Consider the following 56,772-nt stretch of genomic DNA (forward strand, 5'->3'; position numbering starts at 1 on the left):
TTGTATTGACGTTGGGGCAATTGACTGCATGCCATCGCATACAATTTGACCCGACCACATTGAGACGACTGAGAGAGGAGACCGACGTGACCGATTTCGACACCGCAGACCTGGACAGCAGGATCGCCTTTCACGACACGCTGCAAACCATGGAGGCGGATTTTTCGGGCTTTCACTTCGACACTTCGGAAACCGTCAACCGATTTTACGACCGGCTGGAAGAGCGCATCGCGCAAACCGGTGAAGAGAAATGGTTTTTTCTGGTCAACCTGCACGGAACCCGGATCGATCCCGAGGCCTGGCTGGCCTATTCCCGCCGGGGCAAGGCGTTGAACCTGGCGCATTCCATGGGCTCGGTCCGCTATGATCCCTCGGACGAAACGCGGACCCAGATCGAGCGCGCGGCCAACACCGAATACTTCGACCCAAACCTGTTTGCCAGCCGCGACGAAGCGCTGGACCGAATCACCCAGTTGCCCAGCACGCGCCGCAAGCGGGTGCAGCACGATCCGAACTATGTTCTGAGCGATTTCGTGCGCAGACTTTCGTTCGACGCTGACGCCGGGATCATGGACGTGAATTTTTCTCATTTTGTCTTTCATCACTCGCGCGACGTGAACGAGTTTTACGACTATATCGAGGAACGCATCGCCGAGACCGGTCGCAAATGGTACTTTCTGGTCGACCTCAACGGTTGCGAAATCCTGCCTGCGGCGTGGGTGCAATATGCCCATCGGGGCAAAAAGCTGAACACCGCGCATTCCCTTGGATCGGTCCGCTTCGCCGCGGGGTCCGAGACCGAGGCCGACATCCGTCTGCGTGCCGAAACCCAGGGATTTCGCCCCAACATCCGCAACACGCGCGACGAGGCGCTGGAGCGGATTGCCGAGATGAAAGCGGAAAGCGAACACGCCTGACCCCTCACAGCCACCGCTTGCGGCGACGGTACGAACGCACGTCGCGAAAACTTTTTCGGCCCTCGTCGGACATACCCAGATAGAACTCCTTCACATCGGGGTTCTCACGCAGATCGGCGGCGGGGCCGTCCATCACCACACGGCCCGACTCCAGGATATAGCCGTAGTGGGCAAACCGAAGCGCCACGTTGGTGTTCTGTTCCGCCAGCAGGAAAGACACGCCTTCCTTCTGGTTCAGATCCCTGACGATTTCGAAAATCTCTTCGACCAACTGCGGCGCCAGGCCCATCGAGGGCTCGTCCAGCAGGATCGTTTCGGGTCGCGACATCAGCGCCCGGCCCATCGCCACCATCTGTTGTTCACCGCCTGATGTATAACCCGCCTGGCTGCGGCGGCGTTCCTTGAGGCGGGGGAAATAATTGTAGACCAGCTCAAGATCCTGCTGAATCTTGCCCTTGCCGTCCTTGCGGGTATAAGCGCCGGTCAACAGGTTTTCCTCGACCGTCAGGTGTTCGAAACAATGACGCCCTTCCATCACCTGAATCACGCCCTTTTCCACCAGATCGGCCGGGTCGCGTTCGTGGATGCTCTCGCCGCGGTATTTGATCGACCCTTTGGTGACCTCGCCGCGCTCGGAATGGAGCAGGTTCGACACCGCCTTGAGCGTTGTCGTCTTGCCGGCGCCGTTACCGCCCAACAGCGCGGTGATGCCGCCCTTGGGCACGGTGAGGCTGACGCCTTTGAGCACGAGGATCACGTGATTATAGATCACCTCGATATTGTTGACCTCAAGCAGGGTATCAGCCTGCACTTCGGTGGGTGTTGCCGCATCCAGCATCAGCGCTTGTCCTCATGCCTGTCCCGTCATGCCGGGACTTGTCCGGTGCGGAGCGGCGGGCCTGCCGCCGCCCCTTGTTGATATGCGCCCCGGCCCGTGCCGGGGCACGTTCGGCTCAGTTGCAGCCCGCTTCGATGTTGTTTTCCGAAGCGTAGGCACCCGAGTCTTCCTCGATCAGCGCGCCGATCACTTCGCCGTCGGTCGGTTTGAAGTCAGAGATCAGAGACCAGGTCTTGTTGGCCGCATCCCACTGGGTCACACCTACCAGAGCGTCGCCGCCGTGGTTTTCGCAGTTGACCGAGAAGGCCGGGCCAAAGTTCGGAAGACCCAGTTCGGTCATCTTCTCCTGGCTCATTTCCAGCGCTTCCATGCCCGCGCGCATGTCGGACGAGGTGATGTCCGCATTACCCGAAATCTCTTGAGCCTTCTTGGCCGCTTCAGCAGCCAGCATGGCAGCATAAAGACCGCGGTTATAGAGCACCGAACCAACCTGATCGCCGGCACCGGCGGCCTTACCTGCATCGATCACATATTTCTGCAGATCGTCGTATAGCGGATAATCAGAGCCCACGTTGTGGAAGGTCAGCGCCTTATAGCCGTTGGCGGCCTCGCCTGCAGGCATGACGTCATGCTCTGCGCCCGACCACCAGATGCCGATGAAATTTTCCATCGGGAAGCGGATGTTGGCAGCTTCCTGAACCGCAACCTGATTCATCACGCCCCAGCCCCACATCAGGACATAGTCGGGACGGTCGCGACGGATTTGCAGCCACTGAGACTTCTGCTCCTGACCCGGATGGTCGACCGGTAGGGCGATGAGTTCATACCCGTGCTTCTTGGACAGCTCTTCCAGCGTGCGGATCGGTTCCTTACCATAGGCCGAGTTGTGATAGACCAGCGCGATCTTCTTGCCGTTCAGATCGCCACCGTTTTCATCCAGCAGATAGTTGATCGCGCCCGACGCACCATCCCAGTAGTTTGCAGGATAGTTGAAGGTATGGCTGAACACCTTGCCGTTCTTGGCCGAGGTGCGGCCATAGCCCATGGTGTGCATCGGGATATCGTCTGCAGTGGTTTTGGGGATCAGCTGATAGGTGATACCAGTCGACAGCGGCTGATACACCAGCGCGCCCTGGCCCTTGGTCGATTCATAGCATTCCACACCCTTCTCGGTGTTATAGCCGGTCTCGCATTCGATCACCTTGGCCGGTACGCCACCGATGCCGCCGTCGCGCTCGTTCAGCAGGGTGAAATAATCCGCATAACCATCGGCGAACGGAATGCCACCCGCCGCATAGGGGCCGGTCCGATAGCTGAGCGACGGAAACACGAGGTCTGCCATCGCCGGGCCTGCGGCCATCATGGCGCCCAGCGCCAGGGTTGCCAGTTTTGTCTTCATCGGGTTAGTCCTCCCTTGGTTTTGACCGATGTATCCACCCCGCAAATCCGGCCGGGGCCATCCGTAGGGCGGGTCGCCCCGCCCGGCCCTTCGTCAATAGGGGAAGGGCCAAAGTCTCAGTTTCTCCTTCGCAACGCGCCACAACTGGGCCAGCCCGTGCGGTTCGAGGATCAAGAACATGATGATCAGCGCGCCCACGATCACCAGCTGCAGGTGCGCCACTATATCGGTGGGCCAGCCCAGTACATCGACGCCCAGAACCTTCAGCACCACTGGCAACAACACTAGGAAGGCGGCGCCGGCGAAAGAGCCAAAGATCGAGCCAAGACCGCCGATGATGACCATGAACAGCACCAGGAACGATTTCTGGATGCCGAATGCCTCGCCGACCTCGACCGCGCCGAGATAGACCGAAAAGAACAGCGCACCCGAGATTCCGACAAAGAATGACGAGACGGCAAAGGCGCTCATCTTGGCCTTGAGCGGGTTCACTCCGATGATTTCCGCCGCGATATCCATGTCGCGGATCGCCATCCAGGTCCGGCCCGTGGTGCCGCGCGTCAGGTTGCGCGCGATCAGCGCCGAAACGGCCAGAAAGATCAGGCAGAACAGATAGGTCGCCCAGGCCGGTGCGTTCGGGCCGGTGATGATGATGCCGAACACGTCACGTTCCGGCGCGTTGATCTGGCCCGAGGCCGAGTAGTTGTAGAACCACGGCACCCGGTTGAAGAGCCACACAAGGAAGAATTGCGCCGCCAGCGTCGCAACTGCCAGATAGAACCCCTTGATACGCAAGCTCGGCAGGCCGAACAGGACACCGACAAAGGCGGTGATGCCGCCCGCAAGGAGCACATGAATGAACATGGACACCTCGGGGAAGGCAGTCATCAGCTTGTAGCAGGAATAGGCCCCCACCGCCATGAAACCGCCGGTACCCAGCGATACCTGACCGCAATATCCCACAAGGATATTCAGCCCGATCGCCGCAATAGCGTAGATCAGGAACGGCAGCAGCAGCGCGTTGGCCCAATAGTCGTTGATGACGAAGGGGATGATGCCAAAGGCCACCGCCAGAACGACATAGTACCGATAGCGGTCGAACTTGATCGGAAAGGTCTGGCTGTCGTCCTGATAGGAGACTTTGAAATCCCCGGCTTCACGATAGAACATGGCTCACTTTCCCCATTCTTCCTGCGCCCGTTCGCGGGTCGCGGCATCCAGTTGTTTCGATGATCTGGCGTAGCCGGTTGCCTCGGATAAACGCGCCAGTTTGATGATGGCGACCAGCTCTTGCACGGATCACACCCTTTCGATGATCTTCTCGCCGAACAGCCCCTGCGGACGGAACACCAGGAAGATCAGCGCCAGCACATAGGCGAACCAGTTCTCGGTCGCGCCACCCACCAGCGGGCCAATCGAGAATTCGAACAGCTTCTCGCCCACGCCGATGATAAGCCCGCCGACAATGGCGCCGGGGATCGAGGTGAAGCCACCCAGCATCAGCACCGGCAGCGCCTTGAGCGCGATCAGGCTCAGCGAGAACTGCACGCCCGACTTGGTGCCCCACATGATGCCCGCGACCAGCGCGACAAAGCCCGCAACCGACCAGACCATAACCCAGATGAAGTTCAGCGAAATACCCACCGACAGCGCTGCCTGATGGTCGTCGGCCACCGCGCGCATGGCCCGGCCCTGCTTGGTGTATTGGCTGAAGGCCACCAGCGCCGCCACCAGAAGCGCCGCAATCACGGTCGCCACAATGTCGAGGTTGTCGATGAAAAAGCCATAGCCGAAAATGTTGAACGTCGCCTCATCGATCCACAGGTTGATGCCCTGCGGCAGGCCCACATCCAGCGTCTTGATTTCGGAACCCCACATCAGGTCGGCCACACCTTCAAGGAAATAGGCCAGGCCGATGGTCGCCATGAACAGGATGATCGGCTCCTGCCCGACCAGGTGGCGCATGACGAAACGTTGCACGCACCACGCCAGCAGCACCATGACCGCCATGGTCAGCAAGATCGCCAGCGCACCGGGGATGTTCCAGCCGAAATGGGTAATGTGCCCGCCAAAGATCGCATTGATAAGGTGTGCGAACGGAACCTGCCCGTTCATGATCCCGACCAGCGTCATCGCCGCAAACAGCGCCATGACGCCCTGCGCATAGTTGAAAATGCCGGACGCCTTGTAGATCAACACGAACCCCAGGGCCACCAGCGCATAGAGCACCCCGGCCATCAGGCCGTTCAGGATGACCTCCATCGCAAAAATCAACTGATCAGGCATGTATGCCTCCCCTCATCTGTGTCAGGCGGTCAGTCATGTGCCACGCCCAGATAGGCGTCGATGACTTCCTGGTTGTTGCGCACCTCGTCGGGGGTGCCGTCGCCGATCTTCTTGCCGTAATCCATCACGACCACCCGGTCGCTCAGGTCCATCACCACGCCCATGTCATGTTCGATCAGGGCGATGGTGGTTCCGAACTCGTCATTCACATCGAGGATGAAACGGCTCATGTCTTCCTTCTCTTCGACATTCATGCCTGCCATCGGCTCGTCCAGCAGCAGCAGCTTGGGCTCGGCCGCCAGTGCACGGGCCAGTTCCACCCGCTTTTTCAGGCCATAAGGCAGGCGCGCCACCGGGGTCTTGCGAATGTGCTGGATCTCGAGGAAGTCGATGATCTTTTCGACCGCCTCGCGGTTCTTGGTTTCTTCCGCCTCGGCCTTGCCCTTCCACAGCGCCTGCTGGATCAGGTTGGTCTTCATGTAGTTCAGACGGCCGGTCATCACGTTGTCCAGCACGCTCATGCCTTCGAACAACGCGATGTTCTGGAAGGTGCGGGCGATGCCCTGGCGTGCCACCTCATAGGGGCGCATGGCCGGACGTTTGGCTCCATGGAACCAGACCTCGCCCTCCTGCGGAACGTAAAAGCCCGAGATCACGTTCAGCATCGACGACTTGCCGGCGCCGTTCGGTCCGATAATGGCGCGAATTTCGCCCTCGCGGATGTCGAACGAGATATCCTTGATCGCCACCACGCCTCCAAAGCGCAGGGTGATGTTCTTCATTTCCATCACCACGCCGCCGATCTTGCGGCCGTCCTCGGTGACATATCCTTCGGATGCATCCAGCATCGGCTACTCCCTGAACTTCGCGGTTACGGGGCGGCGGGCGGGGCGATGCCCGGAACGGGCGAGCGGCGCACGCGCGGCCCTCATTCCGCCGCCACCTTGTGCTGCGCCACCGGGACAACCGGCGCGTCTATGATCTTCAGCGTTGCGCTGATCGATCCCTTGCGCCCGTCCTCATAGGTCACCTCGGTCTTGGTCGAGATCGTGTCCGACCCGTCGTATAGCGCGGTGATGATGTCGTGGAACTTCTCTTCGACAAACCCGCGCCGCACCTTCCGCGTGCGGGTCATCTCGCCATCATCGGCGTCCAGTTCCTTATGCAGAACAACAAAGCGGTGCACCTGGCAGCCCGACAGCATTTCATCTGCCGCCACTGACTTGTTCACCTCTTCCACATGGGCCTTTATCGTCTCTAACACACGCGGATGACCCGCCAGTTCCTGATAAGACGCATAGGCCACGTTGTTGCGTTCCGCCCAGTTGCCCACCGCCGTCAGGTCGATGTTGATGAAGGCGACGCAGCGGTCCTTGCCATTGCCGAACAGAACGACCTCCAGAATATCGGGATAGAACTTGAGCTTGTTCTCGACATATTTGGGCGCGAACATCGACCCGTCGGCCATCTTGCCCACATCCTTGGCCCGGTCGATGATCCGCAGGTGGCCCGAACCTTCCTCGATGAAGCCCGCATCGCCAGTCGCGACCCAGCCCTCGGCATCCTTGGTCGACGCAGTGGATTCGGGGTTCTTGTAATACTCGACGAAAACGCCGGGCGAGCGATAGTGGATCTCGCCCTTCTCGTCGATCTTGATCTCGACATCCGGCGCCGGAACGCCAACTGTATCCGCGCGCACCTCGCCATCGGGCTGCACGGTGATGAACACCGTCGCCTCGGTCTGGCCGTAAAGCTGTTTCAGGTTGATGCCGAGCGAGCGGTAGAAGTCGAAAATCTCGGGTCCGATCGCCTCACCCGCAGTGTATCCGACGCGGAACCGGCTATAGCCCAGCGTATCCTTGAGCGGGCCATAGACCAGAACATTGCCCAGCGCATATTTGAAACGGTCGCCAAAGCTGACTGGTTTGCCGTCCAGAATGCGGCCGCCGACCTTCTTGGCGTGGGCCATGAAGTAATCGAACATCCGCTTCTTCAGCTTGCCCGCATCCTCCATCCGGATCATCACGTTGGTCAGCTGGGTCTCGAACACACGCGGCGGAGCAAAGAAATAGGTCGGCCCGATCTCGCGCAGATCGGTCATCATCGTGTCGGCGCTTTCGGGGCAGTTCACGCAGAACCCGCACCAATAGGCCTGACCGATGGAAAAGATGAAATCGCCTACCCAGGCCATTGGCAGATAAGACAGAATGTCCTCGCCGCGCGTCAGATGATCGAAATCGGCCGAATTCTTGGCACTTTCGATCACGTTGCGGTTCGACAGCACAACGCCCTTGGGCTTGCCCGTGGTGCCCGAGGTATACAGCATCACGCAGGTGTCGTCATAAGTGATATCCGCGATGCGCTGATCCAGTTCCGCGTCGAAACGCTGATGACCGGCGCGGCCCTCGGCCTTGATATCGTCCAGCGCGTTCATCTGGCTGTGGTCGTATTTCCGCATGCCGCGCTTGTCGGTATAAAGGATGTGCTTGATCTGGTGCACCGTCTCCTGGATCTCGATGACCTTGTCGACCTGCTCCTGATCGCCGCAGACGACGTATTTCGCGCCGCAATGCTCCATCACATAGGTCATCTCTTCGGCCACCGAATCCTGATAGAGCGGCACCGGCACCGCGCCCACCATCTGGGCCGCAACCATCGACCAGTAATGCGCCGGACGGTTGCGTCCAATCACCGCGATATGGTCGCCTTTTTCAACGCCGATCTCCATGAAGCCAAGCGCCATGGCCCTGATTTCCTTGGCAGCCTGGGCCCAGGTCCAGCATTGCCAGATCCCGAATTCCTTTTCGCGATAGGCCGGGGCATCCCCGATTTGGGTTGCGTTGCGATGAAGCAGCGCCGGAAGGGATACATACCCTTCAGCGCCAGACTGCGTCTGAGCCAATGTCTTTTCTCCTCCCCATCCCGACCCGTCGAATGGCCGGAAACGTCCGCGACTGCGAATCTGTCCTGGTGTCGGACCCTCAAAGGTTGATCGGTAACTTTTTCCTGATGTTTTCCCAAATCTTACGAATTGTAACAAGTTGCGAAAATCCGGGTATGCCTTGTTACATTTGGCCACACCGGCGGGAACGGCAGCAAAGGCTCTACACCCTGCATCCGTCCGGTGATAGGCATGGGCTGCAAGGAGGAAGGCATTGGGCAATTCCGATCAGCGCATCAAGGCAATGACGACCGCCGGTCTGAACCTGATCGGACAGGCGCTGTCGATCTACGACAGCAACTTGAAACTGGTGCTGAGCAACCGCCGTTTCCAGGAAATGTTCGAACTGCCCGATCGTCTGGTCGAGCCCGGCGCGTCCTTCGCCGACACGATCCGCCATCTGGCCGAAAACGGCGAATACGCGCCCGAAGAGAATATCGAGGACATCATCCGCAGCCGCGTCGAACAGGCGCTGGCGTTCGCGCCGCACTATATCGAACGCATCCGCCCCAACGGTCAGGTCATCTCGGTCGAGGGCGCGCCGCTGCCGCAGGGCGGTTGGGTGGCGGTCTATACCGACATTTCCCGCACCAAGCGGGTCGAAGAGATGCTGCGCTCGCGGTCCGAGGAGCTGTCCGACCAGTTGCTGACCCATGCCGAGGAACTCTCGGCCACCAACCGCGAACTCGCCGCCACCATAACCGCGCTGGAAGAGGCCAAGCGGCAGCTGACCGAAATCGAATCGCGCACCCGCCTGACCACCGAAATGATGCCCGCCCATATCGCGCATGTCGATGCCAAAGGGCACTATACCTATTCCAATCGCCGCCTCAGTTCGGTGATGCCGGGACGGCCTTCGGAAATCCTGGGCCTGCACATCTCCGAGGCGCTCGGCCCCTCCGCCTTTGCCCGCGTCGCGCCACATCTGCAAAAGGCCTATGGCGGGCGCACGTCCGTCTTCGAATTCACCGAGGATCACGACCAGCGCCGCATCCGTGTCTCGTTCACGCCGGACGAAGAAGGCGGCGTCTATATCCTGTCGATGGACGTGACCGAGGAAACCCAGGCCCGCGTCGCGCTGCAGCAATCGCGCCGGCGGGCGATGGCGGCGCAAATGACCAGCGGGCTGGCGCATGACTTCTCGAACCTGCTGACCATCATCCTCGGCATGCAGGGCAAGCTGGAAAAGATGGCCCTGCCCGAAGAGGCCGCCGAACTGGTCGCCGCCACCCAGCAGACCGCGCGCCGGGGCGGGCAGTTGCTGAACCGGATCGCCGACATGACCGGCAACCGCACCCTGCATCCGCAGGCCACCGACATGCGCGGACTGCTGGAAGACATGAAGATCCTCGCCTCTCCCTCGCTGCCGCGCGGAATGGGTCTGTCAGTGGTGAACACCCTGCCCGACGAGGCATTGCTGCTTGATCCCGGCATGTTGCAGGATGCGCTGCTGAACCTGGTCCTGAATGCCCGCGACGCCTGTGGTGCGACCGGGCAAATCACCATCAGCGCCCACGCCATCGGCTCTATCTGGGTCGAGATCACTGTTACAGACACCGGCCCCGGCTTTTCGCCCGACGCGTTGGACAAGGCACTGAACCCGTTCTTTACCACCAAGGGCAGCGAAGGGTCGGGGCTGGGCCTGCCAATGGTCTATGACATGGTCAAATTGGCAGGCGGCGACCTGCAGCTGCGCAACTCGCCTTCGGGCGCGGCGGTGATCCTGCGCCTGCCCTATCGCGCCGCCCCGCAGGTGCAGGGCGGGCTGGCCTTGCTGGTCGAGGACAACGACGACCTGCGCAGCCAGTTCCGCGACCTTCTGATCGATCTCGGCCTGTCGGTGATCGAGGCCACCTCGGTTGACGAGGCCTGCGCGCTCACCGCCGATATCGAGGATATCTCGCTGGTACTTTCCGACATCAAACTCGAAGGTTCCGCCACCGGCATCGACCTGATCAAGCGCCTGCAACCCGGATTGCCCTGTATCCTGATGACCTCGCTGCCGCTGACCGATCCGCTGCACCGCCAGGCCCTTGCGCTGGGCCCGGTTCTGCGCAAACCCTTTTCGCGGGCGCAACTCTCTGCCCTGATCCGACCCGAGGCCGCCCCATGACACAACCGCTGGTGACCATTCTCGACGACGAACCCGAGATCCGACAGATCCTGACCGACGCGCTGGAAGAAGCCGGGTTTCGCACCCAAAGCTTCTCGCGCGCCCGCGAATTCGAAGCCTCGCTGAAACGGGTCACTCCGGATGTCTGCCTGGTCGACCTGTCGCTGCCCGACACCGACGGGCTGGCGCTGGTGCACCGGCTGGCGCTGGAACAGGGCGCGGCGGTGATCATCATCTCGGGCCGCGCCCAGGTACAGGACCGGGTGACCGGGCTGGAACTGGGGGCAGATGACTATATCACCAAACCATTCGACCCCGCCGAGGTGGTGGCCCGCATCCGCGCCCGCCTGCGCGCCCCGCGCGCCACCTTACAAACGGGCGGCAACACCGCGCTTTTCAACGGCTGGACCGCCCATTTTGACAGCTACATCCTCGAGGACGACAGCGGCACGCAAACACCCTTCAGCCACGCCGAAGGCGAGGTGCTGCGACTGTTCCTGGAAAGCCCCAAACGCCTGATCAGCCGCGCCCAGATGCAGGAAATGCTGGGCGGCGGCGCCGGTGAAAGCTTCGACCGGGCGATGGATGTGCGCATCTCGCGTCTGCGCACCAAACTGGGCGAAGACCCCAAGAACCCGCGCCTGATCAAGACGATCTACGGGGCCGGGTACATCTTTCTGGGCGATGTCAGCTGGCGATAACCCAAAACACGCATAAAGCATCCGCTGCTTCTTTCTGGTCCGAAACAGGAACAGCGTTGGGCCGTCAGTCGGGCTGGTCAGGGCCGGCCTTCTCCGGTCGATCAGTCCAGCGCCAACACCGCCTGTTCCAGCACCCGCAGGCCCGCAACCAGATCGGCCTCATCGGTATCCTCGGCAAAATCGTGGCTGATGCCGCCGATGGAGGGCACGAACAGCATCGCCACCGGCATCAGGCGCGAGACATTGGTGGCGTCATGCAGCGCGCCCGACGGCATCGTCCGCCAGCGCCCCGGCGCAACCGCCTCGGCCCCGCTCTCCAGCGCCGAACGCAGGCGGCCATCCATCGGCACCGGTTCCAGTCCCAGCAGGGGGCCAAACTCCAACTCCATACCGGCTTCACCTGCAACTTCCTGCGCCGTTTGCCGGATGATCTCCTCCATCCGCGCCAGCCGTCCGGCCTCGCCGTCGCGCCATTGCATCGAAAAGGTGGCCCTGCCCGGCACGATGGACGAGGCATTGGGATGCAGCGACACATGCCCGATGGTCCAGACGGTTCGCGGCGTGACCACATTTCGGAACCGGTCGTTGATCCGCGCGCTGAACAGCGACATCGCCTGAAAGGCGTCGCGGCGCAAGTGCATCGGCGTGGTGCCCGCGTGGTTCTGCTGTCCTTGATACGTGATCTTCATGTCGCGGATACCCACGATATCGGTGACGACGCCGATCTGCTCGCCCTCGGCATCCAGTGTCGGCCCCTGCTCGATATGCATCTCGACAAAACCGGTGAATCGTTCCGGGTCCACGAAATCTCCGGCCAGATCGGCGATTGCCGCCCGCGCCGCGCCAAAGGCGATCCCAGAGTGATCGGTCAGCGTGTCGGCCCGATCCAGCGACAGATGCCCCGACCAGATGGCCGAACCGGTGGTGACGCCGAACCGCCCCTCCTCATCCTGAAAACTCACGACCGAGACCGGGCGATCCACCGCCCGCGCCACCTCAAGCGCCGCGATCACGCCCAGTGCACCGTCCAGCCAGCCGCCCTCGGGCTGGCTGTCGGAATGCGATCCCATCAACAACGAGGGGCCTTCGGCCAGACCGAACAGGTTGCCCACCGGGTCGACCTGCACCTGCAGCCCGGCCTCTTCCATCCGGGACGCAAGCCACTTCCGGGCGGCGATGTCGGCCTCGGAATAGGCCGGGCGCACCACGCCCTTGCCGACGCCGGACGCACCGAAACCGCGCAGCATGTGAAGGTCAGTCAGAAACCGCTCTGCGTCCACTGCCATAAGGTTTTCCTTTCCAGTCCGGGGCCTGAGGGGCCATTATTCGTGTCACATCACCACAACAAGTGACAGGTCCAAGGGAGAGAGGCAAATGGCAAAGACGGCACTCATCACCGGCGCATCCAGCGGCATCGGGCGCGGAACCGCCATCCGGCTGGCCTCGGACGGCTGGCACATTCTGGCCCACGGTCGCCGCGAGGACGCGCTTGCCGAAACGCTCGACATGGTGCGCACAGCAGGTGGAACCGGCCAATCCTTTGCCGCCGAAATGGGCGATATGGACGCTGTCGCAGCGCTGGCCGATTGGGCAACGGCGGGTGACCGGCTGGACGCCATGGTGCATTGCGCGGCGAAATTCACCTATGGCCCGGTCTCGACAGAGCGCTTTGCCGATTGGGACAGATCCATCGATCAGGTTCTCAGGGCGACGATCAGGCTGACGGCGCACGTGCTGCCAAAGATTCAGGCGTCGCAGGGATCGTTTGTCTATATTTGCGGTCCAACCTCGTGGCTGGGCTGGAAGAACCACGCAATCCACTGCGCCCTTCGACACGCGCAGGCCGGCTTCGCCAAGGCGCTGTTCGAAGACGTTCGCGAGGACGGGGTCGGCGTGACGCTGGTGCATCCGGGATTTGTCAACACACCCGACGTCAACGACACCGGCAAGGACCGCACGCGCATGATCCAGCTTGCGGACATATCCCAGATGATAGCGACCGTCATTACGCTGCCGAACACGGCCTGCGTCACCGAACTGACGCTGCGCCCCCAGCGCTCGCCTTATCTGTGATTTTTCACGCCAAAGCGGCGAAACCCCTCTGGCCCCCTGCGGAAAGCTGACCTAAGACTTGCCGCAAGAGGAGCCGGATATGTCCCACATCACGCTGGTGCGCCACGGGCAGGCCAATACCGAGGCGCGCGACGAGGAAAGCTATGACCGACTGAGCGATCTGGGCCATCAACAGGCCCGGTGGCTGGGCGCGCATCTGGCCGACACTCGCGCACATCATCCCCGCGCCTATTGCGGCACCCTGAAACGTCACGTGGAAACCGCCGCCAGCATGGGGCTGACCAACCCGGTGCAGGACGCGCGCCTGAACGAGATAGAGTATTTCGCCCTTGCCCAGCTGTTCGAAGACCAGCACGGCGTCGCCATCCCGCGCGACCGCGAGGGCTTTGTGCAGCATTTGCCAATGACCTTCACCGCATGGGCCAAGGGCGAGATCGAGAACGCGCCGGAAACCTTTGCCGAATTCGAGGCCCGCGTATCGTCAGCGCTGCATGACATCGGCACAAAAGGCGGGCCGGCGATCGTGGTGACCTCGGGCGGGCTGATCTCGATGGCGGTGCGGCAGGCCATGGGGCTGGAGATTCCGGCCATGGCCCGCGTCGCCCTTGCCATCATGAACACGTCGATGCATCGTCTGCACCCGATTGGCGATCACCTCAGCCCGGTCCTGTTCAACGCCGTGCCGCATCTGGAAACGCCCGACCGGCAATTCGCCCAAACCCACCTGTGACGGAGCCCACCATGCAGCTTTACTATGCGCCCCGCACCATCTCGGTCGCCGTTGCCATCGCCCTGGAAGAGGCCGGGCTGGAGTATGAGGCGATCCGCCTCGACTTCGCCAATGCCGAACAGACCAAACCGGCCTACAAACAGATCAACCCCAAGGGCCGCGTGCCTGCGCTGGCGGTTCAGGGCGGTATCCTGACCGAAACCGGCGCGTTGCTGGAATACGTCGCGGCCAGGGCTCCGCAAGCGGGGCTGGTGCCCGACGATCCGGTGATGGCCGCGCGCATGCGCGAGGTGATGTACTATCTCGCCTCAACCATGCACGTGAACCATGCCCACAAGCTGCGCGGCGCCCGCTGGGCCGACAAAAAAGCAAGCTGGAAGGACATGACCGCCAAGGTGCCGCAGACCATGACTGCCTCATGCAGGTATATCGAGGCGAACGGGCTGCGCGGGCCGTTTGTTCTGGGCGACCGGATCAGCCTTGCCGACTGTTACCTTTACGTGGTGTGCAGCTGGCTCGAAGGCGACGGGGTCGATGTGACGGACTTCCCCGGGATCACAGCGTTTCGCAAAACGATGGAGGCGCGCGCCTCGGTTCAGGCGGTACGCGCCGCCGGGATGCTTTGACAGAAGGACAGGATATGACACATCTCTGGGTCCGGGCCGAACAGCGCCCGAACGAAGAACGGGTGGGGCTGACGCCCGAAGGCGCGGCGCAGCTGATCGCGGCCGGTATCCGGGTGACGGTCGAGGACAGCTCGGTCCGCGCCATTCCGATTGACGGCTACAAGGCCGCAGGGTGCGAAATTGCGGCCGAGAACAGCTGGCCCGACGCGCCGCGGGATGCGATCATCTTCGGCCTCAAGGAGCTGCCCGAGGACGGCACGCCCCTGCCTCATCGCCACATCATGTTCGGCCACGCCTTCAAGGGTCAGCACTCGGGCCGCGCGCTGCTGCAGCGGTTCAAGGCGGGCGGCGGCACGCTTTATGATCTGGAATATCTGGTGGACGAAACCGGCCGCCGGGTCGCCGCATTCGGCTATTGGGCCGGATATGCGGGTGCGGCGGTGACGCTCAAGGCCTGGGCAGCGCAGCAGCGTGGCGAATTGTGCGGCTCCGTGGGCGTTTATCCCGGCAAGGATGCGCTGAACGCCGAGCTGCTGGCCGAACTGGACGCCACCGGTGCGGACCGCCCCCGCGCCATCGTTATCGGTGCATTGGGCCGGGTCGGCACCGGCGCTTCGGACCTCTGTGAGGCGATGGGCGTTCAGGTCACCAAATGGGACATGGCCGAAACCGCAAGCGGCGGCCCCTTCCCCGAGATCCTCGCCCATGACATCTTTCTCAACTGCATCTTCGCCCGTCCCGGCACGCCGGTCTTTGTCCCCCGTGACGCGATGACCGCCCCCCGAAGACTGACCGCCATCGGTGACGTCGCCTGCGATCCGGACAGCGATTACAACCCGGTTCCGGTCTATGACCGCGCCACCACCTGGGGGGCCCCGGCCCTGCGCGTCGCGACCAATCCGGTGCTGGACGTGATGGCGATCGACAACCTGCCCTCGATGCTGCCAGTGGAAAGCTCGCAGGACTACGCGGCGCAACTGCTGCCCTCGCTGGCCACCCTGAACGACTTGACCGCAGGTGTCTGGGGCCGGGCCGAGGCTGAATTCAAAACCCATATCGAAAGGATCTGAGCGATGACCATTCACTGGTGTGGCACCGGCCTGTCGGCCATCCCCGGATTGCGGCGGCTGATCGAGGCGGGCCATCCCGTCACCGTCTGGAACCGGACCGTCGAAAAGGCCAGGGCCGAGGTCGGCGACCTGACCGATGACATCCGCGCCTTCGACATCGACGCGCTTGGCGCGGTGCTGGCCAAGGGCGACGTGATCGTGTCGATGCTGCCGGGCGACTGGCACGTGCCGCTGGCCGAGCTGGCGATCGCCAAGGGCGCGAATTTCGTCTCATCCTCGTACATCGCGCCCGAGATGCGCGCGCTGGATGACAAGGCGCGCGAGGCGGGCGTGGCGCTGGTCAACGAAGTGGGTCTCGACCCCGGCATCGACCACCTGATGGCGCATGCGCTGGTCGATGACTACCGCGCCTCCGACGCGTTCGATCCGCAAAACCACCTCAGCTTCATTTCCTATTGCGGTGGCATTCCCAAGCACCCCAACCCGTTCCGCTACAAGTTCAGCTGGTCGCCGCTGGGCGTTCTCAAGGCGCTGCGTTCGCCCTCCCGCTCGATCCGCGACTACGCACCGCTCGACGTGGCCCGCCCTTGGGATGCGATCACCAGCTATGTCGCCCCCCTGCCCTCGCCGGAAAGCTTCGAGGTCTACCCCAACCGCGACTCGATCCCCTTCAAGACCCAGTACCATTTCGAAGACCACTGGCCGGTCAAAGAGTTCGTCCGAGGCACCTTGCGCCTGAACGGCTGGGCCGATGCGTGGGCGGATGTATTCCGCGAAATCGAAACCCTTTCCGGTCCCGAAGGCGACGCACGGCTCAAGGAGATGTCCGACCAGTTCTGGGCCGAAAACGCCTATGACGAGGGCGAGCCCGACCGCGTTGTCCTGTGCGTCGGGCTGAAGGCCGAAAAGGACGGGCGCGAGGTCTGGCACAAGACCTATGTCATGGATGCATGGGGCGACGCGCGCGGCACCGCCATGGCGCGTCTTGTTTCGATCCCGGTCTCTCTGGCGATCGAGGCGGTGCTGAACCGCGCCATCCCGGCGGGCGTGCACGCTGCACCCAGCGATCCGAAACTGGTTCAGTCATGGATGGGCGAAATCGACACGCTGGCCCAGCATCTGCAGGTGGTCGATCACCTGGCCTGACCCACCGATAATCTGCCCCATCACAACGGGTGATGGGGCAGCTCACAGAATTCGGCGTTTCCTTTCGGCTGCGACCTGCCATAAACACCCGGTACATCTGCCGGAGAGCCCCATGGCGCAGCACACCGCCCGACCAACCGACAACATAGACACTCCTCAGGGGCTGGCTTTTGCCATCACGGCCTATCTGCTGTGGGGGTTCCTGCCCATCTACATGAAGGCGCTGGCCCATATCCCGCCAGCCGAGGTTGTCGCGCACCGGGTCATCTGGTCGGTCCCGATTGCCGGTGCGCTGCTGATCGTGCTGCGCCGAACCCGCGATCTGCGCACAGCGCTGACCCACCCCCGCACATTGGCGATGGGGTGCCTAACCGCAGCGCTGATTTCGGTCAACTGGGGCATCTATGTCTGGGCTATCGGAGCGGGCAAGGCGCTGGATGCGGCACTGGGATATTACATCAACCCGCTCTTCAGCATCGCCTTGGGCGCGCTCTTGCTGCGCGAAAAACTCAGCCCCGCCCAACTCGTCGCAATCGCCCTCGCGGCCACAGCCGTCATCGTGCTGACCGTCGCGGCAGGCCGCCTGCCCTGGGCCGCCATCGGGTTGACCCTGACATGGGGCTTTTATGCTTTTTTCAAGAAATCCCTGCCCATCGGCCCCAATCAGGGTTTCATGCTCGAAGTGCTGATCCTTTCGGTTCCCGCACTTGGGTATCTGACCTATCTGTCGGCCAATGGCGAAAACCACTTTGGCGGCAATATGGTCGATACCTGGCTGTTGATCGGTTGCGGCCTGGTCACCGCCGTGCCGCTGATCGTCTATGCCAACGGTGCCAAACTGCTGCGCCTCTCGACCATCGGCATCCTGCAATATATTGCGCCGACGATGATCTTCCTGACCGCCGTCTTCATCTTTGGCGAGGAATTCGACCGCGCCCGCATGATCGCCTTTCCGATGATCTGGGCGGCGCTGGTGATCTATACCGTGCCGATGATCCGGCGCATGCGCGCTCAGGCCTGAGCAAGGATCACCCGCGCCAATTGCTCGGCCCACAATGCATAGGCGCGCGGGCTGGGGTGATAGCCGTCCGGCGCGGCCAGTGCTGGGTCGTGCGGCAGATCCAGCGACAGATGCCGTGCCTCGGGAAAACCCGCCACCACTTCGCGCAACCCCTGATCCAGCCGCGCGGCCTGTCGCCCCAGAACCCAGGCCAAAGGTTGCGGCAGGGCCGGAAACCGGTGCATCTGCGGCACACCCGTGACCACGACGCGTCGCGCGCCCAGCGGCCCGGTCAGATGCCGCAGCAAAGCCGCCTGCCGTACCATGAACTGCGCCCTGGTCGCCCCCCGCGTCACGTCATTGACGCCCAGTGCCGTCACCACCACGTCGAAGGTGCCGTGCATCCCCATTATCCGCTCCAGCGTGTCCCGCGTGGTGTGCCCGGTTGTGGCCTCCAGCCGCCACTCGACCGCATGGTGCCTCCCCAGATGCCGGACAAGCTGCCCCGACAATGCCTGCGCCTGCGTGCCCGCGCCGACACCGGCCGCCGAACTGTCCCCCGCAATCAGCAGCCGCAACACCGGGCCTCGCCCCTCGCTCCCCTCGCGCGGGCCAACCGGCTCGGGCAACAGCTGCACCTTGCGCCGCACCGACAGTCCCTGCGCGGCCAAAAGCGGCAACAACGGCACCCGCAAGATCTGGTCGGCAGCAATCAGGAGAGAGCCTCGCGAAACTTCAGGAAGCGGGCATCGGTCAACACCCGCGCGTTCATCGCGTCCCGCAGCGCACCGACGGTCTTGTGGGGCCGCATCACCACCTCGAATTCCTGAATCAATTCCGCGTCGTTCAGGGTGATCAGATCCACGCCCACCGCATCCAGTTCCCCGACCTTGCAATGAAACTCCAGCGCCCAGTCCCGACCCTCGCCCATGATCCGGCGATAGCGGAACTCGGAAAACACCTGCCCCACATGGCCCAGCACCGCCGCAACCGGCGCGCGCCCGGTCCATGTCTTGTAATAGGTCGGCGGCAGAAACCGCACATCCTCGGCCAACAGGGCGTGAAGCTGGCTGTCATCGCCCTTTGCCACGACCTCTTGCATCTTTTTGATTGTCGGGTGCATCTCGGCTCCTCTCGTTTGGCCAGAGAGTTGCCAAACGTCGCGCGTCGCGCAAGCGCGACGTTGCGGGAGCCCGCCGCCTGCGTTAGGCAGGCGCGCATGAGCGAAACCTATGAGCCCCCGCAAACGCCGCTGGATATCCTGCACGAAGACGCGCAGCTGATCGTGGTGAACAAACCCCCCGGACTTCTGTCGGTTCCGGGGCGCGGCGAGCATCTTGCCGATTGCCTGCTGACGCGGGTGCAGACCGCTTTTCCGCAGGCACTGCTGGTGCACCGGCTGGACCGCGACACTTCGGGGGTGATGGTCTTTGCCCAAACCCCCCACGCCCAACGCCACCTGGGCCTGCAATTCGAGAACAGGCAAACCCGCAAGACCTATGTCGCGCGGGTCTGGGGGCGGCTGGAACCCAAGACTGGCACTGTCGACCTGCCCCTGATCGTGGACTGGCCAAACCGGCCACGGCAGATGGTCTGTCACGACACAGGCAAGCCGGCGCTGACCGACTGGCGTGTGGTGAAACACCAAGGCGACACGACCCGCGTGCGCCTGTCCCCGAAAACCGGCCGCTCGCACCAGTTGCGCGTGCACATGCAGGCGCTCGGGCACCCGATTCTGGGTGACCCGTTCTATGCCTCGGGGGCTGCGCGCAACTTTCCCCGCCTGATGCTTCATTCCGAGGAACTGCGCCTGAAACATCCCGAAGGGGGGCTATCAATGAAATTTCGGGCTGCCGCGACGTTCTAGTGCAGGGGCGCTGCCCCTCTTGCCCTGCGGGCAATTCACCCCGGGGTATTGAGGGACAGCGTCCCTCATACCTATGTGAACAAAAGCGCGCCGACGGCGCTCATTTTACTCCGCCGCCCAACCGCCGACGGCCTTGACCTCAAGGAAATCCTCCAAGCCCCAGACGCCTCCTTCGCGCCCGTTGCCGGATTGCTTCATGCCCCCGAACGGGGAACCGGCAGAACGGGATTGCCCGTTCATCTCGACCATGCCTGAGCGCAGGCGGCGCGCCATGCGGTTGGCGCGTCCGGCGTCCTGCGTCTGGACATAGTTGGTCAGACCATAGGGCGTGTCGTTGGCGATCTCGATCGCCTCTTCCTCGGTGTCGAAGGGGATCATGGTCAGGACCGGGCCAAAGATTTCCTCGCGCGCGATGGTCATCTGGTTGTTGGCATCGGCAAAAACCGTGGGGCGCACATAATAGCCCTTGTTCAGCCCCTCGGGCCGTCCGGTGCCACCCGCGACCAGACGCGCGCCCTCATCGATGCCTTTCTGGATCAGGTCCTGGATCTTGGTCCACTGCACCTCGTTCACCACCGGGCCGATATGGCGGCCTTCCTCCAGCGCGCTCCCGACAGTGACTTTGCCCGCAACTTCCGCCGCGGTTTCCACCGCCTGATCATAAATCGGGCGCTGCACCAGCATCCGGCTGGGCGCGTTGCAGCTTTGGCCGGTGTTGTTCATCATGTGCAACACGCCGCGCTTGACCGCCTTTTCGTCCGCATCGGCAAAGACTACATTCGCGCCCTTGCCACCCAGTTCCAGGTGCACCTTTTTCAGCGTGTCCGCCGCGGCCTTGGAAATCGCCGTGCCCGCGCGGGTCGAGCCGGTAAAGCTGACCATGTCGATATCAGGATGCGCCGACAGCTGCGAACCGACGCCCGCGCCATCGCCGTTCACCAGGTTGAAAACACCCGCAGGGAATCCGGCCGCGTCCATCATCTCGGCAAAGATCATCGCGTTGAGCGGGCTTTGTTCCGACGGCTTTAGAACCATCGTGCAGCCCGCAATCGCTGCCGCGCCCACCTTGAGCGTGATCTGGTTCATCGGCCAGTTCCACGGCGTGATCAGCGCCGCGACCCCAACCGCCTCATAGATGATGCGGTCGCCCGGCGCGTGATCGCCCAAGGGGCGTTCGAACTGGAAAGCCTTGGCGGCGCGGATGAAGTTTTTCAGGTGCCAGATGCCCGCACCCACCTGTTGCGTGCGCGACATGTCGATCGGCGCACCCATTTCCAGCGACATGGCCTGGGCCAGATCCTCGCCGCGCGTCTGGTAGATGTCGATCAGCTTTTCCACCAGTGCAATCCGTTCTTCGACCGGCGTCGCCATCCAGCCCGGAAGCGCCGCCTTGGCGGCGGCAACCGCGGCGTTCGTATCCGCTTGGGACCCCAGAGAAATCACCGCGCAGGGCTCTTCGGTCGAGGGGTTGATCACCTGAAAATCACTTGCGACGGCCGGGGCCACCCATTTGCCGTTGATGTAAAAGTCGCGTTTCTCGATCATGGCTCTCCCTCCTGATCCGGGATGTTTTCGACCGCTCGGTCGGTTTTCGCGGCCACTCTGTCACTGCCTTACAGGAGGGGCAAGAGGAGAGTCAAAAAATTTGATCAAATTTTTGCCCCAATAAATTCCCCTTGATTGATACGGATTCCCGGTGGTTCTTCGCTACAAGTCCTGTAACTTCACTCCTTAGTGATTGGTTTGGCACCAACCGACTCGAAATCTCAACGAAAGGACATGAGCCATGGGTTTGCGCATCAACGACACCGTTCCCGATTTCACCGCGGAAACAGATCAGGGCACCATTCAGTTCCACGACTGGATCGGCGACAGCTGGGCGATCCTGTTCTCGCATCCCAAGGATTTCACCCCCGTCTGCACCACCGAATTCTCGGCCGTGGCGCAGCTGGCGGACGAATGGGCCAAGCGCAACACCAAGGTGATCGGCGTCTCGGTGGACAGCGCCGAGGACCACAAGAAATGGAAGGGCGATATCGAGGCCTATGGCAAGGCCAATCCGGGCTTTCCGATCATCGCGGACAAGGGGCTGGAAGTGTCCAAGGCCTTTGACATGCTGCCCGCCGGCTATTACCTGCCCGACAACCCGACCCCGGCAGACAGCCAGACGGTGCGCGTCGTGTTCATCATCGCACCCGACAAGACACTGAAACTGTCGATGACCTATCCGATGAATGTGGGCCGCAATTTTGCCGAAGTACTGCGGGCGCTGGACGGGCTGCAGACCGCCGCCCGCGAGAACGTGGCGACCCCGGCAAACTGGACACCCGGCGACGATGTGGTCATCCCCGTTGCCGTCAGCAACGAGGACGCCAAGGCGAAATACGGTGAATTCACCACCCATTTCCCCTATCTGCGCACCACGAAATTGCCCGGCTAAGGTTTTTGCGGGCGCAGGTGCAACTGCGCCCGATACCAGCCGCGCCTGAGTTCCCGCCCCAGCTTTTCGCCGGGGCGGATTTTTTTCTGGATCGTCGATCCGCCGATCTGGCCCGCGACCTCCTTGTTGCCGGTCCCCAGCAGGGCGTGAATAGGCTGTCCGGTGATCCAGTGCATCTGCAGGAAAGTATCCACCGGCCGGTCGATGCGCTCTGTCACCGCCAGCAACCGTTTCGCGGCGTTTTTCCCAACCATCTGGCAGACGCATTGCAGGGCGATGATCTTGGGCAAAATCAGCTTCAGATCGCCCCGCTCCTCCAGCACCTGGGCCGGAACCTCGCGCTGTTTCACCGGCAGGCGGATATAGTGGTCGGGCGTCGCATGACGCTGCAAAACCTCCAGCGCCGCCGCGAACCTTTCGGGATCGACCTGCAGGTCGTCTTCGGCAATGATCGCCAGGTCGATATCTTCCTCGACCAGCTTGCGCCAGATACGCCGGTGGCTTTCGAACACCCCGATCTCGGTCGGGCGCAATGGGAAGGGATAGTGCGGCCGGTACAGGTCGCCGTCATGCAGACCGACCCCGGCTATCTGCGCTGGATCGCGACCATTGACCGCCTCGAACAGCTCGGCACCGGGCAGGTTCGCGCACAGCCGTTCGGCATTCGGACGCCGCGCCGTACTGGAAGACATATGAATAATAAAAGATCGCATGCCCCCGTGCATAGAACACGGGGGCATGCTGTGGAAGCGAAACCGGGAGGAGAGGCTTCCACCAACGGATCAGAAATTGAAGCGAACCCCGAAATTGACGCTGAACGTATCCAGATCGTCCTCGACCGTGCCGGTCGAAACACCGTTGGGCGCCAGGCGCGGGCTCGAGACATCGAAAGCCCGCGCATAACGCGCATCCAGCGTCAGGGCGGTGGCATCGTTCAGGTCATAGGCAACACCGGCGATCAGCTGGGCAGCGAAATTGGTATCATCGCCGTCAATTGCGACGCCGGGGCCATAAACCACATCGATATCCGAATAGGTCGCGCCGATGCCGAACCCGGCATAAGGCGTCAGCCGGCCGTTTTGCTTGAAATCGAAAAGCACGTTGGCAAACAACGAGGTCTGGGTCACATCCCCCGAAACGTTGCCTTCGGCCCCCGGACCATTGCCCGAGAAATTGACCCCGTCGGCATCGTTGTCGCGATAGGACAATTCCAGCTCGACCCGGGTGCCGACAGTGCCGTTCGACCATTGCGGGATTTCCCGGCCAATCGCGACACCAAGACCATAACCGGTGTCAAAATCGGTATCGACATTCTGGTTCGAGCCGCCGATGACGCCCGAAAAATCGGTGTCCTGCAACTGGCTGAACCCTGCATAGCCTTGAATATAGGTACCTTCGGGCAGGCTTTGCGCCGACAAGGCGGTGGCCGACAGCGCCAGAAATGCGGCGGCGGAAAGGGGGCGGGAAATCATGTCTGGGGATCCTCTGTTCCGGATTGTGCAGTGTGCAAAACACATCTGGTGACGCGGAAGCCAAAGAAAAGGACGGGCCGGATCACATGCCGTCACGGTTGCTTTGTCAGGCGTGAGCCGGCATCCAAAACGAAAAGGGCCCCGGCAATTGCCGGGGCCCTGCAAGTCGGTCCGAGGGGCAGATTACTCTGCGTTTTCCTCATTCTTTTCTTTCTTCTCGGGAACGATCTCTTCGCCGGTTTCCTGATCGACCACTTTCATCGACAGGCGAACCTTGCCGCGATCGTCAAAGCCCAGCAGCTTGACCTTCACTTCCTGACCTTCCTTCAGAACATCCGACGGATGGTTCAGGCGGCGGTTTTCGATCTGGGACACATGGACCAGACCGTCGCGCTTGCCAAAGAAGTTCACGAAGGCACCGAAATCGACGATCTTGACCACCTTGCCGGTATAGACCTGACCTTCTTCCGGCTCGGCCACGATCGACCAGATCATATCATAGGCTTTCTTGATCGATTCCCCATCGGGCGAGGCGATCTTGATGACGCCATCGTCGTTGATGTCGACCTTGGCACCCGAAACCTCGACGATCTCGCGGATGACCTTGCCACCCGAACCGATCACTTCACGGATCTTGTCGGTCGGGATGTTCATAGTCTCGATGCGCGGCGCGTGGACCGAGAATTCGTTGGTCTCGGACAGGGCTTTGCCCATCTCGCCCAGGATGTGCATCCGGCCGTCCTTGGCCTGTGCCAGGGCGGTTTCCATGATCTGAGGCGTGATGCCCGCAACCTTGATGTCCATCTGAAGCGAGGTGATGCCGTTTGCAGTACCCGCAACCTTGAAGTCCATGTCGCCCAGGTGGTCTTCGTCACCCAGGATGTCGGTCAGAACCGCGTAAGACCCGTCATCTTCCAGGATCAGGCCCATGGCCACACCGGCAACCGGGGCTTTCAGCGGAACACCCGCGTCCATCATCGACAGCGAACCGCCGCAGACAGACGCCATCGAGCTTGAGCCGTTGGATTCAGTGATCTCGGACACCACGCGGATGGTGTAAGGGAAATCGGTCGGCGCAGGCAGAACCGCCTGCAGCGCGCGCCATGCCAGCTTGCCATGGCCGATTTCGCGGCGGCCGGGCGAACCCACGCGGCCAACCTCACCCACCGAATAGGGGGGGAAGTTGTAGTGCAGCAGGAAGTTCGATTTGAAGTTGCCATGCAGCGCGTCGATGAACTGCTCGTCGTCGCCGGTGCCCAGCGTGGTCACGGCCAGCGCCTGTGTTTCACCGCGGGTGAACAGGGCAGAACCGTGTGTGCGCGGCAGCAGCGAGGTTTCGGCTTCGATGGCGCGGACATCGGTGGTCGAACGACCGTCGATACGCTTGCCGCCCTTGACGACATCGCCGCGCAGAATGCTGGCTTCCAGCTTTTTCATCGCCGAACCAAGGTTGGCGTCTTCCAGCTGTTCCTCGGTCAGCGCTTCCTTGATCGTTTCACGGGCAGCGGCAACAGCGGCGGTGCGCTCCTGCTTGTCGGTGATCGCGAAAGCGGCGCGCATCTGCTCTTCGCCGGCGGCCTTAACTGCAGCGTAGAGGTCCGAGTAATCGGGTGCGACGAATTCAAACGGCTCTTTCGCGGCTTCTTCGGCCAGCGAAATGATCAGGTCGATCACCGGCTGGATCTGTGCGTGCGCAAAGGTCACGGCGCCCAGCATTTCGGCCTCGGACAACTCGTACGCTTCCGATTCCACCATCATCACGGCGTCTTTGGTGCCGGCCACAACCAGATCCAGACGCTGTTCAGGGTTCAGGCGCAGGTCCTGCATGTCATCCACGGTCGGGTTCAGGACGTATTCGCCATCCACGAAACCAACGCGGGCACCGGCGATCGGGCCCATGAACGGCGCGCCGGAAATGGTCAGCGCAGCCGAAGCGGCAATCATCGCGACGATGTCGGGATCGTTGACCAGATCGTGGCTCAGCACGGTGCACATCACCAGAACTTCGTTCTTGAAGCCGTCAACGAACAGCGGGCGGATCGGACGGTCGATCAGACGCGCGGTCAGCGTCTCTTTTTCGGTCGGGCGCGCCTCGCGCTTGAAGAAGCCACCCGGAACCTTACCGGCGGCATAATATTTCTCTTGGTAGTGTACGGTCAGCGGGAAAAAGTCCTGACCGGGTTTTTGCGCCCGTGCAAAGGTCACGTTTGCCATGACGCTGGTTTCACCCAGCGTGGCAATCACGCTGCCGTCGGCCTGACGGGCAACCTTGCCGGTTTCCAGTGTAAGCGTTTCCTCGCCCCACTGCATCGATTTCGTCGTTACATCAAACATATGCGTATCCTAGAAGGGAGCACTCCCGCCCCTGCGGGTCTCCCGTTTTGCATGGCGGCCCCATTGCCGCCGACCCCACTTTATCTTCCATTCGAGTGCCGGGGTCATGGCACAACGTCTCAGATGACAGCGCCCATACAGGAGAATGATGCGGATTGAAAGTTGGAATTGTCGCAAGAGCGACGCGCACCGTCACGCGTCCGCAACCTGGTCCACGATCGGCGGGGCCATGCCCAACAGGTCCAGAATGTCCCGGTGTCCTGACGGCAGGATCGGTGTCACTGCCAGAATATCGGGCTTGGCCTCGATCTCTGCGGTGCGCGACCTCACCCGTCCGGCGGCCTCGGGCTGGCCTGCCCGGCGCAGGATTTCGGCCTTGAGTGCCGGGAAAACCCCGCAGGTGGACCTGAGTTCGATCGACGTGTCGATATGCTCCAAAGCCGTCTCGAACCGCCCGTCCAGCATTGCCGCAAGGGCGGCCAGAAAACACACATAGGGCCGGTCCATGTCGCTTTTGAAACTGCGGAAGTAAGGGACCAGCACCGTTTCGACCCCCGCAAAGTCCCCTTCTGCCAGCGCCAGTTCGGCCTCGACCTCGAACCGCAGGTGATAATCCGGGTTCAGCGCTGCAACCCGGGCGTTGTTGCGCCGCGCCCCAACGAAATCTCCCAACACGTTGATCATCACCTCGGATCGCACCTTGCAGACAAAATCGCTGCGCGGGGCGTTCTCGATCGCAATATCCGACAGCTGCACCATCCGCTCCAGAATATCTGGCGCAGGCGGTTGCACCCCACACCGGATCAGGCGCAACCGGGCATGCACCCACATGGCCTGCGCCATTGGGTCGTTGGGCGACAGATCCAGACATCGCTCCAGCAGCTCGATCGCCTTGAGATACCCCTTGATCGACCCGCGATAAAAGTTCTGCGCCGCCCGCGCCCGCAATTCGGACGGGTTCAGCGCATCATCCGGCAGATCGGACGTTCGCTCTGCATCGCGGGCATTGATTTCGGTGCGCAGATCCTCGTCACAGACCTGCGCCGCCTCCGTGATCAGGTCATACAGGCGATCGGGCCTGTCCTCGAACCGGTTCGACCAGAATACCTGCCCGGTGCGCACCCTGACCATCGACACCACCAACTGGGCCGAGTTGCGCAGGCTCAACCGGCTTTGCAAGCGATACGTCGGCGCAGGGCTGGCACCCTCGGCGACAGAAGACACCTGGATCCCGGTGCGACGGGACAGGCGATAAATCATCTGCTCGCGAAACTCGTCGGCCGGTTCCCTCAGTTCCGTACTGTCCGGTGAGATGCGGGTGCGCTCAACCCCGATGACCGGAATTTCATCGCGCCCCTCGGGATTGCGGATTTGAGGCCGCCATTGATGCGCCTGCACCGGATACGAGATGTTCTTGAGTTCGAATGTCCCCGCTTCGGAAAACTCCGCCGCCAGCGACCTGTCGAGTTGCCGCCGGGTCTCCTCCGAAATCATGATCCCGCCCGGCGGGGCTTCGGATTGCAGCCGGGCCGCGATGTTCAGGCAGGTGCCATACAAATCCGCTCCATCATCGACATATTCGCCGATGTGGATGGCCGTTCGGATATTGATCGACGTGTTCCCGTCAAGCTCGGTCTGCATCGCGCGCGCGCATTCCACCGCATGGGTCGCGGCGTCGAATCCCACGATCCAGCCATCCCCCATGCGCTTCAGGACCGCTCCGCCATGGGTCGAGACCGCAGGTTCAAGACAGTGTTCGTAAAGTTCGCGCACCGACGCGATCGTGGCGGCCTGGTCCGCCTCCATCAGACCGGAATACCCGACCACATCCGCAGTCAAAATGGCGGCAAGCCTGCGCCTCATCTCTGGCCCCTCCCGTGATCCGGAATCTAGACCAAATCGGTTCGGGCTGTCATCAGCGACGGCGGGCCAAAACGAAAACGCCCGCCGGTTGGCGGGCGTACAAGCCGGACAATGCCGGTTTCAAAACCTGTACGAATTGTACAAATGGCGCGCTTAGCGGCGAATGCCCAGGCGCTTGATGAGGTCCTGATAACGGGCCTCTTCCTTGCCCTTCAGATAGTCCAGCAACTTGCGGCGCTGTGCCACCATCTTCAACAGACCACGGCGTCCATGGTTGTCTTTCTTGTGGGTCTTGAAGTGTTCGGTCAGCGTGTTGATGCGCGAGGTCAGGATGGCAACCTGGACTTCCGGCGAACCTGTGTCACCTTCCTTGGTTGCGAACTCTTTCATAACACGTGCTTTTTCTTCAACAGTGATCGACATCGGGGTCTCCTTTGAGGTTAGAGTGAATGGCGCAGGCCGGGATGTCGTCCAGCACAGGCCCGTGGAGATATCCGCCCTGATTCCGGAGCAGATGGGCGCGTATAAGCGCAATTACAGCAGATAGCAAAGGGATTTTGCCGCCTACGCATCGAACCCGTATTGCGACAGATCACTCTCGCGTATCAGCTGGATGTCCGAAGCCGAAACCACACCATCCCCATAGAGCGAGGCAATTTCCTGCCCGGCAACCAATACATGGGTCAGACGCGTGTTCTCCTCGTCCGGCTTGATCTCTATCTCGGGCGGCTCATCCTGATCCCAGGTCACCAGCAGTCGGTCTTGGCCCGGCTCGAAATCCATCACCGTCACGGCGTTCTCCATCGCCTCTGCGCCGACAATGATACTGTCCGCATCTTCGCCCGAAGTCACGATATCTCCTTGACCCGCCAGAATAATATCTTCTCCCGAACCACCATTGAGATAGTCGACCTCTGTCTCGCCGACCTCTCGACCGGTCAATACATCCCGCCCGTCACCGCCAAACAAGCTGTCCGATCCGGCACCGCCCGACAGGCTATCGTCGCCGTCCCAGCCATGCAGAGCATCGTTACCCGCATCTCCGGTCAAGTCGTCATCGCCCTGGCCGCCAGTCAACGTGTCCTCGCCATCGCCCCCGGCAATCGAATCGTCACCGAAATCCCCAAAAAGCGCATCATTTCCACTGCCGCCTGCAAGTTGATCATCCCCAAACCCGCCATGGATTTCGTCATCATCTTCTTCACCCGAAATGGAATCGTCGCCTTCGGCACCCTGTAACGTATCATTTCCCGCCCCTCCGAAAATTCCGTCGTCACCGGCATATCCGTTGATCTGATCATTCCCTTCGACGCCGCTCAAGTTGTTATCTCCGTCATCGCCTGCGATGACGAGATTGCCGTCAAAGTCGCTGATAATCGAAGTATCCCCCCCGGCAGAGGCGTCAAGGACACCGGAAGCATCGGACAGATCCTCAGGTTCCAGCAGATTGCCCTGCTCTTCCTCCCCCTCTAACTCGCCTTCGGTCTGGGCATCCGCGTTTTCATCCTCATCCGGCGTATCGCCACCGATCAAATAGGCTGCGCCGCCTAGGGCTGCAACGCCCAGCAAACCTGCAATCCAGAACATACCCGACCTCCGCACTAACAGCGCCCAAACAAGGGAAACATCCCATGTTTCAAGGACTTCGGTCAAAGCCGATCTGTGTAACTGGTTAATGACCCGTGGACGTTGCCCAGCGCTCGGGTTGTTGAGAATAGGCGATGTAAAGCGGATGTTTTGGGTGCCCCTCTTTGGTCAGCCCTAGGTGAAACAGGGGTTGACCAGTGCCCCGCAGCAACCGTTCCACTTCCGGCCCGCGTTCCAAATGCGATCCGTGGGTACCCCAAGCGGCAATGATTTGATCGGCCCAATTTACACCCGACAGTATTGCCGCGTCGTTCTCTGGCCCAACCGGATCGATGGCGGCGCGCATCTTGCGCGGGTCGGTGTCACGCCAGGCAAAGATGTTCGTGACTTGAAACGCACCGAAGCCCAGCGCGCGGGCGCGGCGTTCACAGCGCTCCACCGTGGGGTCGTTCTGCACCTCGGTTGCGGTCGAAGGGTTCAGCATGACGAAAAGCGCCCTGCGCCCCGTCTGATCCCAGATGCGGGTCAGGCTGTAGCGATAGCATTCGCAATCGGAATAGATGGCGGTCGAGGGCGCATCGCCCTTGGTGTGGCTTCGGGTGATCATCCTCGTGCGCATATCATACTCGGAATCCGCCCGCCACATGCATCCCGGCGGCAATCATTCTCAAAAGAGACGCCAGCCGAATCGAATGACAACATCCCGATGATAGATGGCCAGACAATGCTGGCCATCCATTGTATGTCCGTTCCGCAATTGGCTGAACGGTCGTCTGATCACGATCAGAGGAACCGGAAAACGATCGGGCAGTTGACGACGAAGCCTACCGAGCCGAAATCACCGCCTTCAAGCCCTGTGATCCAGCCACGTTCGACGAGGCCGAGGATCTGGAATTCCTCGGTTACGCGGCTCCGAATACCCTGCTCGATCGCTGCTTGCGTCCAGACACCCGGGTTCAGGTCCCAAAGCGGGCTGTAGTCGGTGGCCACGGTAGGAATGCCGCCCAGCACGTTCAAAGGCGTCCGGCCGTCGCTCAGGGCACTGTTGAGGCCCTGACGTTGCGGATTGTCGTCGCCTGTATGCCCGTTCACCATCACAAAAATGCGCTCGACCGGCGAAAACAGGCTATCATCCGCGCCAACATGAATGCTGGCCAGACCTGGCGCATAAGTTGCTCCTTCGAGTGCTGCCGGAGCGGGGTCGTTGGCATCGGTTGAGACATACAGAACAGGGCGTGCAAAGCTGAACCCGGCGGTCAGTTCGAGGGTGACAGAGCCTTCCTTGGGGCAAATTGAGATCACTTTGTCATGCACGACCGAATGATCGGCTTCGCCGTCGCAGAATCCGTTCAGAATATCGGCATCAACGTCGAACGCAATGATCGGCGCATTATAGATAAACCCGCCTGCGTTTTCGACCTTGACCAGTGGGCTATAGCTTTCATCTCCGACCGAACCGGGCTGGACGGCTTTGGGAGGAAAGAAATTCGGCGCGTCGCCCGGCGTCACGCTGCGTTCTGGAGAAAAATCGACAGTCCCGGAGGCAAACACGAGTTGCAGGTCTTCGGCGAGCGTCGCCTTGCGGACCGCATGCCCGACATCGGTATAGGTTAATTTCGGCGAGTAGTTCAGCCCCAGCGCTTCGGCATTGCCCTGGTCGTTGGTATCAAGAACGACATACCAGACCGTTTCACCGCTTTCCATCCGACCTTTGTAGAGGGGCAGGGTCACAGTACCTGCGTCGACATCGACCTGACCCGCTTTCAGCAGCTTGTACGGACCAATCAGTTCTTTTTGTACTTCCGAAGGGGAGGGACCGAAATAGGTCAAGGGAATGTCGGCACCAATGGACGGCGGCGCAGGTGCGACATCGCCATCGTCATCCGAGGCTCCGCCTTCGGCATAAACCCCAGACGCCAGAATGGACAACATGGCGGCGCTAAAAAGAGTCGTCGCACCTTTGTTGAATACTTGCATCACTCATTTTCTCCTTGTGATGGCCATGAACTCTTCACAGCTCCAATGTCGCGACAACTCGAAAGGCATTCGCCAATTCGGATCGCGGCACAAGTGACGTTCGGTCAACGCCCCATCAAATGCGATTCACAAGGATGTTGGTTCCAAATAGTTCATACTATTTCAGAAACGCGTGATCGGATCCGGCGTCAGGACGCAAACACCCGGCTTGGATGAAGTTCGCCGGATTTGTAGATGCCCACGGCCACTGCCTGGCCATCCAATGAAGCCCAGGCCTCGTCGCCGTATTCGACATCGGACGCAAAGACCATACCCGGATTACCATTGCGCAGACGGGTGGCGCCTTCGGGGGTGCATTTCAGTTCCGGCAGGTCGGACAGGCCGGTTTCCAACGGGTGCAGATATTCGTCCAGCGCGGTTGTTTTCGCCATTTCGTCGATCTGTTCGATGCTCAACCCGTCCTCGGCCTCGAACGGGCCGGACCAGATGCGGCGCAGTTCCTTGACGTGGGCGTGACAGCCCAGCGCCTCCCCCAGATCGCGGGCAATCGAACGGACATAGCCGCCTTTGCCGCAGGTCATCTCCAGCACCACATGGTCTTCGTCGGGGCGGTCAACGAGGATCAGTTCCTCGACCCAGAGGGGGCGGGCGGTCAGCTCCACATCCTCACCATCGCGGGCCAGTTTATAGGCGCGCTGGCCATCGATCTTCACCGCCGAGAATTTGGGCGGCACCTGCATGATGTCACCCAGAAACGGGGTCAGCGCCTGTTTGATATCGTCATCCGACGGGCGCGCATCGCTTTGCGCGATCACTTCGCCCTCGGCATCGTCAGTTTTGGTGGCCTGCCCCAAGCGCACGGTAAAGGTATAGGCTTTCAGCGCATCGGTGATATAGGGAACGGTCTTGGTTGCCTCACCCAAGGCAATTGCCAGAACGCCGGTCGCCTCGGGGTCCAGCGTGCCTGCATGGCCCGCCTTTTTGGCATCCATCGCCCAACGCACCTTGTTGACCACGGCGGTCGAGGTCATTCCCGCGGGCTTGTCCACCACCAGCCAGCCGGAAATGTCGCGACCCTTGCGTTTGCGTCCCATCATGCACCTTGAATCTTGCTAAGGCGCGCGAGTTAACGGATCACTCTGCCGCTGTCAATTTGCGGGCGTTTCTTCGACCACGCCGACAATCGGCCCCAGCGAGAACCCCAGATCCGAGCGGTTGCTGGCCCGCTCATACATTCGCGAGATATTGCCGTCGAAAAACAGCGCGTTTGGTGTGCCAAGCACATCGCGGAACAGACGCCCGAACTCGTGGAAGGTGACATAATCTTCCGAGATCGCAAACACCGCCCGCGTACCATCGGAACTGGTGCCGACCCCATTGCGAATATAAAGCGAGGTCGAATCGGGCAAGAAGCGCGGATGCAGTTCTCCGTCGATCACCAGCATGGGGCCGGATTGGGTGGCAAAGCGGCAGGTGGGGGCCTGATCCACGTAATCAAGCGTTTCAAACACGTCCGCCCGGCCCTCACGGATGCAGAATATGCCATTGGGCAGCAGGCCAAAATTGCCGGGGCCGGGGTTGGCGATCACACGCATCTGCTCCTGCCCGTCCTCGACATAATGGCCAACGGGTGACCGGTCGTCGTGATACATGCCAGCGTTCATTGCAAAAGCCAGCCGTTTGCCTTCCGGGGCCAGCACTTCGTTGACCGTCGAGAAATGCCCCAATACCTGACCGTCTTCACCATTCAGGAACAGCCGCAGATCTTCATTGGCGGCATCAACGTTGCAAACCGTATAACGTTTGTCCTCATGGGTCAGCTTTTCACAAGTGACCGCGCCTGCCTGCGCGGCCCAGAGAAGCGTCGCCAGTGTGACAAACGTGCGGATCACTCGTCCAGATCGCGGCGCACCGCGTCCTGTTCGAACATGCGGCGGGTGTCGTCCAGACGATCAAACGTGTCATCCAGCCGAAAGCGCAGATCGGGCGCGAATTTCAGGCCGACTTTCTTGCCGACCATGCGCCGCAGCTCACCCTTGTTGCGGGCCAGCAGCTCGATCACATCCTCCTGCCCTCTGCCGCCAAGGGGCAGCACATAGGCGGTGGCGATCTTCAGATCGGGCGAGGTGCGCACCTCACCCACGGTGATCGACATGCGATTCAGGTCGGGGTCGTGGACATCTCCGCGCGCCAGAACTTCGGACAGGGTGCGGCGGATCAGTTCGCCGACACGCAGCTGCCGTTGGGACGGGCCGGGGCCATCGTGGAATTTGTTCTTTGCCATAATCCCCGATCTAAGCGCAAAGCGGGGCTTTGCCAAGCGGGCGCGAACCGGGTAGGAGGCTTTGAGCCGACTTAACGAAAAGGACCAGCGCAATGACCCATATTCCGGGGATCGTCATCACAGGGGCTTCGGGCCGTATGGGGCAGATGCTGATCAAGACCGTGACGGAAAGCGATCAGGCCCGTCTGGTCGGCGTGGTCGAACGCAAGGACCATGACTGGATCGGTCAGGATGTGGGCGAGGCTATGGGCGGGCAGGCACTGGGCGTCACCGTCACCGACGATCCGCTGGAAGCCTTTGCGCAGGCGCAGGCAGTGATCGACTTCACCGCGCCTGAGGCGACACTGGAATTCGCCGCGCTGGCGGCGCAGGCGCGCTGTGTGCATGTGATCGGCACCACCGGCATGTCCGGCGAACAGATCGCAGCACTGGAACCCGCGTCCCGCCATGCGGTGATTGTACGGGCCGGAAACATGAGCCTTGGCGTCAACCTGCTGGTCCAATTGACCAAAAAGGTCGCAGCCGCGTTGGATGAGGATTTCGATATCGAGATCATCGAAGGTCACCACCATCACAAGGTCGATGCCCCATCCGGCACCGCCTTGATGCTGGGAGAGGCCGCAGCCGAAGGGCGTGGCGTCAAGCTATCCGACGTGTCCGATCGGGGTCGGGACGGCATCACCGGCGCCCGCAAGCGCGGTGATATCGGTTTTCACGCTATTCGCGGCGGCGACATCGTGGGGGAACATGATGTTCTGTTCGCCGCCCCCGGAGAACGCATCGTTCTGCGCCATCTGGCCACCGACCGCGCCATCTTTGCCCGCGGCGCGTTGAAAGCGGCGCTGTGGGGGCAGGGCAAATCCCCTGGTCAATATGACATGGTGGATGTGCTTGGGCTGTAAGCCATAGACGGGCCGCTCGACGGCGTTACACTCGGGCGTATGCGGAACCTGACATCACGTGTGATGACCGGATTGGTGCTGGTCCTGTTCTATCTGACCCTGCTGCCCTTCGTCGCGCAGGGGTTTGACATGATCGGCGTCGGGCTGTCTGAGAGCGCGGCACAAAAAAGCTACTTGTTTGCCTATGACCAGAGTGTCGCTAATGCGGCGATGATGTTACATATCCTCGCCGGAACGGTGTTGGTGGCTCTTGTGCCGCTGCAACTGCTGAAAGGGCTTCGCCTGAAATACAATCGGTTTCACCGCAGCTTGGGCGTGGCTTTGATTGCTTTGGCTTTGATCACCGGGCTGGCAGGAATGACCTATATTCCCCTGCGCGGAACGATCGGTGGTCCGATGATGTCTGCAGCGTTTTTCTTGTATGGGCTCTGTCTGTTCACCGCAGCGCTCATAGTGGCGCACATGGCGATAATCGCGGATCGCCCGGGCCATTGGGCCTGGGGGTTGCGGCTGTTCTGGCTGGCGCTGGGGTCGTGGCTCTACCGAGTGCATTATACGCTTTGGTTTTTGATCACCGGAGGGCTTGGTTCCACGCCCGAATTCTCCGGGCTTTTCGACCGAATTCAGAATTTTGCTTTTTTTGTTCCTTATCTTGTCGCGGTGCAGATCTGGATTGTGGTCCGACCAAGGGCACAGCGCGATAGCCTAAACTTGTATCGAGACTACTCAGGGGTATAGGCTCGGCTAACCGGCGCCATCATCTCGAAAGCCGGGTATCCGGGAGATTACGTTATGATTAGATTTCCAATGATACTTCTGTCTGCCATTCTTGCGACAGCCGCCGACGCCCAACCCAGCGAGGCAGAGAAAAAAGCCCTTGAGGAATATTGCAGGGAAGACGTTGAGCGTCTGTGCAAGGGCGTGAAAATTGGCGGCGGTGCTATTGCGGAATGCTTAAAGGAACACGAACCCGAGATGTCGGTCGGCTGCCTAGAGGCATTAAAAAAAGCACGCGGCGAATAGGTGCTCAAATGTCCTTGATCTTGTCCGCTCGCAAAGGGCAAGCTAGGTAGACGCCGAACTCCCGCCCGATATCTGCGCTGACGCGGGCATGCACACGGCCTTGCCTGTCCAGAAAGCGTTGCTCGTCTTCAACCGGGAATATCCCCTCGTGCCAGATACCGGGGTGGATATACAGCCCGCGCGAACCGTCGCACCAGAACGCCACCACCTTTTCTGGTGTCAGGTTGTCGCCGGGCAGGGCGGCGGGGATGATGAAGGGCTTGTTGTCGAGCGGCCAGAACATCTGCCCGCCATCCGGGTGATAGTTCATGTGCCACAGCAGCACCTGATCGCGGGGCGCTGTTTGGTGGCTTGTCTGTGCCTGCTGCGGATCGGTGGACCAGCCGAGGACATAGTGGCCATTGACCGCTTCGTTCTCGCCATAAAGCACGTCACCCTTCCACTCGCCACGAAAGGTGCCTTCGACCCAGCCGCCTTCATCGCCGGTGCCATCGTCAATCGGCCGCCAGCCCTGCTGTGGCCAGCGGGTGATCTCGATTTGGAACCCTTCGGGATCATCGACCAGACACCCATAGCCTTTGACCGAAGCGTCCGTCGCGCGGATCAGGGGAACCTCGTGCCAGGGCAGCGAGGGTTTGGTACTGGCTTCAAAGATATATTCCGGGGCGTTCATGCGGCCTCCATGTGCTTGTCGACCATACGCTGCACCATCGGCGCAAAATGTGCAAAGTCAGGGGTTTCCATGTCGGCTCGTTTCCCGGCCTCATCCAGATAGCGGACCTGAATGATCTCTTTCAGGTTCGGGTTGGCCTCGAACGCGGCAACTTCTTCGGCGCTCATCGGACCACCTTGCAGTTCCAACGTGTGAACCGACGCCGCGGACAGGCGATTGAAATACTCGGGCTTGGTGGCACACAGATACCGCTTGGCCGCCACGTGATAGCGGCAGCAATCGGTGATGACCGAGGGGAAGAACTGCTCCAACACCTCGGCGCCCGCGTCCTCATGATGACGGTCTTCGGTGTCGTCGGGGTGGTAGGTGCCGAACTCGGATGTGAAATGGCCTATATCGTGCAGCAATGCGCCGACAATGATCTCGTCTGGCATCCCGTTCTGTTCGGCGATGGTTGCGCCTTGCAGCATGTGCTGGGCCATAGTGACAGGCTCGCCCAGATACTCTTCACCACCGCGGCGCGCAAAGATGTCGCCGATGAAGGCAACGATATTGTCCCGGTTCAGGGTCGAGAAATCGGGTTTCATTCCGCCGCCTCCGGTTGGGCCATCTCCATCACAGCCAGTGTGGACAGCAACCCGTCCTTGTCGGCGTAACATCCCTGCAACCAGCGCGATCCGGCCCCGGAATAGCCCAGCCGCGCGTGCAGGACGCGGGTGTTGTCGACAATAAAGCTTTCCCCCGGTTCCAGCTTGAACGACACGCCCATGGCCGGATCGTCGATGATATCACCCAATTGGCGATAGGCGGCGTAATATGCCTCCATCTTGTCAAACGGCACATCCACAAAGGGGGCAGAAGAGCGGTTGTTGAAGCGGATGCCGATCAGCTCGCCATCCGGTGACAACTCGATCATCGGACGGCGCGAACGCAGGCAGACCCCGTCCGAGCCCTTGTATTCGAACCGCGCCGGATATCCGGCCAGCAGGGCAAAGCCTTCGGGGTTTGCGTCACGCAGTTTTTCGATGGCGCGGAAGCCGTCAACAACGATGGAATCCCCGCCTTCAGCCGAGTTTTCCAGACAATAGAGGATTTGCAAGGTCGGCACCGGGTCGCGATAGGGGTTGTCGGTATGCGCCTGAAGGCCAAGCCCGGTATAGGCAAGGTTGGTCGGGTTCACCTCGGTTCGCACCTCGAAATAGGGGCCATAATTGGTTTCGCGGACATAGCCGAACAGGTCAGCGACCTTCAGCAGCGATTCAGGCTCGGTCGGGCCGCCGGTCAGCTTGGCAAAGCCGAACTCGGCCACAGCGGCCAGCCAGTTCCGCTTGACCTCGGGGTTGGCGTGCACCTGGAGCCAGTCGGCGCTAGGGGCGGCGATACCGCGTTCCCAAGTTGTGATGCCAGGGGCGGTCCAACCGGGTTCATGCGTCTGATCGCGGTCATAGCTGTTTTCGGCCAACCACGCGGCGGGAAAGATGACCGTTTTCCCTTCGGGCTGGAATGTGATCTGCAAATCACCGTCCACCACGTCCGCCGCGTCGACAGAGATATCCGCAGGGATATCGCCGATTGTGATCAGCCGCTGACCATTGCCGGGCGCGCGGGTTTCGGGGTCGAGCGCGTTGTCACGCAACCAGATAGCATGAAAGCGCGCGCGGGCGCCGTTGGCAAAATCCAACGTCACGATGGACGTGTCATGGGTGACTGTGCGCAGCATGGGGTGTCTCCTGTTCGGCGAACTGTACTTGAGGAAATACCTTGCGCATGACATTACGACAACTAATCCTTATTTCGACTAAGGGATGGAAATTCTTATGGATAGAAAACGGCGTGGCCTTCCGCCACTGGACTGGTTGCGGGTATTTGAAGCTGCGGGCCGCTTAGGGGGATTTTCAGCCGCAGCTCGTGAGTTTGGCCTGACGCAGGCGGCGGTCAGCCAGAGAATCGGCAACCTCGAGGTCTGGCTGGGCCGGTCGCTTTTCGTTCGCGAGGCGCGCGGCGTGTCGCTGACGGTTGAGGGAGAAAGCTATCTGCCATTGGTTCAGGAAAGCCTGACTGCGTTGGAGCGCAACACCGAAGATCTTTTCGGAAAGTCCCCCAGAGAGCTGCGCGTTGCGGGCATGAGTTCACATATCAACGCGCTGGTAGTGGCGCGATGTGCGGGGTTTCACATCGACCATCCCGAGGTCCGGTTGGTCACCGAATCCTTGGCATTGCGATCGGAACTGGATGAGGCCAGGACTTGGCTGCAAGTCCGATATGGTCGCGGCGTGTGGCCCAGACGAGAAGCGCAACTGATCGCGCAAGAAGTGCTGGCCCCCATGGCCGCGCCCGGAACGGAATGGGGTGCACCGTTGATCGAATTGCGCGGCGAACGGCCCGGCTGGCGCGAATGGGCACGCAACGCAGGCCAGCCGGACACTGCGCCTGCCTTGCTAAGCGTCGACTCGATGGGGCATGCGTTGACGGCAGCCGAACAGGGGCTTGGTGTAGTTTTGGGGTCAATCGCTTTGGCAAAGACGGCTTGCGCGGCCAGACGGTTGCACCTGCTCGGCCTACCCGCGTTGCCAACCCGCGACGGATACTGGCTGACATGGCCTGAGGGGCGGCTGCAATCCAGGCGGCAGCGTGCATTGGTTACCGGGTTTCTGGATTTGATTCGTCAGGATGCCTGACAGGGCCCATTTCAATGTTTGGTTTTGAGGTAATCCCGAGTTGCGGTATCCTGCAAGCAGGAGATTTCCGATGCCTGCATTTGTGTTCAACTTCCTTGCTGTCATCCTTATATCTATCCTGCCCGCGGGCAAACTGGCCGCCCAAAGCCCGCAGGATCTTGTGCAGTGGATCTATGTGTCACTGTCGCAACCGGGACTTCATGGTGTTCCCTATCTGTCTGCTCCAGAGCGTCGGCAGCAGTTCTTTTCCGACCGCCTTATCCGCCTGTTTGCCGCGAATGAATTTAAGGACGCCAACCACCAGCCGCCGTGCATCGGTTTTGGCGTCGATGTTTCCGGGCAGGACTATGACGCTGCAGAGATCTTGCGCACCCTGCAAATCGAGGCCGTGAACGAAGGCACCCGCCAGATCGTGCATGCAAGGTTCCGGAACTTCGGGAAACCCGAAATTGTGAGTTATGAATTTGCCCCGGTCGACGGGCATTGGCGAATCGATGACATCGCCGGCCAAGGATGGCGTTTGTCGGAAATACCTTGTGACGCAGCCAACGTCGCAGCGCCGTCAACCGAGCTTGCCGGATATTGTTATGTTCACGATGGAGGGACGCTGAGGATCGAACTCGACAGCACTGGTGCCGGTCTCTTCGACCTCGAAATCTGGGCGGCAACCGGTCATTTCTGCGGGATCAGAGGTAATTTGACCCCGACAACGACAGGATGGCTCTATCAGGAACAACTGTCCAACGGGGTGTTATGCCGCCTTGAGTTGGGAGTTACGCGGGATCAAGGAGTCAGGATCAACGACCCGCAACACGATTGCAAGTCGCACTATTGCGGAATGAAGGCCGCGATGGATGGCACGGAGTTCCCCAGGTCTTCGCAGGTCGATTGCGCGCAAGTTCCCCGCGATCAGAACTGAGCCTGTCAGAAGTCGATGGCGATGCCCTTTTTTTCCCAATCGCCATAGCGCGCCGGGTCGGGGCCGTCCCGCCCACCCAATTCCTTTGGCAACTCCTTTGCTACGGCCGCAGCATTCTTGCGACGTTCTTCGGCCTCGGCGAGCGCGCGTTTCGCGGCGGGAGAAAGGTCTTTGCGGTCGTCACTCATTGCATCGGGTTCCTTTTCGACTTTGCACTTGATATACGCCCACGTCCGTCCGACACAATGCGGGCGGAGGTCACATGCAAAAAGGCGGTATTCATGGCAGACAGCGCAACCTCGGCGCGGCGCAGCGCGATCTATCTGCTGGATCAAATTCTGGGTGAGGGTCGCCTGATGTCCGAATGTCTGGCCGCAGGAGCACTGGATCGGTTGTTACCCGAAGATCGGGCGCGCGCGCAGCGGCTGGCGCTGGAGACCCTACGCGGGCTTGAGCGCGCCGACCGGTTGCTGAGTGGTCATCTGAAGAAAGCGCCAGCCCTGACAGTCAAAAATGCGTTGCGGCTTGCAACGGTCGAACTTTGTCAGGGCGAGGCAGCGCACGGCGTTGTGAATTCGGTGGTTGAGATCGTTGGCCGCAGTCGCAAGCACGGGCGACTCAAGGGGCTGGTCAATGCCGTTCTCCGAAAGATCGCCGCAGAAGGGCCTGATGCGTGGCCGCGCATGCGGGTGCCTCGCATGCCCGAATGGTTACGCGGGCCGTTGATTGAGGCATGGGGAAAAGAGGCTGTCACCGGGATCGAGCACGCACATTTTGCAGGTGCGCCACTGGACCTGACAGTGAAGCCGGGCGCCGAAGCGCCCGACGGTGAAAAGCTGCCAACCGGATCGATCCGATTGCACGGCACCCATCAGGTGTCGGTCCTTCCCGGATTTTCCGACGGAAACTGGTGGGTTCAGGATGCTGCGGCTGCATTGCCTGTAAAAATATTGGCCGCGCAATCCGGAGAGCGTGTTCTGGATTTGTGCGCGGCACCGGGCGGCAAGACGATGCAACTTGCCTCCTTCGGCGCCAAGGTTACGGCGCTGGACATTTCCGAGACCCGTATGGCGCGCGTGCGGGAGAATCTGGCGCGCACCGGGTTGCAAGCTGAGTTGATCATAGGCGACGCGCTGGAGCACGGGGGTACCTATGACGCGGTGCTTCTCGACGCGCCATGTTCAGCGACCGGAACCATCCGGCGGCATCCCGACCTGCCCTTTGCCAAGGACGGTTCGGAATTCGGTCCGCTGATCGAGTTGCAGGCGAAAATGTTGGCACACGCCTGGACGCTGGTGAGGCCCGGTGGTCGGTTAGTCTATTGCACCTGTTCGCTGTTGCCCGACGAAGGCGAGGTTCAGGTCGAGGAGGCGCTGGAGCTGTTCCCCGATATGGCGGCGGACCGAAGCATATCAAATCTTCCGGGTGTTGACACCAACTGGATCACCGAAGAAGGCGGCCTGCGTCTGCGCCCGGACTACTGGCCTGATCGAGGTGGAATGGACGGATTTTACGTCGCGTGTTTGCACAAAGCAGGCTAAGATGGACTCTTTTCGGTGACACGGCACCGATGACCCGCTATTTTCGCGTTCAAACGCCATAGAGCGTAAGAGGCAGGGGAACGAGATGTCCGGCCCGCGTACAATTTCCAGCAGATGGGGGCGGTTTCAGAACCGTCTTTATGTGCGCCTCAGTCAGCGTCGAAAGGCAATTGCCGGTTTCGTGTCCCAGCCAGAGCCGCGAACTGTCGGTTCCTTCGCGCGTGGACGGCAACTTGTGGCGGGCAACTTGCTGTTCGCTGGCTACCTCGTCGAATCTCAGGACAGTGGTTTGTGGGAAGTCGAGGCCCCGAATGCAGCCTTTGACGCCGAGAGGCATGGGTTCGTTTGGCTTGACGACCTGGCTGCGGTCGGCGACCCGAATGCTCGCGAAAAAGCGCAACTTTGGCTGTGGGGCTGGATAGAGACTCAGGGACAGTCCTACGGTTCCGGATGGGCTCCTGACCTGACCGGCAGACGTTTGATCCGCTGGATCAATCATTCGGCCTTCCTGTTACGCGGAACTGATGACGCCCACAGCGAGGCATTCTTGCGCTCATTGGCCCAACAAACCTGGTACCTGTCGAAACGCTGGTACCAGACGACACCGGGCCTGCCGCGTTTCGAGGCTCTGTGCGGCCTTATCTATGCCAGCCTGGCACTGGAAGGTTTCGAGGCTTTGGCCGATCCCGCGATCAAGGCTTTGGGAAAGGAATGCAAAACTCAGATCGACGAGACTGGCGGAATTCCCACCCGTAATTCCGAAGAATTACTGGAAGTGTTCACGTTATTGACATGGACGGCGGCAGCGCTGCATGACGTCGGACGCGGAACTCCCTCTGACCACACGGCGGCCATCAAGCGGATTGCGCCCACCCTTCGTAGCCTGCGCCACACAGATGGGGGTCTGGCCCGCTTCCACGGCGGCGGGCGCGGTCTGGAAGGACGGCTCGATCACGCGCTTGCACAAAGCGGCGTCAAGCCACATCATCCCGTCGGATTGGTGATGGGATACGCCAGATTGTCGGCGGGCCGCACAAGCATCGTGGTCGATGCGAGTTCACCGCCTATCGGGCGCGCATCGTATAACGGTCACGCCTCGACCCTGGCATTCGAGTTGACATCAGGGCGGCGGCCTTTGATCGTCAATTGCGGCTCTGGGGAGAGTTTCGGAATGGAGTGGCGCCGCGCGGGTCGGGCAACACCGTCACATTCAACCTTATGCCTGGACGGCTATTCCAGTGCTCGCCTGACTGGGTCGCACAAGGGTACCGAGTTCGAGGAATTGACTGATGGACCGGCAAACGTGCCCGTTGAAATCGAAGAGACCCATGGCGGAGTACGTTTTCAGGGTGCACATGACGGTTACATCAAGGCTTTGGGGCTGACTCATGCACGCACTCTGGACCTTGCGTTTGACGGCCGGGAGCTGACGGGCGAGGATCTTTTGCTGGCCTTGGGTGATGCGGCCAAGCGCCGGTTTGACGGGGCGGTCGACGCATCGGGGCTGACCGGGATTGGAATCGACGTCCGTTTTCACCTGCATCCCGACATCGACGCCGCGCTGGATCTGGGTGGCGCGGCGGTATCGATGGCGCTCAAAAGCGGGGAAATCTGGATCTTTCGGCATGACACACCTTGCGAGTTGTCATTGAAACCAAGCGTTTATCTTGAAAAAGGTCGATTAAAGCCACGCGCGACAAAACAGATCGTTCTATCCGGGCGCGCAATGGAGTATGCGACGCGCATCCGGTGGTCGTTGAGCAAGGCCCATGATACAGCTGTTGCCGTTCGCGACGTAAGCCGGGACGAACCCGATTTCGACTGATCCGCATAAGGACCCCGAACACATGACCGACCTTCACCCCGTGCGCCGCGCGTTGCTTTCCGTATCCGACAAGACCGGACTGATCGAACTGGGACAGGCTTTGGCAGACCGCGGGGTAGAACTGCTGTCGACCGGCGGCACCGCCAAGGCATTGCGCGATGCCGGGTTGGCCGTGAAAGACGTGAGCGACGTGACCGGGTTCCCCGAAATGATGGATGGGCGTGTAAAGACATTGCATCCGATGGTGCATGGCGGCCTGCTGGCGCTGAGAGACAATGACGCCCATGTCGCGGCAATGAAGGAACATGACATCGGCCCAATCGACCTGCTGGTCGTAAACCTCTATCCGTTCGAGGCGACGGTGGCCAAAGGCGCAGACTATGACACCTGCATCGAGAATATCGACATCGGTGGCCCGGCGATGATCCGCGCGGCGGCCAAGAACCACGCCTTTGTCAACGTGGTGGTCGACGTCGAAGATTACGAAAAACTGTTGGGCGACATGGATCAGCACAACGGCGCGACCTGCCCGAAATTCCGTCGCAAGCTGGCGCAAAAGGCCTATGCCCGTACCGCCGCCTATGACGCGGCCGTGTCGAACTGGCTGGCCGGTGCGCTGGAGTTGACGGCCCCCAAGCGTCGCGCCTTTGCCGGAGAGCTGAAACAGACACTGCGTTATGGCGAGAACAGCCACCAGACAGCGGCGTTCTATACCGATGGATCGAACCGGCCTGGAGTGGCCACGGCTGTCCAGCTGCAGGGCAAGGAACTGAGCTATAACAATATCAACGACACCGATGCCGCGTATGAACTGGTGGCGGAATTCGATCCGCGCGACAGCGCTGCCGTTGCGATCATCAAACACGCCAACCCCTGTGGCGTGGCGACAGGCGCGACGCTGGTCGAGGCGTATCAAAAGGCATTTGATTGTGACCGAACTTCGGCCTTTGGCGGTATTGTCGCACTGAACCGGCCACTCGACGCGGAAACCGCAACCAAGATCGTCGAGATTTTTACCGAAGTCGTCATCGCCCCCGGCGCATCGGACGAGGCAAAGGCCATCTTCGCCGCCAAGAAAAACCTGCGCCTTTTGCTGACCGACAGTCTGCCTGACACTCGCCAACCGATTGTAGCCTACAAGCAGGTCGCGGGGGGTATGCTCGTGCAGGACAAGGATGTGGGTTACGTGGGCATCAAAGACCTGAAGATCGTGACCGACAAAGCACCGACCGAGGCACAGATGCAGGATCTGCTTTTCGCGTGGAAAGTCGCCAAGCATGTGAAGTCCAACGCGATTGTCTATGTCAAAAACGGTGCCACCGTGGGTGTGGGCGCGGGACAGATGTCGCGTCTGGACAGCGCGAATGTGGCCGCTGCCAAGGCAGAACGCATGGCTGCCGAACTTGGCCTGAATGAAAGCCTTGCCAAAGGGTGCGTCGTGGCCTCGGATGCGTTTTTCCCCTTCCCGGACGGTTTGCTCGAGGCCGCCGCTGCTGGTGGAGCCTGCGTCATTCAGCCAGGTGGCTCAATGCGCGATGACGAGGTGATCAAAGCCGCCAACGATGCTGGTCTGGCCATGGTCTTCACCGGTATGCGGCATTTCCGGCATTGATGCGTTTCCGTCTTCTTCTCTGGGCCACGGCACTGGCTTTGCTGGCTGACCAGTTCAGCAAGTTTCTGGTCGTTCATGTCATGGATGTGGCCCATCGCGGCAGCATTGACGTGCTGCCGCCACTGCTTGTTTTCCGCTATGGTGAAAATCGGGGTATCAATTTCGGGCTGTTCCAAGGCGACGGCGATGCTGGTCGCTGGCTCCTGATTGGCCTATCACTCGTAATCTGTGCCGTTGTTATGATCTGGTTGCGCCGAGGGGTACGGTCGAAACTCATGCTGGTCAGCGGTGGGCTGTTGATCGGCGGTGCCTTGGGCAACGTCGTGGATCGCCTGGTTTTCGGGTATGTTCAGGATTTCCTGAATATGTCCTGCTGCGGCATTCAAAACCCCTTTGTTTTCAACATCGCCGATGTATTCATCTTTGCGGGCGCTGTTGGCCTTGTGATGCTGGATGGCAAAAAGGCCCCGTGACGGGCTGAACGAAATGGGCTAAAAGCGCCTGAAACAGGCTGGAGATAACCATGCGGATGCCGCTGGCGATAATCGTTGTGACTGCTGCCGTCGCTTTGACGGGATGTGCGAACAATGGGCTCAAGAATATCCGTGCGCAGGGACCGGGCCCGGATGAGTTTGCGGTGCTGCCAGTCAAACCGCTGACTTCGCCCAAGGATTATCAATACTTGCCGGCCCCGACGCCTGGTGGCGGCAACCTGACGGACCCGAATCCGGTTGAAGATGGAATCGTCGCCCTTGGAGGCAGCGCCGCGGCATTAAACGCAACAGCCATTCCCTCATCCGACGCGGCACTCGTAACGGCATCGAGCCGGTACGGTGTACCCGCGAATACCAGACAGGTTGTGCAGGAGGAAGACGCCCGGTTCCGCGAGCGTCAGGGTCGCCTTTCAAGCCTCCGCTTGCTCCCGGTCGACCGGTACGAGCAGGCCTATCGCAGTCAGTCAATCGACCCCGATGTTCAGAACGATGCGTTGCGGCGACAGGGCTATGCCACACCATCGGCACCACCGCCGTTCAATGAATAATTCTTAACTTTCTGTCATCTCTCTTGAACCCGCGCGTCGCCATCGTAGGTTGACACCTGTAACGACACGGAGGACGTCGCATGGTCCGGGCATTGGCGCTGTCAGCCGCCCTGCTTTCCGCAACCCCGCTATCCGCCGAGACGGGGCGGGAAGCGGTCACGACCTTTACGCTGGACAACGGCATGGATGTGGTGGTGATTGAAGATCACCGCGCACCCGTGGTTCAGCACACTGTCTGGTACAGGGCCGGGTCGGCAGACGAACCGGTCGGATCGTCAGGGGTTGCGCATTTTCTGGAGCATTTGCTGTTCAAGGCCACAGACACCTTGAAGGCCGGCGAGTTTTCGGCAACCGTGGCGGCCAATGGCGGTACCGACAATGCCTTCACCTCATACGACTACACGGCGTATTATCAGCGGGTTGCAGCGGATCGGCTGGAGTTGATGATGCGGATGGAGTCGGATCGGATGCGCAACATCCGCCTGACTGAGCAGGATATAGCGACAGAACGCGGCGTGATCCTGGAAGAGCGCAACCAGCGCACCGAGAACAACCCCCGTGCCCTGTTCGGCGAACAGATGAATGCCAGCCAGTATCTCAACCACCGCTACGGCGTGCCGATCATTGGTTGGAAGCACGAGATGGAGGAGCTGGATCTGGAGGATGCGTTGTCCTTCTATCAGACCTACTATTCTCCCAATAACGCGATCCTCGTGGTGACGGGCGACATCAACCCGGATGAGGTCGAAGACCTGGCCGAAAAGTACTATGGTGCAATTCCGGCCAACCCGGACCTTCCGGACAGAATGCGTTCGCAAGAGCCGCCGCAAACCGCTGAACGCCGGTTGATCTACAAAGACCCTCGTGTGTCGCAACCTTATGTTCAACGCAGCTATCTTGCTCCCGAACGGGATGCCGGAAATCAGGAAAAGGCCGCAGCGCTGTTCATGCTGGCAGAGTTGCTGGGCGGTGGAACCACATCCTATCTGAACGAAAAACTGCAGTTCGAAACGCAAAAAGCAGTTTATGCCAGCGCGTTTTACAAGGATGTCTCGCTGGACGACACCAGCTTTGATTTCATTGTTGTTCCGGCAGAAGGCGTTTCGTTGCAAGAGGCTGAAGAGGCGATGGATCACGCAATTGCTGATTTCATTGCCGAAGGAGTCAAGCAGGAAGACTTGGATCGGATCAAGATGCAACTGCGCGCCGCTTTGGTCTATGAGCGCGACAATGTGGATGGCATAGGCAATCGGTACGGCGCCGCGCTGACCAGCGGCCTGACGGTCGAGGACGTGCAGGTGTGGCCGGATATCCTTCAAGCCGTAACCGGCGAAGACATCGTCGCCGCTGCGCGTGATGTGCTGCGGTCCGAAACATCCGTGACAGGTTGGTTAATGCGAGACGGGGAGGTGACGCAATGAGAGCTTTCTTTACAGCCGTGATAGCAGTCTTCATTGCTCTGCCCACCTGGGCGGAGATCCAGATACAAGAAGTCACGTCGCCCAAGGGTATCAAGGCTTGGTTGGTCGAAGATCACTCCATCCCGTTTACCGCGCTGGAGTTGCGGTTTCGCGGAGGAACGTCGCTGGACAACCCCGAAAAGCGTGGCGCAGTCTACCTGATGAGCGGGTTGTTGGAGGAAGGCGCCGGCGACATGGATGCGCAGACCTATGCGCGGGCGCTTGAATCGCTGGCGGCTTCGTTTTCCTACCAGGCGACGGATGATTCCGTGGCTATCTCGGCGCGGTTCCTGACTGAAAACCGCGATGACGTCATCGATCTGTTGCACACCACAATCCACGAACCGCGTTTTGGTCAGACGGCCATCGACCGGGTACGGGCGCAGGTTCTGTCGGGTCTTAGGTCAGATGAAAAAGATCCTAACGACATTGCCGGTCTCAACTTTGCCAAGATGGCCTATGGCGATCATCCTTATGGTGCCGACGGTAAAGGAACGCTGGAAAGCGTGTCCTCTCTTACCCGCGATGATATCGTTGCGGCCTATGAAGGCGTGTTCGCCAAAGACCGTCTTTACGTTGGGGCGGTCGGCGATATCACTCCCGAAGAGCTTGGCGCGCTGCTGGACAAGCTGATTTCCGGTCTGCCCGAAACCGGAACACCTATCCCAGGAAAGGCCGAAGTCAGCATCTCTGGCGGCGTCAGTGTCGTCGATTTCGACACGCCGCAGTCAGTGGCCTTGTTTGCACAAAAAGGCATGGACCGGGACGATCCCGATTTCTTTGCGGCCTATCTGCTGAATCACATACTTGGTGGTGGTGGATTCGAAAGCCGGCTGATGCAGGAGGTTCGCGAAAAGCGCGGCCTGACATATGGCGTCTATTCCTATCTGGTGCCCAAGGATCTTGCCTCGGTTTATATGGGTTCGGTTGCATCGGCCAATGACCGGATAGCCGAGGCGATCGAGGTGATTTCGGCCGAATGGAAACGCGCTGCCGTTGAGGGCGTTACCCAGAAAGAATTGTCCGATGCCAAAACCTATCTGACCGGAGCCTATCCCTTGCGATTTGACGGCAACGGCCAGATTGCGGGGATCATGGTGGGCATGCAGATGGAGGGATTGCCCATCGACTATATCACCACCCGCAACGATCAGGTGAATGCGGTAACACTCGATGATGTCAATCGCGTCGCGCGCGAATTGCTGGACCCCGAAGGTTTGCATTTCACCGTCGTGGGAAAACCGGTTGGGCTGGAAACCACCAATTGAGCATGGCAGATCAAGATTTGCGTTTTGAGCCCCTCAGCATCTGACCGATCATCTGACCCGGTCACCCTGATCCGCGCTGGTACAGGGCGCCATCCACCGACAGGACTGTTCCGCTGATATAACCGGCCATGTCGGATGCCAGAAACAGGCAGGCATTGGCGACATCTTGAAGTGTTCCCCAGCGCCCAAGGGGAACGTCCGCCAGAAACATCTTTTCCGCCTCGGGCGTCGGAGCCAGACGCTTTGCCCCTTCGGTCCCCTCGATGAACCCCGGCAAACCGAATTCACGCGGATACCTTCGATGCCCCATTCCAAAGCCAACGTCCGGGTGACCTGGTCCACGCCCGCCTTGGCGGCACAAACATGGGACTGTCCTTCGTAAGGCAGCCAGGATTGCGGGGCCGAGATGTTTATGATGCTGGCTCCGGGACGATTTAGGAGGGGATAGGCCGCTTTCATTACGTGGATCGTACAATGTCGATGACGGTCTTGAAGGCATTGACAGACATCTCAGCCGCCAGCGCTGGAAAGTTGCCTGCCGCACCTGAAATCAGCACATCGAAGTCCCCGAATGTGTCGTGGAACAGTTTGAGGCCGGCGGCGACGGCTTCGGGGTCACGGACATCAAAGGCCTCTCCGATGGCCTCCGACGCACCAGCGCCCTTAAGTGCCAATACAGTACCATCAACCTTGGTTCGCGACCGGCTTGCCACCGCCAGTTTGGCTCCCGACGCCGCGAATGCTTTGGCAATACCGCGATTGATACCACTGGTGCCGCCGATCACGACGACCGACTTACCTGAAAAATCCATGCAGGCCTCCCGTATTGGGAGCCCTATTCACCGTAGGGCACCCAAATGTTCTTGATCTCGGTGGCAGCCTGCAGGAAACGGCGGGAATGATCGATGTTCCAATCGGTTGCCGTCGCGTTATTGACCCACGTCCTTTTGAGATTGCCTGACGAGACCTCTTCTATCTCGGCCGAAAGATCGGAAGAGGAGAAGCTCCAGACAGCGTCTACGTTCAGGTGAGAGGCCAGCGGCTTGGCAATCTCGGCATGGCTGCCGGTCAGGATGTTGACCACACCCGCCGGAACATCTGATGTCTCAAGGACTTGGTAAAAATCCGTTGCCACCAGCGGATAGGGTTCGCTTGCGGCCAGAACGACCCGATTACCCATGGCAATTGCCGGCGCCATGGCCGAGACGAGACCCAACAAAGGCGCCTCGTCCGCACAGAGAACACCGATGACACCAACCGGTTCCTTCATTGCGATGGCAACACCTCGGATCGGAACGCCATGCACCTGACCGTCATATTTGTCGGCCCAGGCGGCGGCGGAGAACAGACGTTGGATTGATGCCGCGACCTCGGTTGCACCACCTTTCCTGCCAGTCATGGCATCGATGCGGCCCGCAAATTCATCCGCGCGAGCCGAGAGGTTCTCACCAATGTAATACAGGATCTGCGCACGCAAGTGGCCGGTGGTCTTGGACCAGCCTGCGGCACCCGCAGCGGCCTCGACGGCGTTGCGCACGTCCTTTCGGTTGGCAAGACCGACATGCCCCAATAGCCCGGACTTGCCCCAAACAGGTCTCGAATAACCACCATCCGGGCGCACTTGCTTGCCGCCGACATACATCTTGGCGGTGCGGTCGATCGGATCGACCGGAGCCCCTTCGCCTGTTGCGGATTCGAGCTTTTCCAGCCGCCTGACCTTACCTTTGGGCTTGGTATAGGCGCTCAACCCCTCCCAGCCGCCTTCGCGACCAAAACCGCTTTCGCGCACACCGCCGAATCCGGCCGCGGCGTCAAACAGATTGGTGGCGTTCACCCAAACTACGCCCGCGACCAGCTTAGGCGCGATATCCAGCGCCAGGTTCACATTCTCGGTCCAAACCGTCGCGGCCAGCCCGTAGCGGGTATTGTTGGCCAGTTCGACCGCTTCGTCAGGTGTTCGAAACGTGGATGACACCAGAACCGGCCCAAAGATTTCTTCTTGCATCAACGGGTCCGACGTCTCGAGACCCGAGATCAGAGTCGGAGGGTAGTAACAGCCGTTTTCTGGCAACTCACAAGCCGCATGATACACTTGGCCAGCGATATTGCTTTCGACCATGCTCTTGACGGTCTGCAACTGGATCGGATCGACAACCGCGCCCACGTCGATACATTTGTCCAGCGGATTACCGACGCGGAGCTTGTCCATTCGTGCGCGCAGTTTGTCGTGGAAACGATCGGCGATGCCCTCCTGCACCAGCAGGCGTGAACCGGCGCAGCAGACCTGACCCTGATTGAACCAGATCGCATCGACCAGACCTTCGATCGCGGAATCAATATCAGCGTCATCAAAGACGATATAGGCGGACTTGCCGCCCAGCTCCAAGGTCAGCTCCTTGCCCGAGCCAGCGGTTGCCTCGCGAATGCGCCGGCCCACGGCGGTCGAGCCGGTAAAGGCGATCTTGTCCACGTCCGAGGCCACGATCATTTCGCCCACGGCACCGTCTCCAGTGACGATGTTGACGACACCCTTCGGCAGACCGGCCTGTGTGCAGATATCGGCAAACAACAGCGCCGTCAGCGAGGTAAATTCAGCCGGTTTCAGAACCACCGTATTCCCCATCGCCAACGCAGGCGCGATCTTCCACGCCAACATCAGCAATGGAAAGTTCCACGGAATGATCTGGCCGCACACACCCAGCGCCTCGGCCTCGGGCAACTCGCTTTCCATCAGCTGCGCCATTCCGGCGTGATAGTAGAAATGTCGCTGCACCAGAGGAATGTCGATATCCCGGCTCTCGCGGATCGGCTTGCCGTTGTCCAGGCTCTCCAGCACCGCAAACAGGCGCGAGTGTTTCTGCAGCAGCCGCGCAAGGGCATAAAGATACCGGGCACGGCCGGCTCCGCCGAGCTGTTCCCATTTCAGTTGCGCCTTGCGCGCGGCGGCAACAGCGGCATCCACATCGGCTTGCGTAGCTTGTGTCAGCATCGCAAGGACTTCGCCGGTCGCGGGGTTCCGGCTTTCGAAACCCTGGCCGGGTTTCGTAAAAACGCCGTCGATGAAATGACCGAACCGGTCGCCTTGATCCACCAGCCAGGCCAGCGCTTCGGCAGCGCTTTCGGGAGCGGGTCCGTAGTCCATGGTCTCGAAAATCTCTTTGACTGTCATTGTTCTTTCCTCAGCCCATAGAGTGACGGTGGCCAGCGGAATATCTGCCGGTGACGTGATGTTCCAACTGCCGCTCGATATCGCCAAGCAGTGACGAGGCACCAAAGCGGAACAGATCCGGCTCCAGCCAGCGGTCGCCCAGCTCGTCCTTGATCAGTGAAAGGTAAACCAGCGCATCTTTGGCTCTCGAAATGCCTCCGGCAGGTTTGTAACCGACACGGGATCCGGTGCGATCATAGAAGTCGCGAATAGCGCGGATCATGACCAGCGAGACAGGCAGAGTGGCGTTGACGCTTTCTTTGCCGGTCGAGGTCTTGATGAAATCCGCCCCAGCCATCATGCACACAAGCGAGGCGCGTGCGACATTGCGTAGGCTACCAAGTTCGCCAGTCGCAAGGATCGCTTTGACATGAGCATTTCCGCAGGCAACGCGAAATGCTTTCATCTCATCGTAAAGCGCCTGCCAGTCACCCGAAAGCACATGACGGCGCGAAATCACGATGTCGATCTCGTCTGCCCCCACCTTCACGCTTTCCTCGATCTCGGCCACACGCAGATGGAACGGCGATAGGCCGGCCGGGAAGCCTGTCGAAACAGCAGCAACTGGAATTCCGGTGCCCTTTAGCGCATCCACTGCCGTTTCGATCATGTCATGGTAGACACAAACCGCGCCCGTGGTGATCATTGGCATACCCAGTGCATCCAGCAACGATGCCGAGACCGGCTGCCGCGCCTTGGAGCACAGACGCCGCACCCGGCCCACCGTGTCGTCCCCTGAAAGCGTCGTCAAGTCAATCATGGTGATCGCTTTCAGCAGCCAGGCTGCCTGATAATCCTTCTTCACTGAACGACGGCCCGGCAGGGTCGCGGCACGACGTTCGATGGCTGAGGTATTGGCCTGCACCGCACGTATCCAATCCAGATCAAGGTTCATGCCGGGATTTCGGGGCTCTGTCACCTGTGGCAGATGCGCGGTGCGCACGGGGCTGGACGGGCTCTGCGTTTCCATCGTCGCTTCCTTTGGGAGGGTCATTTGCCAAATTCGCATGAGCTGAACAGGATTGGAAGATACTCAGATGCAGGATTGCGGGATTTTTTGACCATACGGACAAATTACTGATCTTTTTTGCGATTAATTCTCAATTGCGTTGACTTACTTGCGAATGGTTCGCATATTCAGCTCGGATACAGCGCGAAAAACAGGAGTCGTCATGATTCGCCGCAGCTTTATATTGGCAATGGGATTGGCCGCAGCTCTGCCTGTGGCATCTTGGGCCGAGACACCGCTCAAGGTCGTTGCCACAACTGGCATGATCGCGGATGCGGCTCGTCAGGTTGGCGGCGAACAAGTTGAGGTCAAGGGCCTGATGGGCCCCGGTGTTGATCCGCATGCCTATCGCCAGACTCGCAGCGATATCGTCGCGATGACCCGCGCCGACCTGGTTCTGTGGCACGGCCTTTATCTGGAAGCGCAGATGGAAGAGTTTTTTCACGATCTCGACCGCAAGCGCAACGTGGTGGCCGTTGCTGAGGGGGTCGACAAGGCCAAGCTGCGTGCCCATGACGATTATGCCGACAAATACGACCCGCATGTGTGGATGACGCCCGAACTGTGGCGAGACGTAGTCGTACAGGTTCAGGTCGCCCTGACGGAAACACGTCCGGAATCCGCCGATTTATTTGCCGCGAACGCTGCAAAACATCTTATCGACATTGACCGCCTGACTACTTATGCACATCAGACACTGGAAGCTGTGCCCGAGAACAACAAGGTCTTGGTCACCGCCCATGATGCATTCGGATATTTCGGTCAAAGCTTCGGCTTTGAGGTAATGGGCATTCAGGGCATCTCGACCCAGTCAGAGGCTGGCCTGAATCGCATAGGCGAATTGGTGGATACGCTTGTCGAACGCAAGATATCGGCCGTATTCGTCGAAAGCTCGGTTTCCGACCGGTCCATGCGCGCCCTGATCGAGGGGGCTGCGGCCAAGGGGCACGAGGTCACCGTCGGGGGCGAGTTGTTCTCGGACGCGATGGGCGAGGACGGCACCTATGAAGGCACCTATCTTGGGATGCTCGACCACAACATCACCGTCATTGCCGGAGCACTGGGAGTGGACGTTCCAGCGCGCGGTATGGACGGCAAATTGTCGGCTGGGTTTTGAGTGATGCTTGAACTCGCCACCAGCCACGGCTCCACGGTTCCAGCCATCGATGTGAGCGGCAGCCCCTTGGCAATCCGGGGCATGACGGTATCTTATGGGCAGAAACCCGCGGTGTTCTCGCTGGACATGACTGTGCAGCAGGGGGCGATGACAGCAATCATTGGCCCGAACGGCGCTGGGAAATCGACTTTGCTCAAGGCCGCTTTAGGGATCATCAAGCCGCTTTCGGGACAAATCACCATCTTTGGCAAACCTTTGGAAGCCCAACGCGCCCGCATTGCCTATGTCCCTCAGCGCGCCAGTGTGGACTGGGATTTTCCGACCCGCGTGATCGACGTCGTACTGATGGGGCTTTATCGCGAGCTTGGCTTGTTGGGTCGGGTTCGCGACCGCCATCTTTCACATGCGATGGATTGTTTGAACCGGGTCGGCATGCGCGACTTTGCGGATCGCCAAATCGGGCAGTTGTCTGGCGGCCAGCAACAGCGTGTGTTTCTGGCCCGCGCACTGGCACAGGATGCCGATCTGTACCTGCTGGATGAACCTTTCGCAGGCGTGGATGCCGCGACGGAAAAAGCGATCATCGCGGTTTTGAAGTCGCTTAAGGATGCTGGCAAGACCGTTATTGTTGTACATCACGATCTGGCGACAGTGACCGACTATTTTGACCATGTTCTGTTGATCAATACCAGCAAAGTGGCCGAAGGTACCGTAGCCGAGGCCTTCACCGCCGAGACCCTGCAAGCGACTTATGGCGGGCGTCTGGCTACGGCGCAGATCGACCAGATATCAAGCGCCTTAGGGTAAAAGCATGCTCTGGGAAGCGTTGACCCTGCAGCTTGGCTACAATGCGTCTCTGGTCGCAATCGGTGCGACATTGCTGGGGGTCGCCGCTGGCGTGACCGGCACATTTCTGTTCTTGCGCAAACGCGCTCTGGTCAGCGATGCGATCAGCCACGCCACGCTCCCTGGCGTTTGTCTGGCCTTCATGGCGATGGTGGCGTTGGGAGGGGACGGCCGCAATCTGATTGGGTTGCTGGCTGGCTCGGCGTTGTCGGCGTGGATCGGGCTTTTATGCATGAACTTGCTGACCAGCCGGACTCGTCTGGCCGAAGATGCGGCAATCGGATCGGTTCTGTCCGTATTTTTTGGTCTTGGCATCGTTCTGCTGACAGTAATCCAGACCATGGGCGTGGGTCGTCAGGCCGGGCTGGAAGGGTTCCTGTTGGGATCGACGGCAGGCATGCTTTGGGCCGATGCATTGGTGATCGCCATCGGTGGGGCTGCGACCCTTGCACTGGTGATGTTGATCCGTCGTCCCATGATGCTGGTGGCCTTTGATCCCGAATACGCCGCTGCGCGCGGATTGCCTGTGAATCGAATTGACTTGGCAATGATGGGCCTGGTCATGGCCGTAACCGTAGTTGGCCTGAAAATCGTCGGCCTGATCCTGATTGTGGCGCTGCTGATCATTCCCCCGGTCACTGCACGTTTCTGGTCGGAACGCTCGGACAGGGTTGTCCTCCTCAGCGGTATGACCGGAGGGCTGGCGGGTTTTCTGGGAGCGGCATTGTCCGCTTCGGCCCCCAACTTGCCAACCGGACCAATCATCGTTCTGGTCAGCTTTGCCTTTTTCGCCCTGTCCCTGTTCCTCGCGCCCGGACGCGGCGTATTGGCCGCGGTGATGCGGCATCTGCGGTTCCAGCGTCGAGTACATATGCGTCAGGGGCTTTTGGCACTGGCGCAGGGGCAGACGATCTATGAACCTTTGACCTTGCGCCTGTTACGCCGGGCCGGGCTGGTGCGCCGCGACGGGGTTCCGACCGATCAGGGGCGCGCGCGCGCTGCCAAGGCACTAAGGGACGAGAAACGATGGGAAATCGTACGCGCCGATCTGGCGCACGAGGCGACGGCGGCGCTTTACGACGGTCTGCGTGATATCGAAACTGTACTTACCCGCGACCAAATTGCGGAAATTGACCATCGGATCGGTGGTCCTAAAGAGATGCTGACATGAGCGGCGAAGAGTTTGTCCCCCTGTCCCTGACACCGCTGCTGATCGGCATCTGCGCCGCTGTCGCCTGCGCTTTGCCCGGGAATTTTCTGGTGTTGCGTAAGCAGGCCCTGATTGGAGACGCAATCAGCCACGTGGTTTTGCCCGGGATCGTTGTGGCATTTCTGCTGACCGGGGTCATCGCGGCAGGGCCGATGATGCTAGGGGCCGCCGGCGCGGCAATTCTGGCAGTTGCCCTAATTGAGTCCATCCGCCGCCTCGGACAAATCGAACCGGGCGCCGCAATGGGCGTCGTTTTTACCACGATGTTCGCGGGCGGTGTCTTGTTGCTGGAACAAACCGACACTTCAACAGTGCATCTCGACGTCGAGCACGCGCTTTATGGCAACCTAGAAAGCCTGATTTGGCTGGATGCAACCGGTTGGTCGTCTCTGCTTGATCCTCAAGCATTGGCGGCACTCCCAGCGGAATTGCCGCGCATGGCGCTGACGCTGACCGCCGTTTGCCTGTTCACATGGTTGCTGTGGCGTCCGCTCAAGATCTCTACCTTTGACGAAGGGTTTGCGCGCACGATTGGCGTCCGCACCAATCTGCTGGGTCTGGCGCTCGTGGTCATGGCCGCAATTGCCGCGGTCGCGGCTTTTGACGCAGTGGGCTCGATCATTGTGATCGCTATGTTCATCTGCCCTCCTGCAGCGGCCCGCATGATGACCAATCGCCTTGAACAGCAGGTGGCCTGGAGCGTCGTTTTTGCAGTTGCGGCCGCAATGTCGGGTTATGTTCTTGCCGGATACGGCCCTCTTTGGATCGGTGGCAC

55 protein-coding genes and 1 pseudogene (1 of these 56 only partly in view) are annotated in these 56,772 nt (G+C 60.5%); 27 read left to right on the forward strand and 29 right to left on the reverse strand.

What is annotated here, in order from left to right; translation table 11 throughout:
* On the forward strand, positions 1-917 hold a 917-nt coding region (locus AC2FLX_RS08710; RefSeq protein ID WP_496875411.1), incomplete at its 5' end, for a hypothetical protein.
* Between the two features lie 4 nt (positions 918-921).
* On the opposite strand, the gene AC2FLX_RS08715 is transcribed toward AC2FLX_RS08710, so the two are convergent.
* The 7 genes from AC2FLX_RS08715 to AC2FLX_RS08745 all read right to left on the reverse strand — a co-directional run bounded on the left by AC2FLX_RS08715 (position 922) and on the right by AC2FLX_RS08745 (position 8,342).
* Entirely contained in the window at positions 922-1,755 is an 834-nt protein-coding gene (locus AC2FLX_RS08715; protein WP_496810911.1) for an ABC transporter ATP-binding protein, read from the reverse strand.
* A gap of 115 nt (positions 1,756-1,870) precedes the next feature.
* A complete protein-coding gene (locus AC2FLX_RS08720; RefSeq protein WP_480750248.1) occupies positions 1,871-3,154 on the reverse strand; it encodes an ABC transporter substrate-binding protein in 1,284 nt (427 codons plus the stop codon).
* A 93-nt stretch (positions 3,155-3,247) separates the two neighbouring features.
* Positions 3,248-4,324 (reverse strand): branched-chain amino acid ABC transporter permease, encoded by a 1,077-nt coding sequence (locus AC2FLX_RS08725; RefSeq protein WP_480750249.1) that lies wholly within the window; start codon positions 4,322-4,324, stop codon positions 3,248-3,250.
* Between the two features lie 3 nt (positions 4,325-4,327).
* Positions 4,328-4,450 (reverse strand): hypothetical protein, encoded by a 123-nt coding sequence (locus AC2FLX_RS08730; RefSeq protein ID WP_496810912.1) that lies wholly within the window; start codon positions 4,448-4,450, stop codon positions 4,328-4,330.
* Positions 4,451-4,453: 3 nt separating this feature from the next.
* On the reverse strand, positions 4,454-5,440 hold the full coding sequence (locus tag AC2FLX_RS08735; protein WP_480750251.1) for a branched-chain amino acid ABC transporter permease: 987 nt from the start codon (positions 5,438-5,440) through the stop codon (positions 4,454-4,456).
* Between the two features lie 29 nt (positions 5,441-5,469).
* Positions 5,470-6,288 (reverse strand): ABC transporter ATP-binding protein, encoded by an 819-nt coding sequence (locus AC2FLX_RS08740; RefSeq protein WP_480750252.1) that lies wholly within the window; start codon positions 6,286-6,288, stop codon positions 5,470-5,472.
* Between the two features lie 80 nt (positions 6,289-6,368).
* Entirely contained in the window at positions 6,369-8,342 is a 1,974-nt protein-coding gene (locus AC2FLX_RS08745) for an AMP-binding protein (protein WP_480750253.1), read from the reverse strand.
* A gap of 283 nt (positions 8,343-8,625) precedes the next feature.
* Between AC2FLX_RS08745 and AC2FLX_RS08750 the strand changes: the two genes are divergently transcribed.
* The gene (locus tag AC2FLX_RS08750; RefSeq protein WP_480750437.1) at positions 8,626-10,494 is read left to right on the forward strand and encodes a PAS-domain containing protein; all 1,869 of its coding nucleotides are present in this window, start codon (positions 8,626-8,628) and stop codon (positions 10,492-10,494) included.
* Positions 10,491-11,195, forward strand: coding sequence for a response regulator transcription factor (locus AC2FLX_RS08755; protein ID WP_496745763.1), 705 nt, complete (start codon positions 10,491-10,493; stop codon positions 11,193-11,195). The genes AC2FLX_RS08750 and AC2FLX_RS08755 overlap by 4 nt, the downstream gene beginning before the upstream one ends.
* 101 nt (positions 11,196-11,296) lie before the next feature.
* Here AC2FLX_RS08755 and AC2FLX_RS08760 read toward each other — a convergent pair whose 3' ends face one another.
* Entirely contained in the window at positions 11,297-12,481 is a 1,185-nt protein-coding gene (locus AC2FLX_RS08760) for a Zn-dependent hydrolase (RefSeq protein WP_496810913.1), read from the reverse strand.
* A gap of 88 nt (positions 12,482-12,569) precedes the next feature.
* Here AC2FLX_RS08760 and AC2FLX_RS08765 point away from each other — a divergent pair, with 88 nt between their 5' ends.
* The 6 genes from AC2FLX_RS08765 to rarD all read left to right on the forward strand — a co-directional run bounded on the left by AC2FLX_RS08765 (position 12,570) and on the right by rarD (position 17,861).
* Positions 12,570-13,268, forward strand: a complete 699-nt coding sequence (locus AC2FLX_RS08765) for an SDR family oxidoreductase (protein WP_496745767.1) — start codon at positions 12,570-12,572, stop codon at positions 13,266-13,268.
* A 79-nt stretch (positions 13,269-13,347) separates the two neighbouring features.
* On the forward strand, positions 13,348-13,998 hold the full coding sequence (locus AC2FLX_RS08770; protein WP_480750257.1) for a histidine phosphatase family protein: 651 nt from the start codon (positions 13,348-13,350) through the stop codon (positions 13,996-13,998).
* 11 nt (positions 13,999-14,009) lie between these two features.
* Complete coding sequence (locus tag AC2FLX_RS08775; protein ID WP_496810914.1) at positions 14,010-14,624, forward strand: glutathione S-transferase family protein; 615 nt, start codon at positions 14,010-14,012, stop codon at positions 14,622-14,624.
* 14 nt (positions 14,625-14,638) lie between these two features.
* Entirely contained in the window at positions 14,639-15,694 is a 1,056-nt protein-coding gene (locus AC2FLX_RS08780; protein ID WP_496810915.1) for a saccharopine dehydrogenase, read from the forward strand.
* 3 nt (positions 15,695-15,697) lie between these two features.
* Complete coding sequence (locus tag AC2FLX_RS08785) at positions 15,698-16,840, forward strand: saccharopine dehydrogenase family protein (protein ID WP_496810916.1); 1,143 nt, start codon at positions 15,698-15,700, stop codon at positions 16,838-16,840.
* A gap of 112 nt (positions 16,841-16,952) precedes the next feature.
* Positions 16,953-17,861 carry an EamA family transporter RarD gene (gene rarD / locus AC2FLX_RS08790; protein WP_480750261.1) on the forward strand — a complete coding sequence of 303 codons (909 nt, stop codon included), beginning with the start codon at positions 16,953-16,955 and terminating at the stop codon, positions 17,859-17,861.
* Here rarD and AC2FLX_RS08795 read toward each other — a convergent pair.
* Complete coding sequence (locus AC2FLX_RS08795; RefSeq protein WP_496810924.1) at positions 17,852-18,529, reverse strand: SGNH/GDSL hydrolase family protein; 678 nt, start codon at positions 18,527-18,529, stop codon at positions 17,852-17,854. The two genes, rarD and AC2FLX_RS08795, sit on opposite strands and share 10 nt — an antisense overlap.
* Before the next feature lie 23 nt (positions 18,530-18,552).
* Positions 18,553-18,963, reverse strand: a complete 411-nt coding sequence (locus tag AC2FLX_RS08800) for a nuclear transport factor 2 family protein (protein WP_496810917.1) — start codon at positions 18,961-18,963, stop codon at positions 18,553-18,555.
* 96 nt (positions 18,964-19,059) lie between these two features.
* Here AC2FLX_RS08800 and AC2FLX_RS08805 point away from each other — a divergent pair, with 96 nt between their 5' ends.
* Positions 19,060-19,707 carry an RluA family pseudouridine synthase gene (locus AC2FLX_RS08805; RefSeq protein ID WP_496745779.1) on the forward strand — a complete coding sequence of 216 codons (648 nt, stop codon included), beginning with the start codon at positions 19,060-19,062 and terminating at the stop codon, positions 19,705-19,707.
* Between the two features lie 105 nt (positions 19,708-19,812).
* Here AC2FLX_RS08805 and AC2FLX_RS08810 read toward each other — a convergent pair whose 3' ends face one another.
* Positions 19,813-21,252, reverse strand: a complete 1,440-nt coding sequence (locus AC2FLX_RS08810) for an aldehyde dehydrogenase family protein (RefSeq protein WP_496810918.1) — start codon at positions 21,250-21,252, stop codon at positions 19,813-19,815.
* 241 nt (positions 21,253-21,493) lie between these two features.
* On the opposite strand from AC2FLX_RS08810, the gene AC2FLX_RS08815 reads away from it, so the two are divergent.
* Positions 21,494-22,147: a peroxiredoxin gene (locus AC2FLX_RS08815; protein WP_480750267.1), complete on the forward strand. Its 654-nt coding sequence runs from the start codon at positions 21,494-21,496 to the stop codon at positions 22,145-22,147.
* Here AC2FLX_RS08815 and AC2FLX_RS08820 read toward each other — a convergent pair.
* The 11 genes from AC2FLX_RS08820 to rbfA all read right to left on the reverse strand — a co-directional run bounded on the left by AC2FLX_RS08820 (position 22,144) and on the right by rbfA (position 33,664).
* The gene (locus AC2FLX_RS08820) at positions 22,144-22,860 is read right to left on the reverse strand and encodes a glycosyltransferase family 25 protein (RefSeq protein ID WP_496807220.1); all 717 of its coding nucleotides are present in this window, start codon (positions 22,858-22,860) and stop codon (positions 22,144-22,146) included. The genes AC2FLX_RS08815 and AC2FLX_RS08820 overlap by 4 nt on opposite strands.
* Positions 22,861-22,929: 69 nt before the next feature.
* On the reverse strand, positions 22,930-23,619 hold the full coding sequence (locus AC2FLX_RS08825; RefSeq protein ID WP_496745782.1) for an outer membrane protein: 690 nt from the start codon (positions 23,617-23,619) through the stop codon (positions 22,930-22,932).
* A gap of 183 nt (positions 23,620-23,802) precedes the next feature.
* Positions 23,803-25,953 (reverse strand): polyribonucleotide nucleotidyltransferase, encoded by a 2,151-nt coding sequence (gene pnp, locus AC2FLX_RS08830; RefSeq protein ID WP_496810919.1) that lies wholly within the window; start codon positions 25,951-25,953, stop codon positions 23,803-23,805.
* Positions 25,954-26,145: 192 nt separating this feature from the next.
* A complete protein-coding gene (locus tag AC2FLX_RS08835) occupies positions 26,146-27,816 on the reverse strand; it encodes an adenylate/guanylate cyclase domain-containing protein (RefSeq protein ID WP_496810920.1) in 1,671 nt (556 codons plus the stop codon).
* A 153-nt stretch (positions 27,817-27,969) separates the two neighbouring features.
* Entirely contained in the window at positions 27,970-28,239 is a 270-nt protein-coding gene (gene rpsO, locus AC2FLX_RS08840; protein ID WP_480750272.1) for a 30S ribosomal protein S15, read from the reverse strand.
* A 141-nt stretch (positions 28,240-28,380) separates the two neighbouring features.
* The gene (locus tag AC2FLX_RS08845) at positions 28,381-29,403 is read right to left on the reverse strand and encodes a calcium-binding protein (RefSeq protein ID WP_496810921.1); all 1,023 of its coding nucleotides are present in this window, start codon (positions 29,401-29,403) and stop codon (positions 28,381-28,383) included.
* Positions 29,404-29,488: 85 nt separating this feature from the next.
* A complete protein-coding gene (locus AC2FLX_RS08850; RefSeq protein WP_480750438.1) occupies positions 29,489-30,010 on the reverse strand; it encodes a DUF1643 domain-containing protein in 522 nt (173 codons plus the stop codon).
* Between the two features lie 176 nt (positions 30,011-30,186).
* Positions 30,187-31,380: a hypothetical protein gene (locus AC2FLX_RS08855; RefSeq protein WP_496875412.1), complete on the reverse strand. Its 1,194-nt coding sequence runs from the start codon at positions 31,378-31,380 to the stop codon at positions 30,187-30,189.
* A 188-nt stretch (positions 31,381-31,568) separates the two neighbouring features.
* Positions 31,569-32,474 carry a tRNA pseudouridine(55) synthase TruB gene (truB, locus tag AC2FLX_RS08860; RefSeq protein WP_496811468.1) on the reverse strand — a complete coding sequence of 302 codons (906 nt, stop codon included), beginning with the start codon at positions 32,472-32,474 and terminating at the stop codon, positions 31,569-31,571.
* 54 nt (positions 32,475-32,528) lie between these two features.
* The gene (locus AC2FLX_RS08865) at positions 32,529-33,272 is read right to left on the reverse strand and encodes a phosphodiester glycosidase family protein (RefSeq protein WP_496811462.1); all 744 of its coding nucleotides are present in this window, start codon (positions 33,270-33,272) and stop codon (positions 32,529-32,531) included.
* Positions 33,269-33,664, reverse strand: coding sequence for a 30S ribosome-binding factor RbfA (rbfA, locus tag AC2FLX_RS08870; RefSeq protein WP_209505090.1), 396 nt, complete (start codon positions 33,662-33,664; stop codon positions 33,269-33,271). Before rbfA ends, AC2FLX_RS08865 begins: the two co-directional genes overlap by 4 nt.
* 92 nt (positions 33,665-33,756) lie before the next feature.
* On the opposite strand from rbfA, the gene dapB reads away from it, so the two are divergent.
* The 3 genes from dapB to AC2FLX_RS08885 all read left to right on the forward strand — a co-directional run bounded on the left by dapB (position 33,757) and on the right by AC2FLX_RS08885 (position 35,589).
* On the forward strand, positions 33,757-34,566 hold the full coding sequence (dapB, locus tag AC2FLX_RS08875) for a 4-hydroxy-tetrahydrodipicolinate reductase (protein WP_496811463.1): 810 nt from the start codon (positions 33,757-33,759) through the stop codon (positions 34,564-34,566).
* 129 nt (positions 34,567-34,695) lie between these two features.
* A complete protein-coding gene (locus AC2FLX_RS08880; protein ID WP_496875413.1) occupies positions 34,696-35,304 on the forward strand; it encodes a DUF2306 domain-containing protein in 609 nt (202 codons plus the stop codon).
* A 54-nt stretch (positions 35,305-35,358) separates the two neighbouring features.
* Positions 35,359-35,589, forward strand: coding sequence for a cysteine rich repeat-containing protein (locus AC2FLX_RS08885; RefSeq protein ID WP_496745797.1), 231 nt, complete (start codon positions 35,359-35,361; stop codon positions 35,587-35,589).
* Between the two features lie 4 nt (positions 35,590-35,593).
* Here AC2FLX_RS08885 and AC2FLX_RS08890 read toward each other — a convergent pair whose 3' ends face one another.
* Genes AC2FLX_RS08890 through tmpA form a run of 3 tightly spaced genes read right to left on the reverse strand, consistent with a single transcriptional unit; the run spans position 35,594 to position 37,982 of the window.
* Positions 35,594-36,262, reverse strand: a complete 669-nt coding sequence (locus tag AC2FLX_RS08890) for an ureidoglycolate lyase (protein WP_496811465.1) — start codon at positions 36,260-36,262, stop codon at positions 35,594-35,596.
* Positions 36,259-36,849, reverse strand: coding sequence for a (R)-1-hydroxy-2-trimethylaminoethylphosphonate oxygenase (tmpB, locus tag AC2FLX_RS08895; protein ID WP_496811466.1), 591 nt, complete (start codon positions 36,847-36,849; stop codon positions 36,259-36,261). Before tmpB ends, AC2FLX_RS08890 begins: the two co-directional genes overlap by 4 nt.
* Positions 36,846-37,982 (reverse strand): 2-trimethylaminoethylphosphonate dioxygenase, encoded by a 1,137-nt coding sequence (gene tmpA, locus AC2FLX_RS08900; protein WP_496745803.1) that lies wholly within the window; start codon positions 37,980-37,982, stop codon positions 36,846-36,848. The genes tmpB and tmpA overlap by 4 nt, the downstream gene beginning before the upstream one ends.
* 97 nt (positions 37,983-38,079) lie before the next feature.
* Here tmpA and AC2FLX_RS08905 point away from each other — a divergent pair, with 97 nt between their 5' ends.
* Together AC2FLX_RS08905 and AC2FLX_RS08910 are read left to right on the forward strand one after the other, a co-directional pair.
* The gene (locus tag AC2FLX_RS08905) at positions 38,080-38,940 is read left to right on the forward strand and encodes a LysR family transcriptional regulator (protein WP_480750283.1); all 861 of its coding nucleotides are present in this window, start codon (positions 38,080-38,082) and stop codon (positions 38,938-38,940) included.
* 70 nt (positions 38,941-39,010) lie between these two features.
* Entirely contained in the window at positions 39,011-39,859 is an 849-nt protein-coding gene (locus AC2FLX_RS08910) for a hypothetical protein (protein ID WP_496810653.1), read from the forward strand.
* Between the two features lie 5 nt (positions 39,860-39,864).
* Here the strand turns inward: AC2FLX_RS08910 and AC2FLX_RS08915 are convergent, their stop codons facing one another.
* On the reverse strand, positions 39,865-40,047 hold the full coding sequence (locus AC2FLX_RS08915; RefSeq protein WP_480750285.1) for a DUF1674 domain-containing protein: 183 nt from the start codon (positions 40,045-40,047) through the stop codon (positions 39,865-39,867).
* 93 nt (positions 40,048-40,140) lie between these two features.
* On the opposite strand from AC2FLX_RS08915, the gene AC2FLX_RS08920 reads away from it, so the two are divergent.
* From AC2FLX_RS08920 to AC2FLX_RS08950, 7 genes are all read left to right on the forward strand, one after another.
* Positions 40,141-41,400: an RsmB/NOP family class I SAM-dependent RNA methyltransferase gene (locus tag AC2FLX_RS08920; RefSeq protein ID WP_480750286.1), complete on the forward strand. Its 1,260-nt coding sequence runs from the start codon at positions 40,141-40,143 to the stop codon at positions 41,398-41,400.
* An 85-nt stretch (positions 41,401-41,485) separates the two neighbouring features.
* Positions 41,486-43,225 carry a heparinase II/III family protein gene (locus AC2FLX_RS08925; protein WP_480750287.1) on the forward strand — a complete coding sequence of 580 codons (1,740 nt, stop codon included), beginning with the start codon at positions 41,486-41,488 and terminating at the stop codon, positions 43,223-43,225.
* A 22-nt stretch (positions 43,226-43,247) separates the two neighbouring features.
* Positions 43,248-44,837, forward strand: coding sequence for a bifunctional phosphoribosylaminoimidazolecarboxamide formyltransferase/IMP cyclohydrolase (gene purH, locus AC2FLX_RS08930; protein ID WP_480750288.1), 1,590 nt, complete (start codon positions 43,248-43,250; stop codon positions 44,835-44,837).
* Positions 44,837-45,310 carry a signal peptidase II gene (gene lspA, locus AC2FLX_RS08935; RefSeq protein WP_496748623.1) on the forward strand — a complete coding sequence of 158 codons (474 nt, stop codon included), beginning with the start codon at positions 44,837-44,839 and terminating at the stop codon, positions 45,308-45,310. The genes purH and lspA overlap by 1 nt, the downstream gene beginning before the upstream one ends.
* Before the next feature lie 50 nt (positions 45,311-45,360).
* Complete coding sequence (locus AC2FLX_RS08940; RefSeq protein WP_480750290.1) at positions 45,361-45,879, forward strand: DUF3035 domain-containing protein; 519 nt, start codon at positions 45,361-45,363, stop codon at positions 45,877-45,879.
* Between the two features lie 80 nt (positions 45,880-45,959).
* Positions 45,960-47,300, forward strand: coding sequence for a M16 family metallopeptidase (locus AC2FLX_RS08945; RefSeq protein ID WP_480750291.1), 1,341 nt, complete (start codon positions 45,960-45,962; stop codon positions 47,298-47,300).
* Positions 47,297-48,607 carry a M16 family metallopeptidase gene (locus AC2FLX_RS08950; protein ID WP_496810654.1) on the forward strand — a complete coding sequence of 437 codons (1,311 nt, stop codon included), beginning with the start codon at positions 47,297-47,299 and terminating at the stop codon, positions 48,605-48,607. Before AC2FLX_RS08945 ends, AC2FLX_RS08950 begins: the two co-directional genes overlap by 4 nt.
* Positions 48,608-48,668: 61 nt before the next feature.
* Here the strand turns inward: AC2FLX_RS08950 and AC2FLX_RS08955 are convergent.
* The 3 genes and pseudogenes from AC2FLX_RS08955 to deoC form a co-directional block, all read right to left on the reverse strand.
* Positions 48,669-49,419: pseudogene (locus AC2FLX_RS08955) on the reverse strand (SDR family oxidoreductase).
* A 23-nt stretch (positions 49,420-49,442) separates the two neighbouring features.
* Positions 49,443-51,776: an aldehyde dehydrogenase family protein gene (locus tag AC2FLX_RS08960; protein ID WP_496810655.1), complete on the reverse strand. Its 2,334-nt coding sequence runs from the start codon at positions 51,774-51,776 to the stop codon at positions 49,443-49,445.
* 10 nt (positions 51,777-51,786) lie between these two features.
* Positions 51,787-52,785 carry a deoxyribose-phosphate aldolase gene (gene deoC / locus AC2FLX_RS08965; protein ID WP_496746153.1) on the reverse strand — a complete coding sequence of 333 codons (999 nt, stop codon included), beginning with the start codon at positions 52,783-52,785 and terminating at the stop codon, positions 51,787-51,789.
* 202 nt (positions 52,786-52,987) lie between these two features.
* Between deoC and AC2FLX_RS08970 the strand changes: the two genes are divergently transcribed.
* The 4 genes in view from AC2FLX_RS08970 to AC2FLX_RS08985 are tightly spaced (at most 4 nt apart) and all read left to right on the forward strand, a layout consistent with a single transcriptional unit that may run on beyond the window.
* Entirely contained in the window at positions 52,988-53,941 is a 954-nt protein-coding gene (locus AC2FLX_RS08970) for a metal ABC transporter solute-binding protein, Zn/Mn family (protein ID WP_496810656.1), read from the forward strand.
* A gap of 3 nt (positions 53,942-53,944) precedes the next feature.
* Positions 53,945-54,748 carry a metal ABC transporter ATP-binding protein gene (locus tag AC2FLX_RS08975; RefSeq protein WP_496746157.1) on the forward strand — a complete coding sequence of 268 codons (804 nt, stop codon included), beginning with the start codon at positions 53,945-53,947 and terminating at the stop codon, positions 54,746-54,748.
* Between the two features lie 4 nt (positions 54,749-54,752).
* Positions 54,753-55,958, forward strand: a complete 1,206-nt coding sequence (locus AC2FLX_RS08980; RefSeq protein WP_496807225.1) for a metal ABC transporter permease — start codon at positions 54,753-54,755, stop codon at positions 55,956-55,958.
* On the forward strand, positions 55,955-56,772 hold the 5' portion of the coding sequence (locus tag AC2FLX_RS08985; protein WP_496810657.1) for a metal ABC transporter permease. The gene runs 112 nt beyond the window's last position; 818 of the gene's 930 nt are visible here — the first part of the coding sequence; it begins with the start codon at positions 55,955-55,957; the stop codon falls past the right edge of the window. Before AC2FLX_RS08980 ends, AC2FLX_RS08985 begins: the two co-directional genes overlap by 4 nt.

It is taken from the genome of Ruegeria sp. YKSF57 (assembly GCF_059612585.1).

Coding starts and splice junctions, on each gene's coding strand:
- AC2FLX_RS08715 (WP_496810911.1), bottom strand. CDS start 1,755: ATGCTGGATGCGGCAACACCCACCGAAGTGCAGGCTGATACCCTGCTT.
- AC2FLX_RS08720 (WP_480750248.1), bottom strand. CDS start 3,154: ATGAAGACAAAACTGGCAACCCTGGCGCTGGGCGCCATGATGGCCGCA.
- AC2FLX_RS08725 (WP_480750249.1), bottom strand. CDS start 4,324: ATGTTCTATCGTGAAGCCGGGGATTTCAAAGTCTCCTATCAGGACGAC.
- AC2FLX_RS08735 (WP_480750251.1), bottom strand. CDS start 5,440: ATGCCTGATCAGTTGATTTTTGCGATGGAGGTCATCCTGAACGGCCTG.
- AC2FLX_RS08740 (WP_480750252.1), bottom strand. CDS start 6,288: ATGCTGGATGCATCCGAAGGATATGTCACCGAGGACGGCCGCAAGATC.
- AC2FLX_RS08750 (WP_480750437.1), top strand. CDS start 8,626: ATGACGACCGCCGGTCTGAACCTGATCGGACAGGCGCTGTCGATCTAC.
- AC2FLX_RS08755 (WP_496745763.1), top strand. CDS start 10,491: ATGACACAACCGCTGGTGACCATTCTCGACGACGAACCCGAGATCCGA.
- AC2FLX_RS08760 (WP_496810913.1), bottom strand. CDS start 12,481: ATGGCAGTGGACGCAGAGCGGTTTCTGACTGACCTTCACATGCTGCGC.
- AC2FLX_RS08765 (WP_496745767.1), top strand. CDS start 12,570: ATGGCAAAGACGGCACTCATCACCGGCGCATCCAGCGGCATCGGGCGC.
- AC2FLX_RS08770 (WP_480750257.1), top strand. CDS start 13,348: ATGTCCCACATCACGCTGGTGCGCCACGGGCAGGCCAATACCGAGGCG.
- AC2FLX_RS08775 (WP_496810914.1), top strand. CDS start 14,010: ATGCAGCTTTACTATGCGCCCCGCACCATCTCGGTCGCCGTTGCCATC.
- AC2FLX_RS08780 (WP_496810915.1), top strand. CDS start 14,639: ATGACACATCTCTGGGTCCGGGCCGAACAGCGCCCGAACGAAGAACGG.
- AC2FLX_RS08785 (WP_496810916.1), top strand. CDS start 15,698: ATGACCATTCACTGGTGTGGCACCGGCCTGTCGGCCATCCCCGGATTG.
- rarD (WP_480750261.1), top strand. CDS start 16,953: ATGGCGCAGCACACCGCCCGACCAACCGACAACATAGACACTCCTCAG.
- AC2FLX_RS08800 (WP_496810917.1), bottom strand. CDS start 18,963: ATGCACCCGACAATCAAAAAGATGCAAGAGGTCGTGGCAAAGGGCGAT.
- AC2FLX_RS08805 (WP_496745779.1), top strand. CDS start 19,060: ATGAGCGAAACCTATGAGCCCCCGCAAACGCCGCTGGATATCCTGCAC.
- AC2FLX_RS08810 (WP_496810918.1), bottom strand. CDS start 21,252: ATGATCGAGAAACGCGACTTTTACATCAACGGCAAATGGGTGGCCCCG.
- AC2FLX_RS08815 (WP_480750267.1), top strand. CDS start 21,494: ATGGGTTTGCGCATCAACGACACCGTTCCCGATTTCACCGCGGAAACA.
- AC2FLX_RS08820 (WP_496807220.1), bottom strand. CDS start 22,860: ATGCGATCTTTTATTATTCATATGTCTTCCAGTACGGCGCGGCGTCCG.
- AC2FLX_RS08825 (WP_496745782.1), bottom strand. CDS start 23,619: ATGATTTCCCGCCCCCTTTCCGCCGCCGCATTTCTGGCGCTGTCGGCC.
- pnp (WP_496810919.1), bottom strand. CDS start 25,953: ATGTTTGATGTAACGACGAAATCGATGCAGTGGGGCGAGGAAACGCTT.
- AC2FLX_RS08835 (WP_496810920.1), bottom strand. CDS start 27,816: ATGAGGCGCAGGCTTGCCGCCATTTTGACTGCGGATGTGGTCGGGTAT.
- rpsO (WP_480750272.1), bottom strand. CDS start 28,239: ATGTCGATCACTGTTGAAGAAAAAGCACGTGTTATGAAAGAGTTCGCA.
- AC2FLX_RS08845 (WP_496810921.1), bottom strand. CDS start 29,403: ATGTTCTGGATTGCAGGTTTGCTGGGCGTTGCAGCCCTAGGCGGCGCA.
- AC2FLX_RS08850 (WP_480750438.1), bottom strand. CDS start 30,010: ATGATCACCCGAAGCCACACCAAGGGCGATGCGCCCTCGACCGCCATC.
- AC2FLX_RS08855 (WP_496875412.1), bottom strand. CDS start 31,380: ATGCAAGTATTCAACAAAGGTGCGACGACTCTTTTTAGCGCCGCCATG.
- truB (WP_496811468.1), bottom strand. CDS start 32,474: ATGGGACGCAAACGCAAGGGTCGCGACATTTCCGGCTGGCTGGTGGTG.
- rbfA (WP_209505090.1), bottom strand. CDS start 33,664: ATGGCAAAGAACAAATTCCACGATGGCCCCGGCCCGTCCCAACGGCAG.
- dapB (WP_496811463.1), top strand. CDS start 33,757: ATGACCCATATTCCGGGGATCGTCATCACAGGGGCTTCGGGCCGTATG.
- AC2FLX_RS08880 (WP_496875413.1), top strand. CDS start 34,696: ATGATCGGCGTCGGGCTGTCTGAGAGCGCGGCACAAAAAAGCTACTTG.
- AC2FLX_RS08885 (WP_496745797.1), top strand. CDS start 35,359: ATGATTAGATTTCCAATGATACTTCTGTCTGCCATTCTTGCGACAGCC.
- AC2FLX_RS08890 (WP_496811465.1), bottom strand. CDS start 36,262: ATGAACGCCCCGGAATATATCTTTGAAGCCAGTACCAAACCCTCGCTG.
- tmpB (WP_496811466.1), bottom strand. CDS start 36,849: ATGAAACCCGATTTCTCGACCCTGAACCGGGACAATATCGTTGCCTTC.
- tmpA (WP_496745803.1), bottom strand. CDS start 37,982: ATGCTGCGCACAGTCACCCATGACACGTCCATCGTGACGTTGGATTTT.
- AC2FLX_RS08905 (WP_480750283.1), top strand. CDS start 38,080: ATGGATAGAAAACGGCGTGGCCTTCCGCCACTGGACTGGTTGCGGGTA.
- AC2FLX_RS08910 (WP_496810653.1), top strand. CDS start 39,011: ATGCCTGCATTTGTGTTCAACTTCCTTGCTGTCATCCTTATATCTATC.
- AC2FLX_RS08915 (WP_480750285.1), bottom strand. CDS start 40,047: ATGAGTGACGACCGCAAAGACCTTTCTCCCGCCGCGAAACGCGCGCTC.
- AC2FLX_RS08920 (WP_480750286.1), top strand. CDS start 40,141: ATGGCAGACAGCGCAACCTCGGCGCGGCGCAGCGCGATCTATCTGCTG.
- AC2FLX_RS08925 (WP_480750287.1), top strand. CDS start 41,486: ATGTCCGGCCCGCGTACAATTTCCAGCAGATGGGGGCGGTTTCAGAAC.
- purH (WP_480750288.1), top strand. CDS start 43,248: ATGACCGACCTTCACCCCGTGCGCCGCGCGTTGCTTTCCGTATCCGAC.
- lspA (WP_496748623.1), top strand. CDS start 44,837: ATGCGTTTCCGTCTTCTTCTCTGGGCCACGGCACTGGCTTTGCTGGCT.
- AC2FLX_RS08940 (WP_480750290.1), top strand. CDS start 45,361: ATGCGGATGCCGCTGGCGATAATCGTTGTGACTGCTGCCGTCGCTTTG.
- AC2FLX_RS08945 (WP_480750291.1), top strand. CDS start 45,960: ATGGTCCGGGCATTGGCGCTGTCAGCCGCCCTGCTTTCCGCAACCCCG.
- AC2FLX_RS08950 (WP_496810654.1), top strand. CDS start 47,297: ATGAGAGCTTTCTTTACAGCCGTGATAGCAGTCTTCATTGCTCTGCCC.
- AC2FLX_RS08960 (WP_496810655.1), bottom strand. CDS start 51,776: ATGACAGTCAAAGAGATTTTCGAGACCATGGACTACGGACCCGCTCCC.
- deoC (WP_496746153.1), bottom strand. CDS start 52,785: ATGGAAACGCAGAGCCCGTCCAGCCCCGTGCGCACCGCGCATCTGCCA.
- AC2FLX_RS08970 (WP_496810656.1), top strand. CDS start 52,988: ATGATTCGCCGCAGCTTTATATTGGCAATGGGATTGGCCGCAGCTCTG.
- AC2FLX_RS08975 (WP_496746157.1), top strand. CDS start 53,945: ATGCTTGAACTCGCCACCAGCCACGGCTCCACGGTTCCAGCCATCGAT.
- AC2FLX_RS08980 (WP_496807225.1), top strand. CDS start 54,753: ATGCTCTGGGAAGCGTTGACCCTGCAGCTTGGCTACAATGCGTCTCTG.